This is a genomic window from Rhizobacter sp. P2_G4 (assembly GCF_056403575.1).
Genome location: NZ_JBFUFG010000002.1, coordinates 342,975 through 400,645 on the forward strand (window position 1 = coordinate 342,975; position 57,671 = coordinate 400,645).

Consider the following 57,671-nt stretch of genomic DNA (forward strand, 5'->3'; position numbering starts at 1 on the left):
TTGGGACCCGCGCCAAACTCGCTTCGCGGCCTGCGGCCGCTGCGCTCAGACAAACGTCGCGAAGTCAGTTTACGAAGCGTGCTGCGCACGCGGCCCCAAAGCCCTGCGCTCCTCGACGCCACCCACGGGGCCCAAGAGCAATGCGGTCGTTGCTTCGCAACTTCCCCACGCCTCGCGTCGCATCGGGCGAGCGAAGCGATGCGTCATCGTGCGATGCGAAGCGAGCCGAATCTGGTGTTCGTCTCCCCCTTCGGACGAGCTGAGCAGCACAGGGCTTTGCGGCGCGCGCGCAAGCGCGCATTCACAACTGACTTCGCGCCGTTTGTCTGAGCGCAGCGGCCGCAGGCCGCGAAGCGAGTTTGGCGCGGCCGCAAAGACCGAGCAGCGCAAGGCAGCCCTCGCAACGCGAGGGCCGAGTCGGCAGGGTCGCTTTCTTTGCCCCCTTTCTTTGTCGACACAAAGAAAGGGGGTCGGCCGCCGGGCCGAAACCCCGGCGCGGCCTCACGCAGTTAACAAGACCATCACGCGTCAGCGCCACAGATCCTGAGCGCGAATGACGACGCAACATGATCGATAAGCTGCTCCGCATCCTCCTCAGCCCCGCCAACTGGGTAGGCCTGGGCATCGCCACCTCCGTGCTCGTGCTCAAGGTCTTGGGTCTCGTCGGCATCGCCTGGCAGCTGCTCGCCGTCCTCGGCTACGCAGCAGGCTTCATCGCCGGCGGCCTCTGGCTAGGCTTCCCAAAGCTCGCCGGCCCCATGTGGGAAGACGCCCTAGAGTTCACCGACGAAGGCGACGCACGCGAAGCCATGAGCCGCGCGCTGAGCGGCGTGCGCGGCCTCGTCCAGTACAACCCCGAAAACCGCCTGCCGGCCAGCCTGCAGGCCAACGCGCTCGAGCTGTGCAAGTCGCTCGAGGCGCTGCTCGCCCAATGGGAGCGCAGCAAGGGTGCCCTCTCGCTGCAAGAGGGCTTCCATGCGCGCCACATCGCCATCTCGTACCTGCCGGATGCCTTGAAGGCCTACCTGTCGATCCCTGCGCAGTACGCGAGCACCCGCGTGCTGCAAGACGGCAAGACGGCTCAAGATATCTTTCGCGACACGCTGGCCGAGCTCGAGGGCAAGGTGACGCAGCTTGCCGACGACCTGGCGAGCCAGGACGCCCACGCCTTTCTCGTCCACTCGCGTTTTCTGCACGACAAGTTCGGCAATCGCCCCTTGATCGAAGCACCCGACATTCCACCGCCCGCGGAGGCTCCCCATGCCAAACTTTGAAGACGTTCCCACCATTGCCACACCGACCACGCCCAACTTCCAGCTGACGCCGCCCGAGGTGATCACGCCGGTGCCGGCGGAGGCCACGCGCACCGCGGTGCCGCTGAAGCCGGAGACGGTGGCCGCGGTCGACGATCAGGTCACGCGCTTCATAGACGCGCTGATGACCGAAGACGTGCACAGCACCGCCTTCAAGAACAAGCTCGACAGCGCCTTCGCACTCGGCCGTGAAGAAATCTCGAACGCAGCGGGCCTGATGCAGGGCCGCTTCCTGCAGCGCAACTTCGTCGGTGCCGAAGACAGCTCGGCCTACAAGGCGATCGGCGAGATCCGCGGCCAGCTCGACAAGCTCAACCCCGGCAACGAAGGCGACCTGCTGTCTCCGAACAAGCTGCTCGGCATCATTCCCTTCGGCAACAAGCTCAAGGCCTACTTCCGCAAGTTCGAGAGCGCGGGCTCGCAGCTGCAGAAGTCGATGAGCCAGCTCTATGCGGCGCGTGACGACGTGCAGCGCGACATCGTCGACATCGAAGCCACCCGCGCGAAGCTGTGGGAGGCCATGCAGCAGCTCGCTGCCGCCGCGCATTTCGCCACCACGCTCGACGCCAAGCTGGCGCAGCGCGTGAACTCATTGCAGGCCACCGACCCGCAGCGCGCCACTGCCTTGCAGCAGGAGGTGCTGTTCTACGCGCGGCAGAACCTGTCGGACATCCTCACCCAGCAGGCGGTGTGCGTGAACGGCTACCTCGCGCTCGACGTGCTGAAGAAGACCGGCCGCGAAATGATGAACGGCTGCAGCCGCGTGGCGACCACCGGCATGAGCGCGCTGGCCGTGGCGCAGACAGTGGCGCGCGCCACCGGCAACCAGATTCAGGTGATGGAGATGCTGCAGGGCGTGAACACCACCATCGGCAACCTGATCTCCGAGACCGGCAAGATGCTCAACAGTCACGTAGATGCGACGGCGCAGTTCGCCAGCAACCCGATGATCGGCATCGACAAGATCAAGGAGATGTTCGACCAGACCTTCAAGGCCATGGACGCGATGGACACCTTCCGCGCCAAGGCCATCGACGTGATGGGTCAGAACAACGTGATCATGAAAGAGCAGCTGACGCGCAGCGAGCAGTACATCGACCGCGTGCGTCAGCAGCAGGCTCGCGAAGCCGGCAAGGCACAAATCCAGGGACCTGTGTCGTTGTAAGGGCCCCCCAGTCGCTTCGCTCCTGCCCCCAGGGGGCGCCACCCAGTGGCCTGGCAAAGCCAGTTCCACGGGTGTTGCTTGAGGGGCGCGTCGCGTCGCTCGCTTGGGTGCAGAGCTGCGGCGCTTGGCACCGATATGCCTGCAGGGGGAGGGTTTATCGGTCGCGACGCAGTACGCCGAGCGGGGTGGTGTTGTCACCCAGCATGAACACCGTGTAGACGTGGGTGGCTTGCAGGCTCACGTCGGTGGCGAGGTAGAGCTCGTCGCTGAACACGGGTGAGGTGCTCTCCAGCCGGTAGGTGATGCTATTCAGCACGCTGACGGGGGTAGAGGCGGTGCCGAAGGCCACGTCGGTCGCGACGGCGCTGTAGTCTGCGGTCAGCGTGATGCTGCCGTTGAGGTTGTTCACCGCGTGCACGAGCCGCAGCTTCGCGTTGGTCGAAGTGATGGGCGGGCTGTTGTCGTCGTTCAGCAGCGTCACCTGCGGTGCAGCCGGTGTGCCCAGCACCATCAGGCTCAGGTCGGCGCCTGGCGTGGCGGTGAGGCCGCTGGTCGGCACGGAGACCCCGTTGACCTGGATGTCGGTGGTGAGCGCGCCTGCCGGAATCAGCGCGTACGAGCCGACGATGGGCGACTTGAGCCCTGCGGACAGCACGTTGCCGTTGACGGTGGCAGCCACGACGCCGTTGGCGGTGGTGTTGGCGATCAGGCGAACACGTGCCGAGGTGTTGTTCTCTGCCGTTGCCGTGCCGCCCTGGTTCAGCAGCAGGCCGTGCACCAGCACGCCACCCGGAGTGCTTGTGAGAATCAAGGTCGCGACCTGCTGGTCGGACAACGCGATGCTCGGGATGTCGAGCCGTACGTCGGTCTTGTCGCCAGCACCCGTCACGACCAGGTGGTAGCTGCCTGCGGTGATCTCGCCATAGGAGCTGAAGCGCTCGCCGGCGATGCTGCTCGCTGCGGCCGAGATGCTGTCGAGGTTGCCGCCGACCGCGGTGATGTACATGTCCACGCTGCCGGCCTCGGTCGAGGTGTTGAAGACGCGCAGCTTGGCGTAGCCGGAGGTTGGTGCGCCTTCGGAGTCGGGCACGTAGACGGTGCGCAGCGTGCCGCCGGTGCTGTAGGCGATGAGCGAGTCGTTGACACCGCTCGACACGGTGCGCGTGGTGGCCAGCGAGGTGATGCCCGAATCGGCGCGCTTCAGCTTGAAGACGATGTCGCCGTGGGTGAAGCCTTCATAGCTGCCGACGCTGCCTTGCACGACGCCCTCGGTGACAACGACGTCCGAGGCAAAGAGGTCGAGCGATGCGTAATCGGTGGTCGCATTGACCAGACGCACCTGGCCGCTGCCGTCATCGTCGTTGTTGCCGCCGCAGCCCGACAAGGCCACGAGAGGAACAACAGCGAGCAATGTAAAGAGAGGGGAGAAAAGGGATCTGAGCTTCACGGAGTGTTTCCTCGGGGGGCGATGCCCGCGATTGAACCTTCCGTGAATTGCGGCTTTGTTGCGCCGCCGCTCGGCATTGATGCGGCTTTGTGTCCCACCGGACACAAAGCCGCAGTTCAGTTTTACATCAGCAAGTGTTCGCCGGCGTTGTCGCCACCGAGGATCACGTAGTTCACCTTGCGGATGTCGGCCAGCCGCGTGCCGCCGGCGTAGCTGATCGAGCTCTGCACGTCTTCGCGCATTTCTCGAAGCGTGTCGGCAAGCTTGCCCTTGATGGGCTCGAGGATGCGCTTGCCCTCCACATGCTTGTACTCGCCCTTGTTGAAGTCGCTGGCCGAGCCGTAGTACTCCTTGAAGAGCTTGCCGTCGACTTCGACGGTTTGGCCTGGTGATTCTTCATGCCCTGCGAACAGCGAGCCGATCATCACCATTGCCGCACCGAAGCGCACGCTCTTGGCGATGTCGCCGTGGTCGCGAATGCCACCGTCGGCAATGATGGGCTTTGTCGCCACGCGGGCACACCACTTCAGCGCGCTGAGCTGCCAGCCACCGGTGCCGAAGCCGGTCTTCAGCTTGGTGATGCAGACCTTGCCCGGGCCCACACCGACCTTGGTCGCATCGGCGCCCCAGTTCTCGAGGTCGATCACCGCCTCGGGCGTCGCCACGTTGCCGGCGATCACGAAGGTCTTGGGCAGCTTCTGCTTGATGTGCTCGATGGTCTTGCGCACGCTCTCGGCGTGGCCGTGGGCGATGTCGATGGTGATGTAGTCGGCTCCCACGCCCTCGGCGGCCAGGCGGTCGATGACCGCGAAGTCCGCCGGCTTCACGCCCGAGCTGATCGACACGAACAGACCCTTGTCGCGCATGCGGCGGGCGTAGGCCACGTTGTCCACGTCGAAGCGGTGCATCACGTAGAAGTAGCCGTTGGCGGCGAGCCACGCGCTGATGGGCTCGTCGACCACCGTCTTCATGTTGGCCGGCACCACCGGCAGCTTGAAGGTGTGGTCGCCGAACTGCATCGAGGCATCGCATTCCGAGCGGCTTTCCACGCGGCACTTGCGCGGCAGCAAGAGAACGTTGTCGTAATCGAAGATTTCCATGTGAAGGCTCCTTAAGGTCACAGATAAGAAGCGGCGCGTTGATGTCAGAAGAGACGCAGTGCGCGGCCCAATGGCTGCGAGCGCTTGACTTGGTGACCCGGCTGTTCTGCGAAGGCCGCCGGCGTGGGCGGTGCAGAAACAAAAAACCGGACACAAAAATTTGGGCCCGGTGGCGAATTGTACGCAGCTATGGCCTGCCCTCGAAGGGGCTTCGAGACGCCTTCTACACTGCAGGGTCAATGGCCCTCGACCCGTCCACCAAACGCCTGCTACCGTGGCTCGTGGCCATCGCGTTCTTCATGCAAACGCTGGACGGCACCATCCTCAACACCGCGCTGCCTGCCATGGCGGCGAGCCTGGGCGAGAGCCCGCTGCGCATGCAGTCGGTGGTCATCGCCTACATGCTCACGGTGGCGCTCTTGATCCCGGCTTCGGGCTGGCTGTCCGACCGCTTCGGCACGCGGCGCATCTTCGTCAGCGCGATCGTGATGTTCAGCCTGGGCTCGCTGCTGTGTGCGCTGTCGCCGTCGCTCGCCATGCTGGTCGGAGCGCGCATCGTGCAGGGCTTCGGCGGTGCCTTGCTGTTGCCCGTCGGGCGGTTGGCGATCTTGCGTGGTTTCCCGCGGGCGGAGTTGCTCAAGGCGCTCACCTTCGTCACCTTGCCGGGCCTGGTCGGGCCGCTGGTGGGGCCCACGCTCGGCGGCTGGCTGGTGCAAGTCGCCACCTGGCACTGGGTGTTCCTGATCAACCTGCCGGTGGGTGTGATCGGCGTGGTGGTGGCACAGCGCTACATGCCCGACCTGCGGGGCGCCGTGGGCCAGCGTTTCGACCTGCGCGGCTTCGTGATGTTCTCGTCGGGCCTGGTGATGGTCTCGCTCGCGTTGCAAGGCCTGGGCGAGCATGCGATGAGCGTGGCGGCGTCGATGCTGCTGCTCGTGGGTGGCCTCGCGGCCATGGTCGCCTACTGGCTGCACGCCACGCGCGCGAAGCAGCCGCTGTTCAGCCCGGCGCTGATGCGCATTCCCACCTTTGCCATCGGCCTCGCAGGCAACCTGTTCTCGCGGCTGGGCAGCGGGGCCATGCCGTTCCTCATTCCACTGTTCATGCAGGTCGGGCTCGGCTACTCGCCATCGGTCACCGGCATGAGCATGATCCCGACCGCACTCGGCGCCATGCTGTGCAAACTCTTTGCCGAGCCGATGATCAAACGCCTGGGCTATCGCACGGTGCTGGTCAGCAACACGCTGCTGCTCGGCTTGGTCATCGCGGCCTTCGGGCTGGTGAGCAAAACCACGCCGCATGTGTTGATCCTGGTGATGCTGGGCGTGTTCGGCGTCGTCAACTCGATGCAGTTCACCGCGATGAACACACTCACGCTGGGCGACCTGGACGAAGCCACCGCCAGCAGCGGCAACAGCCTGCTGTCGGTGGTGATGCAGCTGTCGATGAGCCTGGGCGTGGCGGCCGGTGGGGCGCTGCTCGCGGCCTTCACCGGCGCGAAGTTCCATGCGGCCGAGTCATCGGTGATCGAGAGCTTTCACGCCACCTTTCTGTGCGTGGGCGGCTTGTCGATGGTGGCGGCGTTCATCTTCTTCCAGCTCGGGCCGCGGGAGCAGCCGAGCGTGCAGCCCACGGTGGTCGATGAAGGGTGATCAAAACGTCGGCTCCTAGAATCCCCCGATGACCGAGTTCTCTTCCGACGGCGAGCTGCCGTTCGACGCCCCCCCGTCCACCGGCCTGCTGGCCAACCTCAACCCCGAGCAGCTGGCAGCCGTCACGCTGCCCGGCAAGTCGGCGCTGATCCTTGCGGGAGCCGGCTCCGGCAAAACGCGCGTGCTCACCACGCGCATCGCCTGGCTGATCCAGAACGGCCAGCTCACGCCCGGCGGCGTGATGGCGGTGACCTTCACCAACAAGGCCGCGAAAGAGATGCTGACGCGCCTGGGCGCGATGCTGCCCGTGCCCGTGCGCGGCATGTGGGTCGGTACCTTCCACGGCTTGTGCAACCGCTTTCTGCGGGCGCACTGGAAGATGGCCAACCTGCCGCAAGGCTTTCAGATCCTCGATTCGAGCGACCAGCTCTCGGCCGTCAAGCGCGTCATCAAGGCGATGAACCTCGACGAAGAGCGCTTTGTGCCGAAGCAGGTGACCTGGTTCATCGCTGGCAGCAAGGAAGAAGGCCTGCGCCCGAAGGACGTGGAGGTCCGCGACGAGCAGACCCGCACGCTCGCCGCCGTCTACCAGGCCTACGAAGACCAGTGCCAGCGCGAGGGCGTTGTCGACTTCGCCGAGCTCATGCTGCGCACCTACGAGCTGATGCGCGACAACCAGGCGCTGCGCGAGCACTACCAGCGGCGCTTTCGCCACATCCTCGTCGACGAGTTCCAGGACACCAACCGCTTGCAGTACGCCTGGCTCAAGGTCTTCGCAGGCCCCGAGACCGCGGTGCTCGCGGTGGGCGACGATGACCAGAGCATCTACGCCTTCCGCGGCGCGCAGGTCGGCAACATGACAGCGTTCGAGCGCGAGTTCAAGGTCGAGCAGGTCATCAAGCTCGAGCGTAATTACCGTTCGTTCGGCAACATCCTCGACGCGGCCAACGAGCTGATCTCGCGCAACTCGAACCGGCTCGGCAAGAACCTGCGCACCGAGGCCGGTCCTGGCGAGCCGGTGCGGGTGTTCGAGGCCACGAGCGATTTTTCAGAAGCGCAGTGGTTCGTCGACGAAGCGCGGCAGCTGCACCGCGACGGCATCGCGCGCAGCAACATCGCCTTGCTCTACCGCAGCAATGCGCAGAGCCGCGTGATCGAGAGCGCGCTCTTCAACGCCGGCATGCCCTACAAGGTGTACGGCGGCCTGCGCTTCTTCGAGCGGGCCGAGGTGAAGCACGCGCTGAGTTACCTGCGGCTGATCGAGAACTCGAGCGACGACACCAGCTTTCTGCGGGTGGTCAACTTCCCGACCCGCGGCATCGGCGCGCGCAGCATCGAGCAACTGCAGGATGCCGCGCGCCAGACCGGGCGCAGCCTGTACCAGAGCGTGGGCGCGCTCAGTGGCAAGAGCGGCAACAATTTGCAAGCCTTCGTCGCGCTGATCGACTCGATGCGCGAGGCCACGCGCGGCCTCACGCTGCGCGAGATCATCGAACACATGCTGCACGCGTCGGGCCTGATCGACTTCTACAAGACCGACAAGGAAGGCAAGGACCGGCTCGAGAACCTGGAAGAACTGGTCAATGCCGCCGAAGCCTTCGTCACGCAGGAAGGCTTTGGCAAGGACGCCGTGGCCTTGCCGATCGACGAACACGCCGGTGCGCTCACCGAGGGTGACCCGCCCGCAGTGGCTTCCGTCGACCTGACGCCGGACGCCGAGACCGGCGAGATCATGTCGCCGCTCGCCGCCTTCTTGACGCACGCATCGCTCGAAGCCGGCGACAACCAGGCGCAGGCGGGGCAGGACGCGATCCAGCTGATGACGGTGCACTCGGCCAAGGGCCTGGAGTTCGACGCCGTCTTCATCACCGGCCTCGAAGAGGGCTTGTTCCCGCACGAGAACAGCGTGTCCGACGTCGACGGCCTGGAAGAAGAGCGCCGCCTGATGTACGTGGCGATCACGCGCGCACGCAAGCGCCTGTACCTGAGCTTCAGCCAGACGCGCATGCTGCACGGCCAGACGCGCTACAACATCAAAAGCCGCTTCTTCGACGAGCTGCCCGAGTCGGCGCTGCGCTGGATCACGCCGCGTAACCAGGGCTTCGGCTCCGGCTTTGCGCGCGAGTACCAATCGGCCTGGGAGCGCGGCTCCGGCCTGAAATCGATGGTGGGCGCGGGCGCACAGCCGTCGACCGTTCCGAAGAGCATGGCGCCCAAGGTGGCCACCTCCGACGGGGTGGCGCTTCGCACCGGGCAGTCGGTGTTCCACACCAAGTTCGGCGAAGGCGTGATCGTCACGCTGGAGGGCAGCGGTGACGATGCCCGTGCGCAGATCAACTTCGGCCGCCACGGCATGAAGTGGCTGGCCTTGAGCGTGGCGAAGCTGACGCCGATCGAGTGACGCCCTGCTGGGCGCCTTCAGGCACCGTCATCCCGGGCGGGCTAAACCGGAATGACATGGCGTGGCTGTCGAGGTAGAAACGAAGCTCCCTGCAATCCTGAAGGCTCACGATGAAATTCCAACTCAGCAAGCCCGCGTGTCTCTTGGGCGCTGCGCTGCTTGTCGCCGCGGGCGGCCTCTTCGCGCAAGCCAGTGGGCTGACTCGCACGCTCGTCGGCAAGGCCGACGTGTCGGTTCCTGGCCGCGAGGCGGTGGTGGCCCGGGTCGAGGTGGCACCTGGCGCGCGCGCCGGGCGCCACACCCACCCGGGTGACGAGATCAGTTATGTGCTCGAAGGCCAGGTTGAACTGCTCGTCGATGGGCAGGCGCCCCGCGTCGTGAAGGCGGGCGAGTCCTTCGTGATCCCGGCCGGAACCGTCCACGACGCCCACAACGCGAGCGACACGGCAACGAAACTGGTGGGCGTGTACGTGGTCGAGAAAGGCAAGCCGCTCGCGTCCCCGGCGCCTTGACGGCACGGCCCGCACGGCGTCGACGACGCCGCGCGGCCGCAACACGCTCAGCGCTGGAAACGGCCGTTGGCGCCGACGATCGAAAGATCCGACGACTCGAGTCCGGTGTGGTCGGTCGGGCTGAAGCCGAGTTCGATGCCGCCGAGGTCGAAGCGCGACATCTCTTCCAGCGCACGCTGCACGCCTTCGGAGGTCGGCTTCTTGCCCGCGCGGCGCAGCGCCTCGACCAGCACCTTGGCGCTGGCATAGCCTTCGAGCATCGCCGGAGACAGCTCCACGGTGCTCTTGTTGGCGCGAAGCAGGTCGTTCGCCTCCTTCACGATGGGCATGCTGAGCGCCCGCTCGCTCGGGAACACCTGCGTCACCATCGTGCCGCGTGCGTTGTCGCCCAAGTCCTTGACGAAGCCTCCGGACGCGGTGTTCGACAGCGACACCAGTGTCGCCTTCGAGCCGGTCGCGCGGATCGCGACCATGGCTTTCCCGACCGCGGACCCAGAGCCGAGGACCAGCACCGCCTGCAGGTTCTCTTTGACGACGCGCGCCGCGGCGGGCCCGAAGTCCGGCTTGTTGCGATCGAACACCTCGACGAAGACGGGCTTCAGCTTGGTGTTCGTGAAGCCGCGTTCGGCACCGAGGATGGCATCGCGGCCGAAGGAGTCGTCGGTCTGGAGCACGCCGATGCGAGAGATGCCCATCGCCACCAGCTGCGGGATCGCCTTCTCCGTTTCGGTTTGATATGGCGTGCGGACGTTGAAGACGTGCTTCTTCACTGGCTTGTGCAACACCATGGCACCTGTGGAGGGCGCGATAAGCGGCACGCCCAGCTCGTCGAGCACGGGGATGATGGCTTCATTGGTCGGCGTGCCGCGCGTGAGAAAGAGCGCGATCACCTTGCGCTTCTCGATGAGCGTGCGCGCGTTCTCGGCCGCGAGCTTGGGGTCGGACTTGTCGTCGAGCGCGATCAACTCGATCTTCTGGCCGTTGACGCCGCCTTTGGCGTTCACTGCATCCAGCCACAGCGCGGCACCGGCGCTGGTCTCTTTCACCGAAGCGGCTGAAATGCCGCTGAAGCCGGTGGTCTGTCCCACGAGAATCTGTGCTGAGAGCTGTGTGCTCGCGAGCAGCAGGGCGAGGCCGAGCATGAGCGAGTTGCGCATGGTCTGCGGACGGGGCATGGATGTTCCTCCTGTTTGCCGGCGCGTTGCCTTTTGGTGCTTCAGGCGGGGGCCCGTCACCCGCGCTCGGGTCGCAACGAGTATGAAGCACTTGCCGATCGATCTGCGCCATGGGTGGCCGCGACTGCGCGGTGCGCGTGAAAGAAGCACGCTAGGGCCCAACCTGAGGTTGGGCCAGACCTGCGTGCCGCACGGCCAGACGCGATACAACATCAAGAGCCGCAGCCGTTGATCAACTTCGGGCGGCATGGCATGAAGTGGCTGGCTCGAGTGTGGCCAAGCTGACGCCGATCGAGTGACGGGCGGGCCACTGCGCCCCCCGCCTCTCAGCGCGTCGTTACCGCAGCAGGCGCCCGTCGCGGCTGATGACCGTTACTTCGACGAAGTGCGAACCGACACGGTTGTCGCCACCGAAATTGATCTTGAAACCGCCGGCGTCGTAGTCGCGCATTTCAGCCAACTGAGCCAGCACCTTTTCGCGTGATGGGTCGGCACGGGCGCGCTTCACGGCCTCGACCAGGACCTTCGCAGCGATGAAGCCTTCCATGCTGGCATAAGAGATCGTCTTGGCCGGCGCGTACTGCTTCATCGCGCTGTGGAATTCGCGCACCACCGCCACCGGCGAATTCATGTTGTAAGGGAAGGGCATCACCTGAGAGATGCCGACGCCGCGTGCCAAGTCGTCGCCGGTGTTCTTCAGCAGCTCCTTGAAGTTCACCACCGAGATGCTGAACAGGCGTGCCTTGTTGCCTGAGGCGCGCAGCTTCTTGATGAGGGCCGACGAGGCTTTGTTGACGGCCAYCATGATGACGGCGTCAGGGTTGGCGGCAGCGATCGCCGCGGCGGCGGTTTCGATCTCCTCGGGCTTGCTGCGGTCGTAGTTGCCGGTCGCTACGGCCTTGAGATTGAGCTTGGTCAACGCCGCTTCGGCACCGGCCAGGCCGCTCTTGCCGAAGCCGTCGTTCTGGTAGAACACCGCGAACTTGCGCAGGCCGATCGTGTGCAGGTGCTCCACCATCTTGGCCGTCTCGTCGGTGTAGCTGGCGCGAATGTGGAAGAGGTAGGGGTTGACCGGGTTACGCAGGTCCTCGGCGCCTGTGTACGGGGCGAGCAAGGCGATCTTGTTGTCGCTCAGCACGTTGTTCTTGTTCAGCGCGAGGATGTTGGCCGTGCCGACAAAGCCGAACAAGGCGACCGGACTCTCCTTGTCGATGATCTCCTTCGTGAACTGGAGCGTTGCCTCGGGCTTGTACGCATCGTCCTTTTGCACGACGCGGATCTTGCGGCCGTAGATGCCGCCCTTGGCATTGACACCGGCAAAGTAGGCTGCGGCACCAGAGGCGTATTCGTCGCCGGTGCCGGCAATCACGCCGCTGAGCGGCACGACCTGGCCTATGACGATTTCGCTCGCCGCCAGGGCCGGCGTAGCACAGAGGCTCATCGCGGTGGCTGCGAGCAGGGATGCGCAGAGAGAGCGAACGGAAAGGGAAGCGCGACGCATGAAAGGGTCTCCTTATTGGTGCGGCGCAGTCTGGGTGGGCTGATCTGTTCAGCACACCCGGGTTAATACGGTCGAATGTGATGGTCTGCGCAGAAAGTGCCGGATCTCGAGCGGGATATCGAGCCCCGACGGCTTGCGCGCGGGCATACCGTAGCTTGGCCGACGCAGATCAGGTAGCCCGCAGCCGAGCCCGGTTTTCGTTCAGGTCACGTTCATGTCACACGGCGTTTCTACGATGTGGTGAGTTACCAACCCACAGGAACCCGCATGTCCTACATCACCGATCGGCTGCGTGCCGAACACGCAGCCCGTACCGGCCGTACCGAAATCGAACTCGTCCCCGGGCAAATGTTCGGCGACGTGCTGGAGAAGGCACAGGTGCAGCGCCGCTCGCTGCTCAAAGGCGGCTTCGGCGCTTCCATCGCCGCCGTGTTTGGCAGCGCAGCCCTCGCTGCCTGCGGCGGTGGCGACGATGACGCTCCCGTTGCCACGCCCGACACCAACTACGGCGTGGGCTTTCGCAAGGTCACGGCCACCACCGGCAACGCGGTCATCGTGCCCGAGGGCTACACCGTCGACGTGATGTTCAGTGCCGGCGATGCGGTCGTTGCAGGCAGCACGGCATTCACCGGCACCTTTCTCGGCTCGGCAGACACCGAAAAGTTCTCGGGTGGTCAGCACGACGGCATGCACTTCTACGAACTGCCGGGTGTCGACCCAAAGCTGGGCGGATTGCTGGCCATCAACCACGAAGCGCCGGATGCGGCCATCCTGTTCCCGAACGGGACGCTGCCGTCGCCAGCGACTGCCGAAGATCTGAAGATCGTGCTGTCGTCGGTCGGCGTGTCGGTGATCGAGGTGGAACTGAAGTCGGGCAAGTGGGCCGTGAAGAAGGATTCTCCTTACAACAAGCGCTACACCGGCAACACCGTCTTCAACGTCAGCGGCCCCGCGGCTGCGGTGGTCGGTGCCACCGTGGTCGGCACGTTGAACAACTGCTCGAGCGGCGCCACGCCCTGGGGCACCTACCTCACCTGCGAAGAGACAACCGACAACTACCTCGACCCCACGCAGCCTGCGCAGGGCTACGGCTGGGTCGTCGAGATCGACCCGCAGGGCAAGCTCGCCAACACGCCGGTCAAGCGCACGGCGCTGGGCCGCTTCGACCACGAGAACACCTCGTACATGCTCGACGCCGCCAACAACATGGCGCTGTACATGGGCGACGACGGCACGCCGGGTTGCATCTACAAGTTCGTGCCGAGTGCCAAGGTCAATCTGAGCGACCGCAGCGCCAATGGCACCGTGCTCGACAACGGCACGCTCTACGCCGCCAAGTTCAACGCTGACGGCACGGGCCAGTGGATCGCACTGGTGCAGGGCACGAACGGCCTGACCGTCGGTGCCGTGGACCCGGGCCTGGTGCCGCAATCGGCCACCGCGCCCGCCACCACCGTCGTGGACTTCACGACGCAAGCCGACGTGCTGATCAACACCAAGGCCGCCGCCCGCGTGGCCGGCGCAACGCAGATGGACCGCCCCGAGTGGGTCACCGTCGGCCCGGACAAGAAGATCTACGTCACGCTGACCAAGAACGGCGGCCGCAAGGTGGCAGACGCTGCAAACCCGCGCGCCGGCAACCCGCACGGGCACATCATCCGTTGGAGCGAAACCGACGACTCGCCGCTCGCCACCACCTTCAAGTGGGAGATCTTCCTGCTGGGCGGCGACGCGCGTTTCACCGACGCGACTGCCAAGGGCAACATCTCGGGCGACACCTTCTCAAGCCCCGACGGACTGCGCGTGGACCCCCAAGGCCGCCTGTGGGTGCAGACGGATGCGAACACCGACGCCGCGATCACCAACACCTTCGGCAACAACTCGATGTACTACGTCGACCAGAAGACGAAGCAGTCGACGCGCTTCCTGGTCGGGCCGGATGGCTGCGAGATCACCGGCATCGCCTACACGCCGGACCTCGCGACCTTCTTCATCAACATCCAGCATCCGACCGGAACCTGGCCATCGAACGTGCAAGGCAACAGCTTGCCGCCGCGCTCGTCGACTGTCGTCGTGCGCCGCACCGACGGCAAGCCGGTAGGAGCTTGAGCACCGGAGCGCAATAGGCCGCTGGCAGTACTGCGCCTCCCGAGGCTCTGCCAGTAGCTACTACGGTGCGGGGCTTCGATGCCTTAGCCTGAGCGGCTGTTGTCACGCAAGCAACAGAAGGGCAAGCGAAGCGACGCTCTCATCAAGCAACACCCGCGGATCCGGCTTTGCCGGTCCGCTGGGTGGCGCCCCTCGGGGGCAGGAGCGAAGCGACTGGGGGGCCGTCAAACCTCGACTTCGTCGATCTCGCGGTAGGTATCGCGCAACCACATCTTGAGGCGCTGGCGGTCCATCAGTCCTAGGCTCGACGGCCCTTCGGCTTCCTGCGGTGTCTTGGCCTTCCAGAAGCTGCTGCTGGTGGCGTCTATCTTGTTGATGACGGAGTCGTGCAGCTTGCGCACCGACACCAGCTGGGCGCCAAGCGACAGGGCTCGCGCTTGTTCACCGGATTGCTCGAGCACGCTGAAGTCGCTGCCGCGCACGTGGTTGCGCACGAGCACGTACCTGAGCGCCGGGCCGAAGCGGTCGAGCAGCTTCTTGAGCAGGTCGACCGAGTCCTTGCCGGTGTCCATCACGTGCCAGTAGTGCACGGTCGAGCCCATCTCGTCGACCAGGTTGAGCACGCCCGAGTCGTCCATCCAGCGCACCAGCGGCTCATGCGTCTGAGCCGCCAGGTCGACGAGGATGCGGCGCTGCGGCTGGTCGACGGTGGCTTCGACGATGGCGTCGAGCGCTTCGTAGCGGTCCACCACCACCGGCGAGGCATAGCCGGCATAGAAGCGCATCAGCGCGCCATGGGAGCGGTCGGTGTCGAAGCCGAGAAACGGCAGCTGCTTGTCGATCATGTATTGCGCGAGAACGCGCGCCACCAGCGATTTGCCGACGCCGCCTTTTTCACCACCGATGAAATGGATGTTGCTCATCGAGACCGTTCTCCTTGTTGGGGCTGCATGGTTGGGACCGTCCGCATTGTGACGGCAACTGCCGCGCTTGCCGGCGTGCTGTCACCGAATCGTCACGGGTCTGTCATGGACCTTTCACGCCTTCTTTCTATGGTGCTGGGTGCCAGACGAAGTCCCATCCAGCCCAAAGAAGCATTCATGACAAACGCTCACAAAAACGATCTCGACACCACGATCCAGGCGCCCAACGAATCCCGCCGCCGGCTGCTGAAGGCCTTCTCGGGCGCGCCGCTGCTGCCGTTGGCCGGCTATGCCGGCGCTGCCGGCCTGCTCACCGCCTGCGGCGGTGGCGACGATGATCCAGCCCCGGCCACGCCGGCCGCCACCATCACCTCGGTCAGCTTCACCGGCATGGCTGCACCCGCCACGACCGTGCCGCTGAGCGCGGCGCAAGCCGCCGCCATGGCCACTGTGACGGTCGGCTCGCAGCTGGTCGCGAAATACAGCGACGGCAGCACCCAGACCTTCGCGCTGAAGTACGAACCGTTTTTCGCTACCGGCGACATGGTGTCCGACGGCAAGGGCGGCACCGTGCTGAGCGGCGGCTATGTGGACATCCACGGCCAGCCGATCATCGACACGTCGGTGCCTGGCAAGGAGCGCCAGTTCTTCTCCGACTCTCCCGATGGCAGCTCGCTGCTGACCCTGCCCAGCACGACGGTCGCTGGCATCAAGGGCAAGCCGGTTTTCGCGGTGGTGCAGTTCGAGTACACGACGCGCAACCAGGCCCTGGGCGACACCTACGGCACCTTGCCCTCGCCCATTGCCGTGCTCACGCTGGACCAGGACCAGACCACTGGCAAGCTGAGCCTCGTGAAGTACCACAACGTCGACACCTCGGCTGCGCACGGACTCTGGATCACCTGCGGCGCCAGCCTCTCACCGTGGGGCACGCACCTGTCGAGCGAAGAGTACGAGCCGGATGCGGCCTTCATCGACACCAACGCCCAGTTCAAGGCCTACAGCAAGAACATCTTCGGTGACGAGACCACCGCCAAGCCTTACCACTACGGCCACCTGCCGGAAGTGACGGTCAACCCCGATGGCACCGGCACCATCAAGAAGCACTACTGTCTGGGCCGCATCTCGCATGAGCTGATTCAGGTGATGCCTGACCAGCGTACCGCGATCATGGGCGACGACTACACCAACGGCGGCTTCTTCATGTTCGTCGCCGACAAGGAGAAAGACCTGTCGGCCGGCACGCTGTACGTTGCCCAGGTGGGCGCCGGTTTCTCGATCGACCCCGCCGCTGCCGGTGCGCCGCTGAGCTGGATCAACCTGGGTCACGCAACGAGCGCCGAGATCGAAGCGCTGGCCAACACGCTCAAGGCGAGCGACATCATGGCCGTCAGCAAGACCGACCCGGCCGATGCCAGCTACACCAAGGTCTTCTGCGACGGCAAGGCCAACTGGATCAAGCTGGTGCCGGGCATGGAGAAGGCCGCGGCCTTCCTCGAGACGCACCGCTACGCCAACCTGATGGGCGGCAGCATGGCCTACACCAAGATGGAAGGCACGACCGTCAACATCAAGGACAAGGTGGCGTACTCGGCGCTGCAAAACATGCAAGCGTCGATGGTGCGAGGTGACCTCGCGTGGCGCGAGTCGATGAACGTCACGATCGAGAAGAAGCTGGTGGCCGGCGGCGTGATGCAGCACAGCCTGGCAGGTGGCCAGAAAGACACGGCGGGCGCCGCGATCAACAGCGAGTGGGTGCCTGTGCAGACGAAGGCCTTGCTGGTGGGCGAAGACCTCGCCGTGGCCGATGCGCTGGGCAACCTCTCCAACCCGGACAAAATCGGCAACCCCGACAACCTCAAGTTCTCCGAGAAGCTGCGCACGCTCTTCATCGGCGAAGACAGCAGCACGCACGTCAACAACTTCCTGTGGGCGTACAACGTGGACACCAAGGTGCTGTCTCGTCTGCTGTCGATTCCGGCGGGCGGCGAGTCGACCGGCCTGCACGCCGTCGACCAGATCAACGGCTGGACCTACATCATGAGCAACTTCCAGCACCCGGGCGACTGGAGCGCGAGCTTGCACGCCAAGGTGCAGGCCGACCTGGACCCGCTGGTGCGCGCGAACTACAAAGACCGCTTCGGCGCGTCGGTGGGCTACCTCACCGGCTTGCCGGTGATCGGCTGATCAGAACAACTCGAACAAGAACTGGGATGCGAGTCTGGCCACGGGCGCAAGCCCGTGGCTTTTTTATTKGACGACTCGAATGACCGAAGGCGTCAGCCGCGGCCGACGAAGGGCATCTTCGTTGCCATGATGGTCATGAATTGCACGTTCGATTCGAGCGGCAGCGCGGCCATGTGAACGATGGCGTTGGCGACGTGCTCCACGTCCATGCGTGGCTCGACCATCATCTCGCCGTTGGCTTGCGGCACGCCGCGCGTCATGCGCTCGGTCATGTCGGTGGCGGCGTTGCCGATGTCGATCTGGCCGCAGGCGATGTCGAAGGCCCGGCCGTCGAGCGAGGTCGACTTGGTGAGCCCGGTGATCGCGTGCTTGGTGGCGGTGTAGGGCGCGCTGTTGGGCCGCGGTGCGTGGGCCGAGATCGAGCCGTTGTTGATGATGCGGCCGCCGCGCGGACTCTGGTTCTTCATCAGGCGGAAGGCCTGCTGCGTGCAGAGAAAGGCGCCGGTCAGGTTGGCGTCGAGCACGGTCTTCCACTGCTCGTAGCTCAGCTCGTCGAGCGGCACCGGCGGCGCGCCTGTGCCGGCGTTGTTGAACAGCAGGTCGAGCCGGCCGAAGCGTGCGTGCGTGGCGTCGAACAAGGCCTTCACCGAGGCCGGGTCGGCAACGTCGGCGGGCACGGCCAGCGCATTCGCCGCCAGCGCACCGGCATCGGCCACCGCCTTTTGCAATGGCTCGGCACGCCGCCCGGCAAACACCACGCCGTAGCCGGCGCGCAGCAGCGCGAGCGCGGTGGCGCGCCCGATGCCGGTACCGGCACCGGTGACGATGGCGATCGATGTGGGTGTGCTCATGGGGAAGTCTCCTTCTCGGCGGGTGGGGCCAACGGCGGCATCTCGAAACAATCGGCGAAGGTGAAGTACAGCGAAGCGTAGAACACGGCGACGAACAGCAACACTGCTGGCGCCATGGCGACGGCTGCCACACCGGGCAGGCCCAGCAGCGCAAAGAGGATCGAGCTGACCAGCGCGAAAGCCATCACCGCAGCGACCCCCGTCAGCGCGTAAATCACGAAGGCACCCTTGTTGCGCCAGCAGGCCACGGTGCTGAAGAACAAGGACTTGAGCGCGGTCTGGCCGCCCCAGTACACCAGCGCCGGCGCATGCCACAGCGGCAGGCTGAACAGCGTGGCGGCGCTTGCGAACCACAGCAGGCTCATCTGCAGCCGTGAGTCGTCCAGCAGCTCGCCCACGCTCTCGGGCGTGGCCTTGCCGCTCGCGACGGCGTTCTGCAATGCGGCGTAGCGGCCGCCATCGATCCAGCTGTAGACCGAGGCAACGACGAGCATGGTCACAGCATAGATGGCACCCAGCTGCCAGAGGGCACGCGCGCGCGAACGCTCGCCGCGCAAGGGTTCGATGAAGACCCTTGGCGTTGGGTAGCGGCCTTGCAGGCTCTGCTGCGTGGCCAGCATGAAGCCCAGCGTGACGAGCGGCATGCAGGCCCAGAAAAGCAGCGCGCCGATCCAGGGCAGGAGCTGCGCGACCAGCATGCCCAGCAGCAAGACGCCGAACAAGGCCATGAAGGACAGCGGCCGCGAGAAGAAGACGCGAAAGCCCTGGCGCACCCACAGCGCTCCGCGGCTGGCGGGGACGAGTTGAAGTTTCATGAAGGGTCTGTGGACCTGTGAATCGCGTGTGTCAGATGAAAGCCGGGTGCCAGGGTTCATTGACCCGGTGTGTCAGCACGCGTTCGAAGTGGGTGGGGTCGTGGGCTTTCAGCACGGCGGCGTCGCGCGGCAGATGGAAGTCCCACAGGCGCGAGATCCAGAAGCGCAGCGCGGCAGCGCGCATCAGCGCCGGCATCAGCCGCCGCTCGCTCGACCCGAGCGGGCGCACGGCGTCGTACGCAGCCACGAAGGCGACGGCACGCTCTTCGACCAGGCGACCGCTTTCGAGGTCGATGCACCAGTCGTTCAGGCACACCGCGATGTCGAACAGAAAGGTGTCAACGCCGGCGAAGTAGAAGTCGAAGAAGCCGGTGAGCTTGTGGCCTTCGAACATCACGTTGTCACGGAACAGGTCGGCATGGATCGGGCCGCGCGGCAGCGCCGCGTAGGCGGCTGATGCGCCGAGTTGCTGCTGGAAGCCCAGCTCGCTTTCGATCAGCGTGCGCTGCGCGGGCGTGAGGTGGGGTGCTACCACCGGCACCGTCTCGCCCCACCATTCGAGCCCGCGCAGGTTGGGCTGGTGGCGCGGGTAGTCTTGCCCCGCCAGGTGCATGCGCGCGAGCATAGCGCCCACGCTTTCGCAGTGGAGGGTGTCGGGTGCGAGCTGGTGGCTGCCGCTCAGGCGGTTGACCACGGCGGCAGGCTTGCCGTACAGCATGTGCAGGATCTCGCCGCTGGCGTCGGCCTGCGGCTCGGGCACCGGCACGCCGTGCGTGGCCAGGTGCTTCATCAGGTGCAGGTAGAAGGGCAGCTGCTCGAAGCTCAGGCGCTCGAACACCGTGAGCACGTAGCGGCCTTGCGCGGTGTCGGCAAAGTAGTTGGTGTTTTCGATGCCGGCGGCTATGCCCTTGAGCGCGGTGAGTTCGCCAATGCCCAGGCGGCCGATCAGTGCGGCGGCGTCGTCGAACGAGACTTCAGTGAAGACAGCCATGTCAGTGCCCGGTCACGAGCAGAGGTAGCCTGTCGCAGGCGATCGAGGGCGAAAATTTCATGCAAGCATTGTAGGGAGCAGGCGTGCCCTAAGGCGTCGCCCTAGTGGCGTGCAGGGGCCAGGCGCTGCCTGAGCCAGCCGCTGGCTGCGTCCACGCCGACCACGAGCACGAACATGGCCAGCAGCACGGTCATCGCCTGCGCCTGCTGGAACAGCGAGAGGTGGAAATACAGCATCTGCCCGAGACCGCCCGCGCCAACGAAGCCGAGCACCGCCGCCATGCGGATGTTCATCTCCCAGCGATACAGCGCATAGCCCAGCCACTGCGGCGCGGCCAGCGGCAAGTTGGCGTAGCCAAAGGCGGCAACCGGGCCGGCACCGGCTTCGCGCAGCGCCCGCTCGGTGGTGGCCGGCAGGTTCTCCAGGGTCTCGCCGAAGAGGCGGCCCAGCACGCCGGCCGTGTGCACTGCGAGCGCCAGCGTGCCGGCCATCGGCCCGAGCCCGGCCGCGAGCACCATCAGCGTGGCCCAGACCAGCTCGGGCACGCTGCGCAGCACGTTAAGCAGCAGGCGCGATGCGGCCCGGCTCACCCGCCCAAAGCGGCCCGAAGCCGGCAGCGCGAGCGGCATCGCCACCAGCGCGGCGAGCAAGGTGCCGATGCTCGACACCGCGAGCGTCTGCAAAGACGCTTCGACCGTGCGGGCCAGGAAGCTGCCCGACAGATCGGGCGGGAAGAACTCGGCGATGAAGCGGCCCATCAGGCGCAGCGATTCGGCACTGAACAGGCCGCCCCAGCCGACCGACAGGTAAGCGAAGCTCGCCACCACGACGGCCAGCAGCCCCAATGCGCCCGCCAGGCAGGCGAAGCAGGGGCGCCAGGCGCGCCCGTCGAAGGCGATCGGCAGTGTCTGCGGCGTCGTCATGCCAGGGCCTTGCGCAATGCCGCGCTGATGCCATCGGCCAGCAGCACCAGCAGCAAGAAGGTCAGCAAGATGGCGCTGGCCTCGCCGCCGTTGAGCATCTTCATCGACTGGTCCATCAGCTGCCCCAAACCGCCTGCGCCCACGAAACCCATCACCACCGAGGCGCGCACTGCGCACTCCCAGCGGTAGACGGTGTACGAGGCCAGCTCCTGCGCGGCGCCGGGCACCAGGCCGTACAGCAAGGCCGAGACTCGGCCGCCGCCGGCTTCGAGCAGCGCACGGGCCGGCTGTGTGTCCGTCGATTCGAGGATCTCGCTGTAGACCTTGCCGAGCAGGCCACCGTACGCAATGCCGAGTGCCAGCACGCCAGCGCCCGGCCCGAGGCCCAACGCGCGCACCAGCACCAGCGCCCACACCACCTCGGGCACGGCGCGCAGCACCATGAGCACGAAGCGCGCCGATTGCCTCACGCCGGCCGCACGCCACACGCCAGGCCCGGGCCCGATGCGGGAGATCGACAGCGCGCGCGTCGCCACGAACGCGAGCGGCGCGGCCAGCACGAACGCGAGCGCCATGCCGGCAGTGGCCATGGCCAGTGTTTCGAGCGTGCCGCGCGCGAGCAGCGCCAGAAAGTTGGGGGCCGTCGACGGCGGCAGAAAGCCGGCGAGGAAGCCACGCATGGCTTGCAGGCCCTGTGAATCGAAGAGCAGCCAGGGACGGAACTCCGACCACGCGAGCAGCGGCCACAGCACCACCACGAAGGCGATGAAGCCGCCGACGCGACCGGACCACGCTGGGTCGCGGGCGACGGCGGCGGGTGGCGAGGCGAGGGCTGTCACAGGCGAGCGGGCTGCAGCGCCGGCGAGGCGACCACGTCGGGAGCTGCCGAGTCGTGCGGGTGTTGGTCGACACCATGGACCGGCGGAACACCACCCTCGGAGGCATACAACGCCGACAGCATCTCCGGCGTCACGCTGCCGGCTGGCAGGTCGAACACCACACGCCCACTGCGCATGCCGACGATGCGCGGGAACCACTTGAGCGCCAGGTCCACCGCATGCAGCGAGGCCACCAGCGTGGCGCCGTCGCGCTCGCTGGCGGCCACGAGGGCAGCGAGCGTCTGGTCGGCCAGCGTCGGGTCGAGCGACGAGACGGGTTCATCGGCGAGCATCAGCGCCGGCTGCTGGTAGAGCACGCGTGCGATACCCACCCGCTGCAGCTGGCCGCCCGAGAGCCGGTCGCAGCGGTCGAACAGGCGGTCACCCAGGCCGAGCTGCGCCAGCGCCGCGTGGGCACCGGCCATGTCGGCCGGGTAGACCAGAGAGGCGATGGCGCGCCACAGCGGCCACCGACCCAGTCGGCCCGCCAGCACGGCCGTGACCACGCGCAGGCGCGGCGGGATCGGCGGCTGCTGATGGATGGTGCCGATGCGTGCGCGCAAGCGCCTCAGCGGCCCGGGTGCCAGGCGCCACGGTGCGCTGGCGAGCAAATTCACCTCGCCCTCGCCGGGTTTGAGCGAAGCGCCCAGCACACGCAGCAGGGTGGTCTTGCCGGCGCCCGAGGCACCGATCACCGCCAGCCGCTCGCCTTGCACTGCGGCCAGGCTCACCTGCTCCAGCGCGCGGTGGCCATTGGCGTGGACCAGCCCGCAGCCGGACAGGGTGAAGCCCATGCGCGGCTTACTTGATGAGCCCGGCGGCCTTGCCGGCAGCTTCGATGCCGTCGTAGTTGGACGACTTCGTGGCGATGAAGCGGCTTGCGCGTTGCAGCGCGAGGATTTCCTTGTCGGCGGGCTTGGCGGCGTCGAGCTTCAGGAACGCGTCGGTGAGCTTCTTGGTGACGGCGGCGTCGAGGCCGGGCCGCACCGTCCAGTTGTAGTCGTAGTACGGCGGGGTGGTGACCAGCACGCGCACCTTGGCCGCGTTGGGGTTGCCGGCTTCGACCAGCTTGTCCCACACCGAGGCGTTCAGCACGCCGGCTCCCGCGCGGCCGGCGGCCACGAAGGCGACAGTGGCGTCATGCGCGCCGCTGTAGGCCACGGTCTTGAAGTCGCGCTCAGGCTCGATGCCGGCCTGCAGCAGAAAGAAGCGCGGCATCAGGCTGCCCGAGGTCGATGAGGCGGCGCCGAAGGCGAAGGTCTTGCCCTTCAGGTCGGCCAGCGTCTTCGCATCGCTGTCGATCGGCACGATGAACTTGCTGGTGAATTTCTCGTCTTCCGCGCGCTGCACGATGGGCAACGCGCCGCCTTGCGTGCGCTGGCGCGCCTGCACGAAAGTGAAGCCGCCGAGCCAAGCCATGTCGATCTTGTTCGTGGCCAGCCCTTCGACCACGGCGGCATAGTCGGTCACGGGAATGAACTGCACCGCCAGGCCGGTTTCCTTGGCGAGGTAGTCGCCCAGCGGGGCGAACTTGCGCTGCAGCTCCGTGGGCGCCTCATCCGGGATGGCCGAGACGCGCAGGGTGGTGGTCTGCGCCATGGCAGTAGCAGCCATGGAACCGAGCAGCGCCAGAGCGCAGAGAGAACGGGTGAACAGGGTCATGGTGAGATTTTTTGTGAGCGGCCGGTCGGCGCGAAGAGGGGGATTCTAGGAACCCGGTGTCGCGGCCCCACCCCTCGCGATAATGCGAGGCTGCGAAAAAAGGCGCCCATGGACACCAAAACCTCGATCGAATCGACCCCCGCGCCGATCCGCCTCACCAGCTTCTCGCATGGCGGCGGCTGCGGCTGCAAGATCGCGCCCGGCGTGTTGTCGGAGATCCTGCGCCACAGCGGCGCAGGCGGCCTGCTGCCCAAGGAGCTGCTGGTCGGCATCGAGACGGCTGACGACGCGGCCGTCTACCAGCTCAATGACGAGCAGGCGCTCATCGCCACCACCGACTTCTTCATGCCCATCGTCGACGACCCGTTCGACTTTGGCCGCATCGCTGCCACCAACGCCATCAGCGACGTCTACGCCATGGGCGGCAAGCCCATCATGGCGCTGGCGCTGGTAGCGATGCCGATCAACCAGCTGCCGGTGGAGGTGATCGGCCGCGTGCTGGAAGGCGGGCAGGCCGTGTGCCGCGCGGCCGGCATACCGATCGCGGGCGGCCACACCATTGACTCGGTCGAACCGATCTATGGGCTGGTGGTGATGGGCCTGGTGCACCCGAAGCGGGTGCGGCGCAACCGCGATGCGCAGGCCGGCGACGTGCTGGTGCTCGGCAAGCCGCTCGGCGTGGGCGTGCTCTCCGCCGCGTTGAAGAAGAACCGCCTCGATGCTGCCGGCTATGCACAACTCATCGACACCACGACACGCCTGAACACGCCAGGCATCGCCTTGGCGCAGCTCGATGGCGTGCATGCGCTGACCGACGTCACCGGTTTCGGCCTCGCCGGCCACACGCTCGAGCTGGCGCGAGGCGCCGGCCTGCGCGCCGTGATCGAGTGGAGCCGTGTGCCCGTGCTCGACGGCATCACCGCGCTGGCCGAGGGCGGCTGCATCACCGGCGCATCAGACCGCAACTGGGCCGGCTACGGCGCCGAGGTTCAGCTCGACGGCGCCCTGCCGCCGATGGCGCGCGCGCTGCTCACCGACCCACAGACCAGCGGCGGCCTGCTGGTGAGCTGCGCGCCGGGTGCCGTCGACGAGGTGCTGCGCATCTTCCGCAAAGAAGGCTTCGACGCCGCCGCGGTCATCGGCCGCATGGAAGCCGGCGAAGCCGCGCTCAGCGTCGCTGCATGAAAGAGCCGACCCGCGTCGCCGATCGCCACCGCTTCGACACGATCGTCGACGCGCGTTCGCCGGCGGAATACGCGATCGACCACATTCCCGGCGCCATCAACTGCCCGGTGCTCGACGACGACGAGCGGCGCATCGTCGGCACGCTCTACAAGGAGCGGGGTGCCTTCGAGGCGCGGCGTGTCGGCGGCGGCATGGTGGCCGCCAATCTCGCACGCCATCTGAAGGATCATTTCTCCGACAAGCCTGCGAGCTGGAAGCCGCTCGTCTACTGTTGGCGCGGCGGCCTGCGCAGCGGCTCGATGACCACCTGGCTGCGCATGGTGGGGTGGGACGCACACCAGCTCGCCGGCGGCTACAAGAGCTGGCGCCGCCACGTGATCGACACCCTCGAGACGCTGGCGCCGAGGCTGCAGCTGGTGGTGGTGTGCGGAGCTACCGGCAGCGCCAAGACACGGGTGCTGCATGCGCTGGCCGCGCAAGGCGAACAGACGCTCGACCTCGAAGGCGCGGCCCGCCACAAGGGCTCGCTGCTGGGTGATTTGCCGGATGCACCGCAGCCCTCGCAGACCGGCTTCGAGACGGCGCTCGCCGCGATGCTGGAAGGCGTTGACCCGGCCCGACCGCTCTACGTCGAAGGCGAAAGCCGCAAGATCGGCCGACTCACCGTGCCGGTGCCGCTGGTCGACCGCATGCGCGCCAGCCCATGCATCGAGATCCACGCCACGCTCGAAGCGCGCCTGGCGTATCTGCTGCGCGACTACGCCTACCTCGGCGAGCGGCCTGACTGGCTGGCCGAGCGGCTCGGCATGCTGACGGCGCTGCATGGCAAGGAGACGATCGCCGCGTGGCAGGCGATGGCTCATGCCGGTGACCTGGCGCCCCTGTTCGAGCAGCTGGCCGTGAGGCACTACGACCCGGCCTACTCGCGATCGCAGCGCGTGCACTTTCGCGAATGGGCACAGCGGCAGATCACCGAGACGGCGGACCTGTCGCCCGCCGGCATCGACGACCTTGCCCGGCGCATCGCCTCAGCACAGAACCGCTGACCCTTGAAGGAACCTGCATGAACCTTTGCCGCACCGCATTCGCGCTGCTGCTCGCCGCCGGCTGCAGTGCCGCCGGTGCCGTGGAAGTGAAGCTGCGCATCCTGGAGACGACCGATCTCCACATGAACCTGCTCAGCTACGACTACTACCAGGACACCACGACTGACCAGTACGGCCTGGCGCGCACCATCACGCTGATCAAGGCGGCGAGGGCGGAAGCACCAAACAGCCTGTTGTTCGACAACGGCGACCTGCTGCAGGGCAATCCGCTCGGTGACTTCGTCGCGAAAGTGCAGCCGCTGCAGGACGGGCAGGTGCACCCCGCCTACAAGGTGATGAACCGGCTCGCTTACGACGCCGCCAACATCGGCAACCACGACTTCAACTACGGCCTGCCCTTCCTGCGGCGAGCGCTCGCGGGGGCGGCCTTTCCGTACGTTAACGCGAACGTCTTCGTCGACGATGCCGACAAGGCCGGCCCGAAAGCGAAGCACGCTTTCACGCCGTACGTGCTGCTCGATCGCCAGCTGGTCGATGCGGCTGGCGTGGCGCACCCCATCAAGGTAGGCGTGATCGGCTTCGTGCCGCCACAGATCATGCAGTGGGACAAGACGAATCTCGAGGGCAAGGTGGTGGTGCGCGACATCGCTGCCACCGCGCGGCGCTATGTGCCGGAGATGCGCGCGAAGGGCGCGAACGTCATCATTGCGATTCCGCACTCCGGCCTCGAGCGCACGTGGACGGGCGAGCTGGCCGAGAACGAAGTCGGCCAATTGGCCGAGGTGCCGGGCATCGATGCCATCCTGTTCGGCCACTCACACGCCGAGTTCCCGGGGCCCGACTTCGCCAACCGGCCGCACGTGGACATCGCCCGCGGCACGATCAATGGCGTGCCGGCCGTGATGCCGGGCCGCTGGGGCGACCACCTGGGCGTGATCGACCTGACGCTCGACCACAGTGGCGACGCGTGGAAGGTGCTCACCAGCCAGTCGTCCATCCGCCCGATCTACGACCGTGCGGCCAAGCGCTCGCTGGCCGCGGCCGACCCGCTGGTCGAGCAGGCGATCGGCGATGAACACGCGCGCACGCTCGACTACATCCGCGGCCGCGTGGCGGTGAGCAGTGACCCGATCTACAGCTACTTCGCGCAGGTGGCCGACGACCCATCGGTGCAGGTCGTCTCGAACGCGCAGATCGCCTACGTGAAGCGCGCGATGCAAGGCACCGGCTACGAAAAGCTGCCGGTGCTGTCGGCCGCGGCGCCGTTCAAGACTGGTGGCCGACAGGGCTGGAACTACTACACCGACATTCCTGCCGGCCCGCTCGCGCTGAAGAACATTGCCGATCTCTACATGTACCCGAACACCGTGAAGGCGATGCTGCTGACGGGTGCGCAGGTGCGCGAGTGGATCGAGATGTCGGCCGGCCAGTTTCGCCGCATCGACCCGAAGGGCGCGGCGCGCCAGCCGCTGCTCGACGAAACCTTCCGCTCGTACAACTTCGACACGCTCGACGGCGTGAGCTACGAGCTCGACCTCGCGCAGCCGGCCCGCTACACCGGCAACGGCGCGTTGGCCGCGCCCGACGCGCACCGCGTGCAGAACCTGCGCTACCAGGGCAAGCCGGTCGAGCCGACGGCGCGCTTCATCGTCGCGACCAACAACTACCGCGCCTACGGCGGAGGCAACTTCCCGGGTCTCGTCGCCGCCAACGTGGTGCTCGACGCACCCGACGAGAACCGCCAGGTGCTGGTCGACTACCTCGCACAGGCGGCAGCCGGCGAGAAGGGCGGCCAGTTCAACCCGAGCGCCGACGGCAACTGGAAGATCCAGCCGGTGCCCGGCGTGGCCATGACTTTCCTGACCGGCAGCGGCGCAAAGCGCTACGTTGCGCGCCACCCGGCCATCAAGTTCGTGCAGGACAACGACGACGGCTCGGCGACCTTCGAGCTGACGCCATGACGGCGCTTCCATGCCCGCTGAGCGAGGCGAACACGCTCTAGCATTGCCCGGCCGGCGCCGTGTACCGCCGGGAAGGGGCTGTGCCGATGTGGGAGCGCATTGTGAACACCGTGGTGGCCGAGTTCTCGGACGTGGCCGATGCCGAGCAGATCACGCGCCTCTTCGTGCGCCTGTTGCTGGCCGCGCTGCTGGGCGGTGTGCTGGGCTATGAGCGTGAGCACCGCGGCAAGGCGGCCGGCGTGCGCACGCACATGCTGGTGTCGATGGGGTCGGCCTTGTTCGTCCTGGTGCCGCAGCTGGGCGGCATGCAGTTGGCCGACATGAGCCGGGTGATTCAGGGCATCGTCGCCGGCATCGGCTTCCTCGGCGCCGGCGCCATCATCAAGAACCACTCGGAAGAAAACGTCCAGGGCCTCACCACGGCGGCCGGTGTGTGGATGACGTCGGCCATCGGCATCGCCTGCGGGCTGGGCCGCGAGTCGACGGCAGTGATCGGCGCGTTGCTGGCGCTGATCGTGCTGGCGCTGGTACCCAAGCTGGTGGACCGTCCCAAGGACTGAGCTCCGTTTCGGGCTCAGTCGGACCGCACCCGCAGGAAGCTCGCGAACCGCGGCGCGCCGTTGGGGTGCAGCCCGGTGTAGCGGTAGGTGACCTGGCTGCCGACGGGCGGGGCTGACGCGCGCTCCGCATCGCGCAACCCGCTGCCGAGCCGGAACTTCACGCCGTCGGACGTCTCCACGAGCAACGCGCCGACCTGGCCTTCGTACTTGCCTTTGCCCGGCACGTGGCCGATGACCGTCGCTTCGGCGTCGAGCTGCTCCTTGAGCTTGAGCAGATCGTCGCTGCGCTCGCCGCGGTAAGCCGACGCGCCGCGGTGCAGCACCAGCCCTTCGCCGCCAGCGCGCACGGTGTCGCGCAGCAGGGTTTGCAGCGCGAGGTCGTCGGCCAGCTTGCGTTGCGCCACGGCCTGCAGCCAGGGTAGGGCGTGTTGCGACAGTTCTCGCGCCAACGCGGGCAGGCGCTCGTCGAAGCTGCCGGGGTGCGCTGGCAGGTCGAACACCATGTAGCGCATCTGCCGCCATGCAGCGTCGTCGGGCACGTCTTTGGCGACAGTGGATGATGCAGTGGTGAAGCGGTCTCGCCCGGCCCACAGCTCGCCGTCGAGCGGCTGCGAGGGCCAGCCGGCGGTGAACCACGCCGGCGCGTGGATGCGGTGGCCGTGGCGCGTCCACAGCTGCTGGCCGTCCCAGTAGCCGCGCACGCCGTCGTACTTTTCGCTGACCCAGTAGTCGGCGAGCGAGATGTCGGGGCGGTACACGTTGGCCAGCATCAGCGAGCGGGCGCCGGCGTGGCTGGTGGCGGGAACGAAGGGCAGCAGGCCCAGTGTGATGAGCAGTGAGCGGCGGTGCAGCGTCATGGTGGTTGGTGAAAATGTCGAAGGTTGCAGGCTACGGTTCGCCGCCCTGCGGGGCTAGCCCGCTCAGGAGGGAGGCGCGGCCAATGGGCCTCGCCCACATGGGTGATGCGGCCGTGCCGGCGCTCTTCCCCGACAATCCCGCCATGAACGACATGACCTCCCAAATCGACGGCCCGCTGCTGCTGGTCGACGGCTCCAGCTACCTCTACCGCGCCTACCACGCGCTGCCCGATCTGCGCGGGCCCGAGGGCGTGCCCACTGGCGCGCTGCACGGCATGGTGGCGATGATGAAGAAGGCCATCCAGGACGTGAAACCATCGCACGCGGTGTGCGTGTTCGACGCCAAGGGCAAGACCTTCCGCGACGACTGGTACCCCGAATACAAGGCCCAGCGCTCGGCGATGCCCGAGCCGCTGGTGCAGCAGATCGAACCCATCCACGAGGTGGTGAAGTTGCTCGGGTGGCCGGTGCTGACCGTGCCGGGGGTCGAAGCAGACGATGTGATCGGCACGCTGTCCGAGCTGGCTGCCAAGGCCGGTCAAAAGGTTGTTATCTCCACCGGCGACAAGGACCTGGCACAGCTCGTCAACGAACACGTGACGCTCATCAACACCATGAGCAACGAGAAGCTCGACGTGAAGGGCGTGATGGATAAATTCGGTGTGCCGCCGGACCGCATCGTCGACTACCTCACGCTGATGGGCGACGCGGTCGACAACGTGCCTGGCGTCGAGAAGGTTGGCCCCAAGACGGCTGCGAAATGGATCGCCGAGTACGGCTCGCTGCAGGGCGTGATCGACAACGCCGACAAGGTGAAGGGTGTCGCCGGCGAGAACCTGCGCAAGGCGCTCGACTGGCTGCCCACCGGCCGCAAGCTGGTGACGGTGAAAACCGACTGCGAGCTGGCCGAGCACGTGGCCGGCTGGCCGTCGTTCGATTCGCTGACCCTGCGGCCGGTGGACAAGGAATCGCTGCTCGGCTTCTACAGCCGCTTCGGTTTCAAGAGCATGAAGCGGGAGCTGGAAGAGTCGATGGGCGCGCCGGCTGCGGCCGCATCGCCGGCGGTGGAGCTCGACAACCCTACGCCCATGCTCGCGAAGACCGCCATCAACCGCAGCTACACCACGGTGCTCACACCCGAAGACCTGGAGCTGTGGGCCGACAAGGCCGAGTCGGCCCCGCTGACCGCGCTCGACACCGAGACTGATTCACTCGACGGCATGCTGGCGCAGATCATCGGCATCTCGCTCAGCGTGAGCGCTGGCGAGGCGGCCTACATCCCGCTGCGCCACAGCTATGCCGGCGCGCCCGACCAGCTGCCGGTGGAGATGGTGCTGGCTCGGCTGAAGCCCTGGCTCGAGAACCCCGACGCGCCCAAGCTCGGCCAGAACATCAAGTACGACAGCCACGTGCTGGCCAATGCCGGCATCACGGTGCGCGGCTATGTGCACGACACGCTGCTGCAGAGTTATGTGCTCGAAGCCCACAAGCCGCACAGCTTGGACAGCCTGGCGCAACGCCACCTCGGCCGCGCCGGCCTGAGCTACGAAGACGTGTGTGGCAAGGGCGCACAGCAGATCCCGTTCGAGCAGGTCGACATCGAGAAGGCGGCCGAATATTCGTGCGAAGACAGCGAGATGACGCTGCACGTGCACGAGACGCTGTGGCCGCAGCTCGAAGCCGAGAAGGGACTGCGCTACGTGTACGAGCGCATCGAGCTGCCGGTGACCACCATCCTCGAGCGCATCGAGCGCAATGGCGTGCTGATCGACTCCGCGCTGCTGGCCTCGCAAAGCCACCAGCTCGGCGAACGCATGATGCAGCTCGAGAAAGAGGCGCACGAACTGGCCGGTCAGCCCTTCAACATGGGTTCGCCCAAGCAGATCGGCGAGATCCTCTTCACCAAGCTCGGCCTGCCCATCATCAAGAAGACCGCGAGCGGGGCACCGAGCACCGACGAAGAGGTGCTCGACAAGCTGGCCGAGGATTACCCGCTGCCGGCCAAGCTGCTGGAACACCGCAGCCTGTCGAAGCTGAAAGGCACCTACACCGACAAGCTGCCCTTGATGATCAACCCCGCCACCGGCCGCGTGCACACCAACTACGCGCAGGCGGTGGCCGTGACCGGGCGGCTCTCGAGCAACGAGCCGAACCTGCAGAACATCCCCATCCGCACCGCCGAAGGCCGCCGCGTGCGAGAGGCCTTCATCGCGCCGCCGGGCAGCGTGATCGTGAGCGCCGATTACTCGCAGATCGAGCTGCGCATCATGGCCGACATCAGCGGCGACGCGAACCTGCTGAAGGCCTTCGCCGAAGGCATGGACGTGCACCGCGCCACTGCGAGCGAGGTGTTCGGCATCGAGCCCGCGGCGGTCACGAGCGAGCAGCGCCGCTATGCCAAGACGATCAATTTCGGGCTGATCTATGGCATGGGCGCGTTCGGCCTCGCGTCGAGCCTCGGCATCGAGCGCAATGCGGCCACGCAATACATCGAGCGCTACTTCGCCCGCTACCCGAGCGTCAAGAAGTACATGGACGACACCAAGGCCTCGGCCAAGGAGAAGGGTTACGTCGAGACGCTGTTCGGCCGCCGTATCTACCTGCCCGAGATCAACGGCGGCAATGGCCCGCGCAAGGCCGGTGCCGAGCGCCAGGCCATCAACGCGCCGATGCAGGGCACTGCAGCCGACCTGATCAAGCTCGCGATGATCGCCGTGCAGGCTGCCCTCGATGCACAGCAGCGCAAGACGCTGATGGTGATGCAGGTGCACGACGAACTGGTGTTCGAAGTGCCCGAGGCGGAGCTCGAATGGGCGCGCACCGAGATCCCGCGCCTGATGGCCAGCGTGGCCGATCTCAAAGTGCCGTTGCTTGCCGAAGTGGGCGTCGGCCCCAATTGGGACCAGGCACACTGAGTGATGACCCCTGTCGCCGCCGGCTTCCTTATTTCGAAGGCGCTTGCTTGGTGACGAAAGCCGCTACGTCGTCCAGCACTGGCGCCAGCCAGCGCAGCGGCCAGGCGAACGAACCGGCCAGCGTCACGTGGTTCACGTTGTCGTAGAGCTTCAGCGTCACGGGCACGCCATCGGCCTGTAGGGCAGCGGCGAGGCTTTCGGTGTTGCGCTGTGGGTTGACGAGCTTGTCCGTTCGCGCAGCGCCGAGGAATGCCGGCGGAGCGCCGGTGTGCGCATGGGTCAGCGGCTGGGTACCAGAGGGGTAGTTGGGGTGGAAGAACACGGGCTTCGCATCCGGGTTCTCGATCGGCAGAAAGTCATACGGGCCAGCCAGGCCGACCCAGCCGGCGAGCTGCTGCGGCGATTGCCCGGCGTGCTTCAGCCAGCGCTCGTCCAGCGCCAGCATGGCCGCGTTGTAGCCGCCGGCGCTGTGACCCATCACGAACACGCGCTTCGGGTTGCCGCCGAGCCGGGCTGCTTCGCGCAGGCCATAGGCCAAGGCTTGCGCGCTGTCGTCGAGAAAGTCGGGATAGCGCACTTCCGGGTAGAGGCGGTAGTCGGCGATCAGCGTCAGCACGCCACGTGATGCCAGCGCCTCACCCATGAACTTGTAGTCGCCTCGCTCACCGCTGTTCCACGACCCGCCGTAGAAGAACACCACCACTGGCCAGCCGCCCGTCGGCGCGGCTTGCTCGGGTTGGTAGACGTCGAGCTTCTGGCGGGGCAGCGAACCGTAGGCGACGCCTTTGCTCACCTGGCCCGAAGGTGTGAGCGCGTTGAGGGCGGTGATCGGCGCGCAGGCCGTCAAGGCGGCGCCTGCCAGGAGCAGGGCGGCGACCTTTGCGATGGAATGGGAGCGTGGGGTCATGGAATGCATGCTCGGTGTACGCACATGATGGCGCGACGGATGCAATCCCATTCTGTGGGCCTGCGAAATCCGCGCAGGCCCGACCGACGACTCAGGCGCTCAGGCGCGCGCGGTGCCGCGTGATCTGCTGTCGCACCTGCACCGGTGCCGTGCCGCCCAGCACGTTGCGTGCGTTGAGCGACCCCTGCAGGCTGAGCACCCCGAACACGTCATCGGTGATGGCGGCGTTGAAGCCCTGCAGCGTGGCCAGCGGCAACTCGCTCAGGTCCTTGCCCAACGCGATGGCGGTCTTCACCGCATGGGCGACGGTCTCGTGCGCGTCGCGGAAGGGCAGGCCCTTCTTCACCAGGTAGTCGGCCAGGTCGGTTGCGGTGGCGTAGCCGCGCAAGGCGGCGCGCTCCATCGCTTCTTTCTTCACCGTGATGCCGCCGACCATCTCGGCCATGATGCGCAGCGTGTCGCGCACGGTGTCGACGGTGTCGAACAGCGGTTCCTTGTCTTCCTGGTTGTCCTTGTTGTAGGTGAGGGGCTGGCCCTTCATCAGCGTGAGCAGGCCCATCAGGTGGCCGACCACGCGGCCGCTCTTGCCGCGGGCGAGCTCGGCCACGTCGGGGTTGCGCTTCTGCGGCATGATCGACGAGCCGGTGCAGTAGCGGTCGGCCAGGTCGATGAAGCCGAAGTTCTGGCTCATCCACAGCACGATCTCCTCAGACAGGCGCGACACGTGCACCATCGTGATCGACGCGAAGCTCGCGAATTCGAGCGCGAAGTCGCGGTCGCTCACGGCGTCGAGGCTGTTCTGGCAGACGCCGTCGAAGCCCAATGCCCTGGCCACGCGTTCGCGGTCCAGCGGGTAGCTGGTGCCGGCCAGTGCGGCGGCGCCCAGCGGCAGTTGGTTCACACGCTTGCGCACGTCTTGCAGGCGCTCGGCGTCGCGGGCGAACATTTCCACATAGGCCAGCAGGTGGTGTGCAAAGCTCACCGGCTGCGCCACCTGCATGTGCGTGAAGCCGGGCAGGATGGTGTCGACGTTCTTCTCGGCCACCTCGACCAGCGCCAGCTGCATCTGCGCGAGCAGCGGCGTGAGGGTATCGATCTCGTCGCGCAGCCACAGGCGCACGTCGGTCGCCACCTGGTCGTTGCGCGAGCGGCCGGTGTGCAGCCGCTTGCCGGCGTCGCCCACCAGGGTGGTGAGGCGGGCTTCGATGTTGAGGTGCACGTCTTCCAGATCGAGCTTCCACTCGAAGGCGCCGGATTCGATCTCTTGCGTGATCTGCGCCATGCCGCGCTGGATGTCGGCCAGGTCTTTCGCCGCGATCACGCCTTGCGCGGCCAGCATCTCGGCATGGGCCAGCGAGCCTGCGATGTCGGCCTTCCACATGCGCTTGTCGAAAAACACGCTCGAGGTGTAGCGCTTGACCAGATCGCTCATCGGCTCGGAGAAGAGCGCAGACCAGGCTTGGGATTTCTTGTCGAGTTGGTTGTCGGACATGGGGTGCTGACTGAAAGAAGGCGGGTGTAACGCTTCAGGGTGTAACGCGTGGTTGTAACGCTTGGTAGGCCTGATTGCCGAGCCGCGCGACTTGGCGACAATGCGATGCACGACGCAGTGCCTGCGCGTTTTTGAAGACCGCTCGATTCTATTCGGGCACCCCTGTATGGCATTACCCGAACCGAAAGTCGCTTCCGCCAAGAGCAGCCGCACGGCGCTGCTGGAGCCTGAACACACGCGACCGGGTGAGCTACCGCACAGCAGCAGCATCTTCGGTCCCACCGGCTTCGGCCCGCCCGATGCGGCGACAAGCGTTCTCGGTGCCGGCTCGGCCTTTGACGTGTGCCATGTGGGCGTCGTGCTGCGTGCCTTGTTGTTCGTTCACGTCACGCTGGCGGTGGGCGTCTCGTTCGCCGCGGCCGATTTCAGGAGCTGGCTGACGCTGGTGGCGGTGGCCGCGAGCATGGCCTTGCCGGCGGTGCTGATGTGGCTGGTGGTCGCCTGCCTGCTCAAGCGCCGGCTGGCCGGCCTGCCGCCCACCATGCAGTGGGCCGCGGCCATCGCCCTCGGCGCGGCAAGCGGCGGGTTCGGCTGGGGGCTGCAAGCGGCCGGCGGCCTGGGCCTGCTCGGTGGCGGCACGCCGTGGGTTGCGCCGCTGCTGGCTGGTGCCACGCTGGCCACGGCGCTCTTCTATTGGCTCACGCTGCGTGCGCGGGCCCGCCTGCCGGCCGACACCACGGCGCGGCTGGCAGAGCTGCAGTCGCGCATCCGTCCGCACTTTCTGTTCAACACGCTCAACACCGCCATCACGCTCGCACGGCTCGACCCGGCGCGCACCGAAAACCTCCTCGAAGATCTGGCCGAGCTGTTTCGCGTGGCGCTCACCGACAGTGGCGAGTCGGTCAGCCTGTCGGACGAAGTGGCGCTGGCCAAGCGCTACCTCGCGATCGAGCAGGTGCGCTTTGGCGACCGCCTGCAGGTGAGCTGGGACCTCGACGACGACGCCGGCGCCGCACGCGTGCCGCCGTTGCTGCTGCAGCCGCTGGTGGAGAACGCGGTGCGCCATGGCGTGGAGCCGTCGGCCGAAGGTGGCGTGATCCGCATCCGCACGCGGGTAAAGCGGGCGCATGCGGTGGTCAGCATCGTCAACACGATGCCCAAGCAGCCCTCGCGACCGGGCAACGGCATCGCGCTGCGCAACGTGCGCGAGCGCCTGCGCCTGATGCACGACGTGGCTGCCCAGTTTGAAACCCGCCTCGAACGTGATGTGTTCCGGGTGCAGATCGTGGTGCCGCTGTGAGGTCTGAACCATGAACGACGAACTGCGCGTACTGGTCGTCGACGATGAAGAGCTGGCCCGTCTGCGCCTGCGCAGCCTGGTGGCCGACTGCGCCGCGCCCAAAGCCCGCGTGGTCGGAGAAGCCGGCAACACCGGGCAGGCCCTGGCCTGGATCGCCGGCAACGAATGCGACCTGGTGCTGCTCGACATCCACATGCCGGGGCCCGACGGCATGCAGCTGGCCGCACGCCTGCGCCAGCTCCCCAAGCCGCCGGCCGTTGTGTTCGTCACCGCGCATGCCGAGCACGCGCTGCAGGCCTTCGATCTCGAAGCCGTCGACTACCTCACCAAGCCCGTGCGCCGCGAGCGCCTGCAAGCTGCGCTGCAGCGCGTGGCGCAACGCCTGAGCACGCGTGCCGCCGAGCCGGTGGCTGCGGCCGAGGCGCAGCCGGTGATCCTGATCAACGAGCTGGGCCGCAAGATTCGCGTGCCGGTGTCCGAGGTGCTGTACCTCAAGGCCGAGCTGAAGTACGTGACGCTGCGCACGGCCACCCATACGCATGTGCTCGACGATGCGCTCACCGACCTGGAGCAACGCCTGGGCGAGCGCTTCTTGCGCATCCACCGCAACGCACTGGTCGCGCGCAAGGCGCTGCTCGCACTGGAGCGCCGCGTGTTGCCCGGCGAAGGTGACGACGAAGCCGCCGAAGGCTGGGTGGTGCGCGTGGCGCCGGTCGATGAATGGCTGCTGGTGTCGCGCCGCCAGGTGGCGGCAGTGAAAGAGGCGATTGCGGAGGGTGGTGTTTGAGCGTGTTGGATGAACTGAACGAACCCAGCGAACCGAGCAACCGTGTCCGCTGGTTGGGCGCGGTGTTGATTCTGGTGGCGCTGGCAGCGCTGATCTGGCAGGCGATGCTCGCCGGCCAGGGCGACGAACTGCCGCTACCTGAACCGGTGAGCGTCGATTCGGCGCCGAGTCGGCTGTCACTGGGCGAGATGCTGGCTTCAGCCGACACGTCGAAGTTGTCGGCGCAGGCGGCGTCGGCCGCTGCTGCCGCGGCGCTCGCAGCCAGCGCGACCATCCCGCCGAACGAGGCCGAGATCTGCGGCGTGGGCCGCGTCAAGGCCGACGACAGCGGCGCGCCGCTCAAGCTCGACGTGATCCAGCAGGCCGCACAACAGGCCCGCGAACGGCTGCTGCCGGTGCTGGCCAACGATGCCGACGAAACCACGCGTGCCCTCGGCCTCTTGCTGCAGAGCACCGGCAGCCCGAGTGCGGGCACTGCCGCCGTTCCGGCCCATGCGTCGACCCGCGATTCGCTGGCGCGCATGGCCGTGGCTACGCGGTCGCCGCAGACCTATGCGCTCGCAATGCGCGCCTGCCAGGGCCAGCGCGGCGAGGGGGCGTGCCAGATGCTGTCGGCCGACCAATGGGTTCAGCTGGACTCGGGCAACGCGATGCTGTGGCTGCAGGTCGCGACCGATGCGCAGGTGCGTGGCGATGCGGCCGCCGTGGCAGAGGCCCTTTACCGCGCGTCGCAAGCGACGTCGGCCGACTGGTACGCCGGCTCGGTCGCCAGCATGGCGTTGGCCAAGTTACCGGCCGACATGCGCCTGCCGGAACGGGGCGCCTTGGCGGCCGAACTGCTGGCCATCCAGGCGGGGGGCAGCACACCGCATCTGGTAGCGAGCCAGTACTGCTCGGTGACCGCAGTGCGCGACAGCAACCGCCAGCAGGTCTGCTCCGTGCTGGCCGAGGTGCTGGCCCGCAAGGGAAGCACGCTGACCGACGCGAGCCTGTCGGCGACGATCGGCCAGCGCGTCGGCTGGGCGGCAGAGCGGGTAGCGGCCGCGCGCGATGAGGTGAGCGCGATGTACCAGCTGCAAAAACAGTCGGTGCCCGCACCGAACAGCGCCTGGAGTTGCGCCTCGCTGATCCAGATGGTCAACCAGATCGCCCAGGTCGGGCAGGCCGGTGAGCTCAACACCATGCGCAATGCCTTGAAGCGCTCAGCCGACGACGCGGCCACGCTCGCCAAGCGCTACCGCGAGGCCGAAGCCCGGCGCGCTATGCAGGCAGCGAGCCCGGCGTCGGGCGCTTCTTCAGCGCCGCCCTGATCAGGCTTTGGCGGTGGGTCGCAGCAGCGACCACGCCATGAAGCCCATGAGGCCGAGGGCGGCCAGCAGCACGCCCCACAACCAGAACTTGCGCGAAGGCTCCGGCGTGGCCGCCGCCGCACTCGCCACTGAGGACGCAGGCGACGCCGCTGCGGCCACAGGGGCAGGAGGTGCCAGCGTCACGGTGGCGGTCTCCGTCGGCAGCGGGTCGCCGGGTTTGCGCGTCGGCATCAGTTGCCCGAGCGCCAGCGCGCTGCCCTTGCTTTCGCCGCCCCAGGCAAGGCGATAAGGCGCCGGTTCGCGCGCCAGGAAGACCAGCGACACCGCACGAGCGCCGACACGCAGGCCCGGCGGCTTGGACCCCAGCTGCACCATGCCGCCCGTGGGCTGCACACGGAGCTTGGCGACCAGCCCGCCGTTCAGGTTCAGCGGCGGCGAGCGCACTTCACCTTCTGCGAGCTTGAGCCAGTACGCGGTGGTGCGTTGCAGTGGGTACCAGGCGGTGGATTCGGCAGGTGCAGGCGCCGTCTTGTGCCGCAGGCCTTTGATGTGGTCACGCACGCGATGGTGATGGCGCCAGGGCGTCGGGCCGGTCACGTTGTTTTCGCCTGGGTCGTATTGCACGAGCAGGTCCACCGGCGCCAGCGTGTTGGCGTCGGCAAGCTGCCATTCCAGGCGCTCGAGCGGCAGGTGGCGCGGCAGCGCGTAGTCGCAATACTTCGGCGTGCATTGCGTCGGTGCGAGCGTGTCGCTCCATTGCAGCGGCGATTCGGGCGTGTAGCGGGTGACGCTGCTGACGCTGGCGCCCGTCAACGGCGGTGGCCTGCTGCCGGGCAGCGGGCGCAGGCGCAGGTAACGCGCGCGCAGGCCACCGAGGTCGAACTCGGTGTGGTCCAGCCGCAGGCCCTGGTGCTGCAACGACAGCAATTGCGCCTCGCCGAGATAGGTGTGCCAGCGCTGGGTGTCGTCGCCATACTCGAGCACGAAGCCGTAAATGCCGTGCTCGCTCGGCGGCACGCTCAGCTGCAGTTCGAGCAGGGCACCCTTCACCTTGCGCAGATCGAGAATCCAGCCGCCTTGCTGGGCCGCGTCGACGGCCGAGGCAGCGGCCGGCGCCTTGAAGAAGGGCACGGCCTGCTGCTGTTTCTCTTGCGTCGGCGGCTCTTCGTCGACCCAGGCATGCGGCACCGGCTCGCCGCGCGCATTGAGCACCTGCAGGTCGCTCAGGTCGGCCGAGCGCGTCTGCATCTGCACGGCCAGCTGCACACGCAGGCCGTAATACGCAGCCGTGCCCTGCAGCACCAGCGGCGCTTCGCCGGCGATGGCCGATGCCGCCCAGGCGGCGAGCAGCAGCGGCGCTTTTTTCATCAGGCGATCAAGCCACATTGCTTGCTTCCTCGACAGTTGCTTCCTTGCGATTGGGCGGCACGGGTGCGAAGTAGCCCACCATCAACAGCAGCAGACCCACCACGATGAACGAGACGATGCGGTACAGCCCGCCGCGGTCGGCCAGCTCCACGAAGAAGAGCTTCAGCACCACCACGCCCAGCAGCGCGGCGCCCACGATCCACACCGCACGCTGCACGCGCTTGTGGCCGAGCATCATCAACGCGACGCCGACGATGGACCAGGCCACCGAGAGCGCGGCCTGCGTCAGCGTCGAGGCAAACAGCGCATCTTCGTTCCACGACACGCCAGCCCAGTGGTGGCAGGTGCGCAGCACCATGCCGGTGTAGAGCGCAAACGCCGTGGCACCCAGGCCGGCCAGCAGCAGCGGCCTCGGCACCTGGTTGGAGGTGGACGCCGGCAACGCGCCGCGCCACAAGAACAGCGCCAGCAGCACGAAGCCGTGCCCGATCTCCAGCGGGTTGAGCAGCGGCACGTAGGGCAGCGGTGCCGCGGCGCCCGATTGCGTGTTGCTGACCCACAGCCACAACAAGAGATACGCCGCCACCGGTGCACAGGCGACCAGCAGGTACGCCGTGCGGAACTCATTCAGTGGCCAGCGTGGCAGCCAGCGCGGCCGCGTGATCACCGCCAGCACCAGCGCAGGCACCAGCACCCAGCCGAGCACCGGCCAGGCCGAACCCGGCTCGCCCCAGCCAGTGGTCCACCACTGCGCTTCGCGTGCGGCAAGCAGCAGGAACAGCCAGAAGCCGCCGACGTGCAGCGGCACCAGCGCCGCGGCCGACCACCAGCGCTTGAGGGCGCGCAGCAGCACCGCGTGCCACACCAGCGCGAGCGGCCACACCAACCACCCCAGGTGCTCGTGGGGCGCGAAGCCAACGGTGCCGATGCCGATCACGGCTGTGAGCACCCAGGCCGGCGCGGTGACCCACGCTGTCTGGCCGAGTACGCGCCAGTCCCGCCAGCGCGCCACGGCAGTGACGAGCACGGAGGTGACGGTCACCCAGCCGGTGAGCACGGCGGGCCACTGCAGCATCCACTGTTTCGGCTGCGCGTGCAGCAGATGACGGTAGGTATCGGGCAACAGCACCTGCGTCCACCAGGCCAGGCTCCACAACACCACGCCCCATTGCAGCCACGGGGCACGTTGCCAAGCGCGGGCGGTGTCTTTCTTCGCGGCGCGTTGCAGGGCATCGCCCGAAATCAGCGCGGCCAGCGTGAAGCCCAGCGGCGTCCACAGCGTGAGGGCCGCGCTTTCGTCGGCCCAAAGGTCCGGTCCGTAAATGCCGAAGGCGAAGGCCGCGACGACCTGCAAGGCGCCCCACGAGATGGCGAGTGCCGGGTGGCCCAGCCGCAAGCCCAGCCACAGCGCCGCCACGCCCATCCACGGCCAGATGCGCGCGGCTTCGTCGGCCGGCATCACGAACAAGAGGCTCGAGGCGAGCGCGCCCATGCCGGCCAGCAGGCCGACGCTGCTGCCCAGCGACCACGTCGGCACGGTGTGCCGGGCCTCCGCCTCGCGCAATGCTGCCTGCAGCGGCAGCCACGCGCTGATCAGCAGGCTCGCGCCGATCAGCGTGGCGGCCACCAGGCCTTGCCAGCCACTGCTCAGCATGGCCGCGCCATCCACGGTTTGCAACGTGGCGACGAAGCTGCCCAGCGCCACGGCATGCAGCGCGGCGCTCGCCCACTGCAGGGCCGGCAGCTTGATTCGCGTCTGCACCACGGCGCAGGCCAGCGCCAGCAAGGAGGTCGCCACACAGGCCCAGGCGGGCACGAGCACCAGCCAAGCCAGGGTTGCGAGCGCCGCCACGCCGATCCACAGCTGGCCGACGGCGCCGGCAGCCTCCCAGTCGGCGTGCTGGTCGAGCTGTGCGCGGCGGCTCACGGTGAACATCGCCAGCGCGCTTGCCGCCAGCATCAGCATGCTCAGCACCGAGCCCATCAACAGCGGCGTGCCGGGGGTGAAGTCGAGCTCCAGCGCGCTGACCAGCCGCACCGTGGCGCCCGCCAGCACCAGCAGCGCAAAGGCGCGCGCATAGCGCCGTTGTTGACGTGTGCCCAGCCAGAACATGCCGGCCGCTTCGACGGCCCAGGTGGCACCCGTCCATTCGCCTTCGAGCGCGAGCGGAATCGCCAGCGTGCCGAAGATCACGCTGACGATCACGTAGGCCTCGCCGAGGAGCGCATAGCGCTGGTTGCCGCCGCGCATGAGCCCGCCGCCCAGCAGCAGGTAGAACAGCGAGAAGCCGAGCGCTGCCCAGGCCGGGCCGAACTCCCAGCCGCGCACCAGCAGGTACTGCAAGCCGTAGCTCGCGAGCGGCACGCCGAAGGTCAGCGTGCTGTCGACTCGGCCCACCTGCGCCAGCGCTTGTGCAGCCCGCTGCGCAAGCGGGCGCCGCGCATCGGGCTCGTCGCCGAGTGCCAGGGCACGCCGCGCGAACAACACGCCGACCATCGTGAACAGCACGAAGAAGAACAACAGAAAAGCCTGTGTGCTTGGGTAGAGCGCATCTGTGTAGTGCTTGTGCGCCCACGCCCCGGCGAGGGTGAAGGTGCCGACGGCGCCGATCAGGTTGAGCGGCCGCCACGCCCTGAACCACGCCATCAGGAAGATGCCGATGTCGAGGATGGCCAGGTAAGAGAACAGCGCGATGTGGTTGCCGCCGCCGGTGGACACCAGCACCGGTGCGGCAAAGCCTTCGGCTGCCGCCACGTAGGCGAGCCAGGGTGCGTTCTGCACCACCGCGAGCAAGGCGCTCAGCACCGTCACGGCGAACAGGAAGGCGAAGGCCATCTCGGTCGGCAGCAACTGGTTGAGCTTGAGCGCAGCGAGCGTGGTCAGGTAGAAGACGCCGATGCCCGCGCCTTGAAGAATGAGGCCGTAGCCGTCCTTGCGGTTGCGCAGCTTCCAGCCCAGGCCCAGCAGCACGGCGCCCAGCAGCGCCACACCGGCGTAGCGCAGCTCCACCGGCACCGTGACACGTTCGGCCGCATAGCGCAGCAAGAAGGCGAGGCCCAGGAAGAGGATCAGCACGCCCACCTTGACGATGGTGTTGCCACCGAAGACCAGCTTGCGCAGGAACGGCGGCATGCGCTCTTCGAGCGTGGGCTGCGGCGCAGGCGGCGGGCGCGGTGGTGCGGGTGGCTTGGCGGCCGCAGGCGCCGACTTGGCGACGGCCGCGTCGGCAGTGGCCGGCGTGGGCAGCTCGGAGATCGGCATCGGTGCGGTGTCGACCAGCTCGGGTTCGAGGTCGAGTTCGATGCCGCGGAGGTCCACCGGCGCAGGTGCGGCAGGTACCGAGAGCACAGCCGGCGCGGCAGCGGGAATGCTGGCCGCGATGGGGGCTGGTGTGAAGAAGAACGGCGCCGGCTCAGGCGGTGCGGCGACGGGAGCTGCCGTTGTTGCAGCGACTTGAGCGTCGGGCCCCGCTGGCTGCGGAGACGAGAGCCGTTTCACTTCGGCCTTCAGCGAAGCGACTTCCTGCTCCAGCCGCACAACGCGCATTTCCATCGGCACGGCGACCGCAGGCCCGGTTGCCGTCGCTGGCGTGGCAGCAGGAGCGGCCGGCTTGTTGGGCTCGTCCGCTTTCTTCAGCATCGTGGCCAGCGCGATGCCGACCCCCACGCCGAGTACCGCGCCCACCCACTCGCCCATCAGCGCGCCCAGAATCGCGCCGATCAAGCCGAAAATGAATTTCATGCCGCTGTCTCCCCGCTTGTTGTTGCCGGGGATTATGCGGACTCCACTCCGTGCGCCGCCTCACGGCGGTTCCCACCGATGGGTGTCGCTCCTTCGGTGGATGGACGAAGGTCAGGCCAGTGTGCTGGGCTGTGCGTGAGCGACCTCTCGGAAGTCGAAGTTAGGCGAGCGCCTCGGCTGCCATCGCTTCCTTGAGCAAGGTTGCCTGCGGCCCGAAGGCATAGGCGTCCATACCCAGGCAGCCGTAGGTCACGGCGGCGTGCAGCCGTTGCGGCGCATGGTCGCGACCACCGGCGCCCGCTGCCACATACCAGGGCAGCAGGTGTTCGTCGGTCGGGTGCATGTCGGCCGCGTAGGGCGCCTTGCTGCGGTAGGCGAACAGGCTGTCCCAGTCGCGCGCTGTGCTGCGTTCGTTCATCCACTGGCGGAACGACGAACTTTCGACGATCTCTTGCGAATCCACCGCCGGCCTACCGCCCGCAAAGATGCGCCGCAGGTTGTGGGTGATGCTGCCCGAGCCCATCACCAGCACGCCCTGCTGCGACAAGCCGCCCAGCACCTCGCCGAGCGCGAACTGCTGCGCCGGCGGCAGGTTGGGCACCCACGCGAGCGGCAGCACCGGGATGTCGGCCTGCGGGTACATGAAGCGCAGCATGCTCCAGATGCCATGGTCGAGCCCGCCTTGGTCGAGGCTGTGCACCGGCAGGCCGGCCTGGCTCAGCATGCCTTGCACCGTGGTGGCCAGCTCAGGCGCGCCGGGCGCGTTGTATTGCAGCTGGTACAGCGCATCGGGGAATCCGCCGAAGTCGTACACCGCTTTGTGCTGCGCCGAGGCGAGCAGCACCGGCTCGCGCGCCGTGCTGTGGGCCGACACGGCGAGGATCGCGCGTGGGCGGCCGAAGGTGGCGTCGATGGTCGGCCGGAGCGCTTGCAGGAAGGGGCCGGTGGCGCCCGGTTCCAGCGCCAGCATCGGCGAGCCGTGGGACAGGAAAAGGGTAGGCAGGGTGTTCATGCACTCATTGAATCACCCGGGCAGCCGGTCAATGTTCGGCCGATTTGCACGCAGTGTTCTGGAAATCCAGATGCAGCTTGCCGGTCAGTTGAATTGCTGGTTGATGGCGCGCTTGTTTCCCACAACCCTCACCAGCCACGCCACGGCCACAAAGGTCACCGTGATGCCTGCGGCGTAAGCGGCGACACCGCTGTAGCCGCCGACAAGGGCCGGGTTGAGAAAGGGGTAGGGATACCAGCCGATGCTGCTGCCGCGAACCAGCACGTACACCAGATAGAGCGCAGGGAAGATCAGCGCAAGCAGCAGTTGCCGCGCGCCCAGCCTCGCCCGCGGTGGCTGCAGCAGCCAGTCGGCCACCACCACGCAGGGCATCAGCGTGTGGAGCACGAAGTTGATCCAGGGCAGCAGCGAGCCGAGATCCACATCGCGAAGCAGCACGGCGAAGACGACGCCAACCACCACCATGTTGACGACCGAGGCGGCTCGCAGCGCCTCGTTCTGCATGGTGCCTGCCGCGCGAAGGTGATACGCGCCCAGAAGCAGCACGACCGCCGCGAACAGGTTCGACAGGTTCGTGAAGTAGCTGAAGAAGTTGAGCACGTTGTAGCCGTGCGAGAGATGGATGCTCAGCTGCCAGCCGATCGCAACCAGCGTGAGCAGGCCGAACGCCAGCCGCAGTGCGAGCAGCAAGGGCGGCGCCATCGGCGCGCGAGCGGGGGTGATCGTCGATGGCGGCATGCGAGGCGGGGCTGAAGCAGGCGCCAGTTTGACCACCGACCTGCGGGTTCGCAATACCCCGCAAACACGCACAGCTCACTCGACCCCACGCATCGGGTAAGGTCCGCCCGTCGATTGGAGAGACTCTCATGCCCACCCCGTTCACTGTGTCCCTGTGGCAACTCGCGTGGCGCCAGATGGCGCGCGACTTTCGTGCCGGCGAGCTGCGCCTGTTGGTTGTCGCCGTGACGCTGGCGGTCGCCGCGCTCAGCGCAGTGGGCTTCTTTGCCGATCGCTTGAACCATGGTCTGGCCCGTGACGCGCGTCAGTTGCTGGGTGGCGATGCCATCGTCGCGAGCGACCAGCCGCTGCCACCCGCGTTCGCCGACAAGGCGCGAGAGCTCGGGCTCAAGACGGCCAACACGTTGACCTTTCCCAGCATGGGCCGTGCGCCCGACGACCGGGGTGGCGCTTCCAAGCTGGTGGCGGTGAAAAGCGTCACCGAGGCCTACCCACTGCGCGGCGCTTTGCGCCTGGCCGATACCCCCGGCGGCAAGGAGCAGCTCACCACGCGTGCCCCCGATCGCGGCACCGTCTGGGTCGACGGCCCACTGCTCGACTCGCTGCAGTTGCGAATGGGTGATGAGTTGCTGCTCGGCGATGCACGCCTGAAGATCGCTTCCATCATCGTGATCGAGCCCGACCGCGGCGCCGGCTTCATGAGCTTTGCCCCGCGCGTGATGCTCAACGAGGCCGACCTCGCAGCCACCGCGCTGATCCAGCCCGCCAGCCGCGTGACGTATCGCCTGGCAGTGGCGGCATCGGGCAGCAACGAAGCGCCGGTGCGCGAGTTCGTCAAGTGGGCCGATGCCCAGGTGAAGAGCGGCTCGCTGCGCGGCGTGCGCGTCGAGTCGCTGGAAAGCGGCCGCCCCGAGATGCGCCAGACGCTCGACCGCGCCGAGAAGTTCCTGAATCTCGTGGCCTTGCTCGCCGCGCTGCTCGCCGCCGTAGCGGTGGGCATTGCCGCGCGCGACTTCGCCAGCCGTCACCTGGACGACTGCGCGATGTTGCGCGTGCTCGGCCAGCCGCAGCGCACGATCGCCTTGCAGTACCTGATCGAATTCGCCTTCGTCGGCCTGCTCGCCAGCGTGGCCGGCGTCGCGCTGGGTTACGCGGTGCACTACGTCTTCGTGTACCTGCTCGCCGGCCTGGTGAATGCCAGCATGCCGGCGGCCACGGGCTGGCCGGCGCTGTTCGGCGTCGGCGTGGGCTTCACCTTGCTGATGGGTTTCGGCCTGCCGCCGGTGCTGCAGCTGTCGCAGGTGCCGCCGCTGCGTGTGATCCGTCGCGACGTGGGCGCGTTGAAGCCCGCGTCGATTGCGGTGCTGGGCGCCGGTGCTGCCGGCTTTGTCGCCTTGCTGCTGGCAGTGTCGTCAGACCTGCAGCTGGGCCTGATCGCGGTAGGCGGCTTTGCGGCGGCCGTCGCCGTCTTCGCCGTGCTGTCGTGGCTGGCGGTGCAGGCCTTGCGCCGCGCGGTGCCCGAAGCGCGCGCACCGCGCTGGCTGGTGCTCGCGACCCGGCAGATCGCCGCGCGGCCTGCATTCGCCGTGCTGCAGGTGTCGGCCCTGAGCGTGGGCCTGCTCGCGCTGTGCCTGCTGGTGCTGCTGCGCACCGACCTCATCTCCAGCTGGCGTCAGGCCACGCCGCCCGATGCGCCCAACCGATTCGTGATCAACGTGCAGCCTGAGCAGGGCGACGCCTTCCAGGCGCGGCTGCGCGCTGCCGGTGTGAGCCAGTACGACTGGTACCCGATGATCCGCGGCCGCCTGGTGGCCATCAACGGCAAGACGACTTCGACCGACGGCCTTCAGGACGACCGCGCCCGGCGCCTGCTTGACCGCGAGTTCAACCTCAGCCACAGCGACAAGCTGCCGCAGCACAACGTGGTGACTGGCGGCAAGTGGGTCGGCGAAGAGAAGGGCGGCCTGAGTGTCGAAGAAGGCCTGGCCGAAACCCTGCAGTTGAAGCTCGGCGACGTGCTGCGCTTCGACGTGGCCGGCGCGATGACCGAAGGCCGCATCACCAGCCTGCGCAAGGTCGACTGGGGTTCGATGCGCGCCAACTTCTTCGTGATGTTCCCCACCGCGCAGATGGCCGACGTGCCGGCCACCTACATCGCCGCCTTTCGCGCACCTTCTGCTGCGGGGTTCGACAACGCGCTGAGCCGCGAGTTTCCCAACATCACGAACGTCGACGTGTCGGCGTCGATCAGCCAGATACAGGGCGTGCTCGACCAGGTGATCCGCGCGGTGGAGTTCTTGTTCACCTTCACCCTGGCGGCCGGCCTCGTGGTGCTGTTCGCGGCGATCACCGCGACGCGCGAGGCGCGGGCGCGGGAGTTCGCGGTGATGCGGGCGCTGGGGGCGAGCGGCAAGCTGTTGGCGCAGGTGCAGCGGGCCGAGTTGCTCGGGGTCGGTGCATTGGCCGGGTTTCTGGCGTCGATTGCGGCGGTGGCGGTGGGGTGGGCGTTGGCGAAGTACGTTTTTCAGTTCAGCTGGAATGCTTCACCGTTTGTGCCGTTGGTGGGCGCTGCCGCGGGGGCGTTGTTGGCGTTGGGGGCGGGGTGGTGGGGTTTGCGCGAGGTGTTGCGCAGGCCTGTGGTGGAGACGTTGCGGCGGGCGGCGGCGGAGTAGGTTTTCTTGCTCTTTCGTGGGGCGGCCTGCACCGCCTGTCTCGCTTTCGCGAATCTCTTGTTCACTGCGTGAGGCCGCGCCGGGTTTTCGTCCCGGCGGCCGACCTCCTTTCTTGTATCGACAAGAAAGGAGGCAAAGAAGCGACCCCTGCCGACTCGGCCCTTGCTGCGCAAGGGCTGCCTTGCGCTGCTCGGTCTTTGCGGCCGCGCCAAACTCACTTCGTTCGCTGCGCTCACTGCGCTCAGACAAACGGCGCGAAGTCAGTTGTGGATGCGCGCTATCGCGCGCGCCGCAAAGCCCTGCGCTGCTCAGCTCGTCCGAAGGGGGAGACGAACACCCGACTCGGCTCGCTGCGCATCGCACGAAGACGCCTCGCTTCGCTCGCGCCTGAGGCGAAGCGAGGCGTGGATGGGGAAGTTGCGAAGCAACGACTGCATTGCTCTTGGGTCCCGTGGGTGGCGTCGAGGAGCGCAGGGCTTTGGGGCCGCGTGCGCAGCACGCTTCGTTAACTGACTTCGCGCCGTTTGTCTGAGCGCAGCGGCCGCAGGCCGCGAAGCGAGTTTGGCGCGGGCCCCAAAGACCGAGCACCACAGAGCAGTCGGCCACGGGCCGACCGCCACCGTCGGGTCCCCCTTTCTTTGCTTACTTTCTTTCGGGGAAGCGAAAGAAAGTGAGTCGGCTGTCGGGACGACATCCCGACTCGGCCTCACGCAGTGAACAAACACCACGCAAAAGCAGAGCAAGGCTTCAATACCTCAGCCTGAGCTAAGTGGGAGCGAAGGACCCGCAGGCCGCCCCTTTTGAAAAAACAAACGGAAAGCTCACCCAGCCGAAAGGCGAAACACCGACACCGCCTCCGACAACCTCCGAGCCTGCTCCTTCAACGACTCGGCCGCCGCCGCCGACTCCTCGACCAAGGCCGCGTTCTGCTGCGTCATCTGATCCAGCTGGATCACCGACCCATTGATCTGCCCGATCCCATCGGACTGCTCGCTCGACGCAGCCGTGATCTCGCCAATGATGTCCGACACCCGCTGCACCGAGCCCACGATCTCGTTCATCGTGGCGCCGGCATCGGCGACGAGGCGCGAGCCGCTTTCCACCTTGTCGACCGATGCGCCGATGAGGCTCTTGATCTCCTTGGCCGCTTGCGCCGAGCGCTGCGCGAGGCTGCGCACTTCGCTGGCGACGACCGCGAAGCCGCGGCCTTGTTCGCCGGCGCGGGCCGCTTCGACAGCGGCATTCAGCGCGAGGATGTTGGTCTGGAAGGCGATGCCATCGATCACGCCGATGATGTCGTTGATCTTCTTCGAGCTGGCGTTGATCTCGTCCATCGTCGTGACGACTTGCGAGACCACCAGGCCGCCGCGTGCGGCGACCTCGGCGGCCGACGACGCAAGCTGATTCGCCTGGCGCGCCGAGTCGGCGCTCTGCTTCACGGTGCTGTTCAGCTGCGTCATCGACGACGCAGCCTGCTGCAGGTTGGTGGCGGTCTGCTCGGTGCGTTGGCTCAGGTCGAGGTTGCCGCTGGCGATCTCGGTGCTGGCGGTGGTGATCGAATCGACCGAGCTGCGCATTGCCGTCATCATCTGCTGGAAGCGGGCACGCATGCCTTCCACGTCGCGGATCAGGTCGCCGATCTCGTCCTTGCGGTCGCTGTGGAAGCTGCGGCTCAGGTCGCCGTCGGCGAGCACCGTGACCGCGCTCGAGAGTTCGCGCAGCGGCTGGCCGACCCAGCGGCGCATCATGAGGAAGAGGCCGCCGCCCAGCAGCATCGCGGCCAGGCCCAGCAGCGTGGCGAACGGAATGATGGTGGCCCAGTGGGTTGCCATGGCTTCGGAATCCGACACTTCGGACACGACCCATTGGTTGCCGGCCTTGGCCTTGCGCAGCACGGCCCAGTGGTCCTTGTGCGAGGTCTCGCGGATCGAGCCGCCTTGCATGCTCAGGCCTTCGGTCGACGCCTCGAGCCGGGCCATCAGATCCTTGGCGTCGGGGTAGGTCTCGATGACCTTCTTGCCCTTCGCGGTGGGGTGCACCACGAACACGGCTTCTTCAGGCGACTTCTTCGGGTCGATGACGTAGACGCCGCCGGTCTCGAAGAACTTGATGTCGTTGGCCAACTTCTCGATCGCGGTCTGGAAGGCCGACACGTCGAAGCCGATGAACAGGATGCCGATCACCTGGCCACCGGCGTCCTTGATGGGCTCGTAGCGGGTCATGTAGGGCGTGCCGAACAGCACGGCGCGGCCGGTGTAGGTCTGGCCGGAGAGCATCAGCGAGTGGGCCGGGTGGGCAGCGCCCAGCAGCGTGCCCATGGCGCGGTCGCCGTTTTCTTTCTTCAGCGAGGTGGTGATGCGCTGAAAGTCGTCGCCCTTGCGAGCGAACACGGTGGCGACACCGCCGCTCTGCTTGGCGAAGCGGTCGACGGCGGTGAAGTTGCCGTTCAGCGCTTCTTCACCGACCTTCAGTGTGGTGGTGGTCTCGTCGAGCGAGAAGGGCTGGGTGAACTCGCTCTTGAAGTTGACGAAGAACTTCTCGACCAGCACCCGTGAGGTCATGTCGAAGGCGTCGATGGAATCGGCCACCGACTGCGTCTTGTCTGCAACCCAGGTGACGATGCGGGCGCGGGAGCGGTCGGCCGCCACCAGGCTCATGGTCGCGCAGATCGCAAACAGCACCAGCGCCAGGCTCAGTGCTCCGGTGATCGACACCTTGCGGGCCACCGACCCGCTTCCCAATTTCAACGTACTCACGATCCAGATTCCTCAATGCAGTAGTTCAGCCGCTGAGGCCCGGACATCGTCGCGTGCCTCAGCACGCGTTGATTTTCAGTGCGCGCTGTCCATCAAGCCCATGTCGGGGCTGGCCATCAGGGACTCGATGTCCATCATGATCAGCATGCGGTCGTTGACGCTGCTGATGCCGGTGATGAAGCTGGTGTCCACCGCCGAGGCCATTTCGGGAGCCGGCTTGATCGAGTCGGCCGACAGTTCCAGCACGTCCGAGACCGAGTCCACCACGGCGCCGACCACGCGGCCCTTGACGTTGAGGACGATGACCACGGTGAAGCTGTTGTAGTCGGCCGTTTCGCAACCGAGCTTCAGGCGCAGGTCGACGATCGGCACGATCACGCCGCGCAGGTTCACGACACCCTTGACGAACTGGGGGGCGTTGGCAATGCGAGTGGGCACTTCGTACGAGCGGATCTCCTGAACCTTCAGGATGTCGATGCCGTACTCTTCGGCGCCCAGGCGGAAGGTCAGAAATTCGCTGCCCGACTGGGCGGCCAGGGCGGCGCGCGCAGCTTCGTGGCGTGCGACGTGTGCGGCTTCGTGAATCATGTCCATGGAAATTCCTTTGAGAGGCGCCAATTCGGCGTGCTGGAGTGACTATCGGCGTTCTGCCGGGCAACTAAAGGGCGGATGAACGGCTAAATGTGCCGTTTACTTCAGTCCGGCGGACTGCGGCAAACGGAACAGCGCCACCACCTCGGTCAGGCGGCTGGTCTGGTCGCGCAGGCTTTCGGCGGCTGCCGTCGATTCCTCGACCAGCGCGGCGTTCTGCTGCGTCATCTGGTCGAGGTGAACCACGGCGGAGTTGACCTGGCCGATGCCGTCGCTCTGTTCGGTCGACGCGGCGGTGATCTCGCCGATGATGTCGGAGACGCGCTGCACCGAGCCGACGATCTCCTTCATCGTGCTGCCGGCATCGGCCACGAGACGGGAGCCGCTTTCGACCTTGTCGACGCTCGCGCCGATCAGGCTCTTGATCTCTTTCGCGGCCTCGGCCGAGCGGCCGGCCAGGCTGCGCACTTCGCTGGCGACGACTGCGAAGCCGCGGCCCTGTTCGCCGGCACGGGCCGCTTCCACCGCGGCGTTCAGCGCGAGGATGTTGGTCTGGAATGCGATGCCATCGATCACGCCGATGATGTCGCTGATCTTCTTCGAGCTGGCGTTGATCTCGTTCATGGTGGTCACCACCTGGGCGACCACGTTGCCGCCGCGTGCGGCCACTTCGGCAGCCGAGGCGGCCAGTTGGTTGGCTTGTCGGGCCGAGTCGGCGCTCTGCTTCACGGTGCCCGTGAGCTGCTCCATCGAGGCAGCTGCTTCCTGCAGGTTGCTGGCCGTCTGCTCGGTGCGTGCGCTGAGGTCATGGTTACCAGTGGCAATCTCGCTCGACGCGGTGGAGATGCTGTCGGCCGAGGTGCGCACCTGGCCCACCATGCGGCCCAGGGCCTTCTGCATGTCGTCGAGCGCATGCAGCAGCTCGGCGGCTTCGTCCTGGCCGTGCACGTCAACCCGCTGTGTCAGGTCGCCGGCCGCAATGGAGGCGGCGAGTGACTTGGCCTGTGCCATCGGCTTCACCACCGAGCGGGTGAGGCGCCAGGCAAAGCCCACCGCCAGCAGCACCGCCAGTGCGCCGCCGATGCCCAGGGCCACGCTGCCGTGCAGCGCCGCAGCTTCGGCCTGCACCTTGGTGGCGGCCATGCTGTCGCGCTGGGCGACGATCATCTTCTGCACGACGTCGAGGTAGGCCTTGGCGGCGGGGAAGAGCTTCTCCATCACCTCGGCGCTCACGTCTTCGCCGGCTTCCTTGCGCTTGAGCAGGCCGTTGCGCAGGCTCTGGAACGCGTCGCGCTGCGTCGAGATGTCCTCGAGCAGGCGCTTGTCTTCGACCGAGTCGGCGATTTCCTTCAGGCGGGTGAGCCGCTCCGTCGTGCCCTTGTTGGTCTCGAGCATCTCGGCCCGCACGCGCTGCTTGACCTGTTCGTCGCTCGCGAAGAACACGACCCAGGTGCGCGCGGTGTTCGACTCGATGGAACGCCCCCACTGCTCGGCCAGCGATAGCTTCTCGGCCTCGGTCGTGCCGAGTTGAACCGACACGCTGCGCATCGTGGCGATGCGGTCGATGCCGAGGCCCACGACGCCCGCGCACAGCAGGACGAGAGAGCCGAAGCCGACAGCCAGGCGAGGCCCCAGGCGGAGCGAAGACAGGGAGATCATGGAAAGTACCCTCCGAATTTCGACGATTGAAGACAAGTTCGAATGCGGTGCATGCCAGGGGCGTGCAGCGCCATCGTTGTCATATCGGTACTTTCCCGGCCCGCTGTAGGTAAATCATCTACAAGCGGCTGAACGCGCTCTGCGGGTGACTACGGCCGAGCCTCGAGCCGGAAGATCGAGACCACCTGCGCCAGCCGCGTCGCCTGTTCCTTCAGCGACTCGGCCGCCGCGGCCGACTCTTCCACCAGCGCCGCGTTCTGCTGCGTCATCTGGTCGAGTTGCGTCACGGTGGTGTTGACCTGGCCGATGCCATCGCTCTGTTCGGACGACGCGGCGGTGATCTCTCCGATGATGTCCGACACGCGCTGCACCGAGCCGACGATCTCGGTCATCGTGGCGCCTGCATCGGCCACCAGGCGCGAACCGCCTTCGACTTTTTCGACCGAGGCACCGATCAAGCCCTTGATCTCTTTGGCCGCTTGCGCCGAGCGCTGCGCCAGGCTGCGCACTTCGGCCGCCACGACCGCGAAGCCGCGGCCCTGTTCGCCGGCACGAGCTGCCTCGACGGCTGCATTCAGTGCGAGGATGTTGGTCTGGAACGCGATGCCATCGATCACGCCGATGATGTCGCTGATCTTTTTCGAACTCGCATTGATCTCGTCCATCGTGGTCACGACCTGCGCGACCACGTTGCCACCGCGTGCGGCCACTTCGGCCGCCGAGGCGGCAAGCTGGTTGGCCTGGCGGGCGGAGTCAGCGCTCTGCTTCACGGTGCCGGTCAGCTGGTCCATCGACGAGGCGGCCTGTTGCAAGTTGCTTGCAGTCTGCTCCGTGCGCTGGCTCAGGTCCTGGTTGCCGATGGCAATCTCCGCGCTCGCGGTCTGGATCGATGACGACGATTCCCGCACCGTCTGAAGCGAGCTGCTGAGCTGGCGCATCATCGCGCCGAGCGAGCGCATCAGGTCGCCCACTTCGTCGTTGCGCAAGGTCTTCGCATCTGCGCAGAGGTTGCCGTTGGCCACCTCGCTCGCCACGCCGACGGCGCGGTTCAGGTCGTCGATCACTTTGCGTTGCATCCACCAGGCGGCGCCCACGGCGGCGCCGCAGACGATCAGGCCCAGTGCCCCAAGCAAGAGGCTGCGCTGGTTGGCGCGGGCGGCATCGGCAGCCATGGCTTCGGACGAAGCGGCTTCCATCTTGGCCACCAGCCCGCCAAGCGAGGTGGCAACCGACGCGAAGGTGGCGTCGGCGTTCTGCATCGCTGCGATGCCGGTGTTGGGGTCGACGGTCGACAGGTCGATCGCCGAATCGGCCTGCTTGCCGTACTTGTCGATCTGCTGGCCCAGAGCGGCCACGCCGGTGTTGAATTCGTTGTTGGCGGCACCGGCTTCAACCATGCCGCTCAGCGTGCGCTTCATGCCGCCCAGCTGGGTGGTCAGCGAGGCGCGAAAGGCCTTGATCTTGGCGTCGTCGAGCGAGCCGATCAGCGCCACCGTCTTGTAGACGTTGGCGTGCGCCGTGGCGAACTGGTCCTGCACACTGGTGATGGTGCGAAAGCTCTCCATGTCGTTCTTGAACGAGGCATGGTTCTGCGTGGTCGTTCGGCTTTGCAGCGCGGTGTTCACGGTGGCGATGGACAAGACCATCACCGCCGTCAACAGCGGCGCAGCCAACAGCTTGGCACCCAGTTTCATGAAGTTGTTCCCTTCGCGGCAGGAAGCCGCTTGCTTATTTGTAGATGCCGCCGCAGACCACAGAGTCGTTCAGCTTTTCGCAGTACGAGGTCTTGGGCTCGATCTTCTTGGTGACGGGGTTGGTGAACTTGTAGTCCTGCCAGAACGTGCCTTTCGACTGGCCCAGCTCGACGCGCTCTTTCACGAAGGCCTTGCCGTCGACGTCCTTGAGCTCGATCAGGTTCTTGCCGATCATCTTTTCGTTGGCGCCGTGGGCGTGCACCGTGCCGTCCAGGCCGTAGACCACGAGATAGAGGTCGCGGTCGGAGAACTGACCACCCTTCTTGGTGATCTCGGCGTAGCCCTTTTCGGTGCCGTTGGCCTTGATGAAGGCGACACCCTTCTTGACCATGGCAGAGGCTTCGTCGGCCGTGGCATTGCCTTCCTTGGCTGCGACGTGGGCGCTGAAGCTGAGGGCGGCGAGGGTGGCGATGGCCAGGTGGCCGAAGTGCTTGGACATGAGGTGTCTCCGTTGAACGATGAAGGCAGGAACTGCTCCCCGTCTTATCGGCAATCCGATGGCACCGATGTAAGGAATTCTGCACACCGGCAGAGCACTTGATCCGCACTGCAACGGGGCTTTGCAGGTGCAGTTCGTTCGAAGCGTCCATGAAAACGGCCCGCGCGAGCGGGCCGTTCGGGCTGAATGAGCTACCGGTGCCTCAGAAGTTTTCCCAGTCGTCGGTGCCTGCACCCGCGGCCGCGACGGCGGCTGATGGGGCAGAGACAGGGGCAGGGCGCGAGACTGCCTTGGCCGCTACCGGGGCGTTCGCCACCGGCGCGCTTGGTGCCACAGCCTTGGATTTGGGATGGATGCGCGTCACGTTGGTGGCGCGATCCGGCGAACGGCGCTCCACCACGGGCGCGGCGATGGTGGCGCCTGGCACATCGTGGCTGCTCAGCTTGAACACCGCCACCGCATTCACCAGCTGCTGCGCCTGCGTCTTGAGGCTTTCGGCGGCGGCGGCGCTCTGTTCCACCAGCGCGGCGTTTTGCTGCGTGGTCTGGTCCATGGAGGTGACGGCTTCACCCACCTGCGCGACACCGGCCGATTGCTCGGCGCTGGCCGCGCTGATCTCGCCCATGATGTCGGTCACGCGCCTGATCGACGACACCACTTCCTGCATCGTTGCGCCGGCCTGGTCGACCAGGGCCGTGCCTTGTTCCACACGCTCCACGCTGGTGGAGATGAGGGTCTTGATCTCCTTGGCGGCGTCGGCCGAGCGCTGCGCGAGGCTGCGCACCTCGGCGGCCACCACCGCAAAGCCGCGGCCCTGTTCGCCGGCGCGGGCTGCTTCCACTGCGGCGTTCAGCGCCAGGATGTTGGTCTGGAAGGCGATCCCGTCGATCACGCCGATGATGTCGGAGATGCGCTTCGACGAATCGTTGATGCCCTTCATGGTGCCGACGACGCGGTTCACCACGTCGCCGCCTGAGACGGCCACCGTCGAGGCGCTCAGCGCCAGTTGGTTGGCCTGGCGTGCGTTGTCGGCGTTCTGTTTCACCGTGCTCGACAGCTCTTCCATCGACGCCGCGGTTTCTTCCAGCGCGCTCGCCTGCTGTTCGGTGCGTGCGCTCAGGTCGTTGTTGCCTTGCGAGATCTCGGCGCTTGAGGTGGCGACGCCTTCGGCGTTCTGGCGTACCCCCGCGACGATGCCGCGCAGGTTGGTTTGCATCTTGTTCAACGCTTCGAGCAAGCGGCCCATCTCATCGCGCCGATCGACCGCCGGGGTGTGGCTCAGGTCGCCTTCGGCCATCTTGTCTGCTTGCGAGACCGCCAAGGCTGCTGCGTTGACGAGGTCGCGCGACACGAACCAGCCGATGCCCAGGCCGAGCAAGAGCATCACGCCCAGCGAGCTCAACAAGATGATGCGCGATTGCGCATAGACCGCGTCGCCTTTGGCACTGGCCGCCATGGCGCCTGTGCGGTTCAGTTCGATCAGTTTTCTCAGCGCTGCATCAGCGTCGGCGTACGACTTGCTGGCCGCGCCGTTGAAGAAGCTTTTGGCGGTGGTCATGTCGCCGGAACGGATCAGCACGAAGAGGTCGTCGCCGAACGCCAAATAGTTCTTCCACTTCGGCAGGAATTGGTCGAACAGCGCTTTCTCTTCAGGGCTGCTGATCAGTGGCATGTAGAGGACGATCTCCTTGTCCATCACCGCTTCGATCTTCTTCAGCTCGGCCTCCACCGCGTCGACGGACTGCGGCGTATCGGTCAGCATGAGGTTCAGCCGCGTCGCCCGGTAGGCGGCAAGTTCAGTGTCCATGTTGCCCAGGAGCTGCACGCTGGGCAGCCAGTCCTGCGTGATCTCAGTGGACTGGGCGTTGACGGTCGACAGTCGCGAAATCGACAGCAGGCTCTGTCCGATGGCGATCAGCAGCACGAGGGCGAAGCCGCCCATGAGCTTCGTGCGAATGCTCAGGTTCTGGATGTTCATGCGCGCGCTTCAGTGGAACCTCAGAAGGTTTCCCAGTCGTCGTTGTGCGCGGCGGCGGCCACGGCCGGAGCCGCAGGCTTGGCAGCGCCGGTTGCCGGCGCCAGGGCGCGCGGAGCGGCAGCGGTAGGTGCCTTGACCGAGGCAAGCTTGACCGCAGGAGCCGCAGCCTTGAACTTGGCCGCAGGGGCCGACGGCTTGAAGCTCGATGCGGGCTTGGCGGCTGCGGTTGAGGTAGTGACTGCCGGCGCGTAATCCGCCTTGGCGGCTTGCTCGTTGCCGAGGCGGAAGGTGCCCACGGCCTTGGCCAGCGTACCGGCTTGTTGCTTGAGGCTTTCAGCCGCGGCGGCGGATTCTTCGACCAGCGCGGCGTTCTGCTGCGTCATCTGGTCAAGCTGCACCACAGCCGTGTTGACCTGGCCGATGCCATCGCTCTGCTCAGAGGCCGCAGCGGTGATCTCGCCGATGATGTCCGAGACGCGCTGCACCGAACCGACGATCTCGGTCATCGTGGCGCCGGCATCGGCCACCAGGCGCGAACCTGCTTCCACCTTGTCGACCGAGGCGCCGATGAGGCCCTTGATCTCCTTGGCGGCTTCGGCCGAACGGCCAGCCAGGCTGCGCACTTCGCTCGCCACGACCGCGAAGCCGCGGCCTTGCTCGCCGGCGCGGGCTGCTTCCACCGCAGCGTTCAGCGCGAGGATGTTGGTCTGGAACGCGATGCCATCGATCACGCCGATGATGTCGCTGATCTTCTTCGAGCTGGCGTTGATCTCGTCCATCGTGGTCACGACCTGCGAGACCACGTTGCCGCCGCGTGCTGCCACTTCAGCGGCCGAGGCGGCGAGCTGGTTGGCCTGGCGGGCCGAGTCGGCCGATTGCTTCACGGTGCCGGTGAGCTGCTCCATCGACGAAGCGGCCTGCTGCAGGTTGCTCGCGGTCTGCTCGGTGCGCTGGCTCAGGTCTTGATTGCCCACGGCGATTTCATTCGACGCGGTGCTGATGCTGTCGGTCGAAGCACGCACTTGCACGAGCGTGTC

General features: G+C 66.8%; 42 protein-coding genes (1 of these 42 only partly in view). 16 read left to right on the top strand and 26 right to left on the bottom strand.

Annotated features, from left to right (window positions below):
* The first annotated feature begins 566 nt into the window (after window positions 1-566).
* Both AC1DYS_RS08130 and AC1DYS_RS08135 read left to right on the top strand, forming a co-directional pair.
* Window positions 567-1,274: a hypothetical protein gene (locus tag AC1DYS_RS08130; RefSeq protein ID WP_477897866.1), complete on the top strand. Its 708-nt coding sequence runs from the start codon at window positions 567-569 to the stop codon at window positions 1,272-1,274.
* Window positions 1,261-2,478 (top strand): toxic anion resistance protein, encoded by a 1,218-nt coding sequence (locus AC1DYS_RS08135; RefSeq protein WP_477897868.1) that lies wholly within the window; start codon window positions 1,261-1,263, stop codon window positions 2,476-2,478. The genes AC1DYS_RS08130 and AC1DYS_RS08135 overlap by 14 nt, the downstream gene beginning before the upstream one ends.
* A gap of 154 nt (window positions 2,479-2,632) precedes the next feature.
* On the opposite strand, the gene AC1DYS_RS08140 is transcribed toward AC1DYS_RS08135, so the two are convergent.
* Both AC1DYS_RS08140 and AC1DYS_RS08145 read right to left on the bottom strand, forming a co-directional pair.
* Entirely contained in the window at window positions 2,633-3,925 is a 1,293-nt protein-coding gene (locus tag AC1DYS_RS08140) for a DUF4397 domain-containing protein (RefSeq protein ID WP_156154188.1), read from the bottom strand.
* 122 nt (window positions 3,926-4,047) lie between these two features.
* On the bottom strand, window positions 4,048-5,025 hold the full coding sequence (locus AC1DYS_RS08145) for a GMP reductase (protein WP_477897870.1): 978 nt from the start codon (window positions 5,023-5,025) through the stop codon (window positions 4,048-4,050).
* A 239-nt stretch (window positions 5,026-5,264) separates the two neighbouring features.
* Between AC1DYS_RS08145 and mdtD the strand changes: the two genes are divergently transcribed.
* The 3 genes from mdtD (at window position 5,265) to AC1DYS_RS08160 (ending at window position 9,590) form a co-directional block, all read left to right on the top strand.
* Complete coding sequence (gene mdtD, locus AC1DYS_RS08150; protein WP_477897872.1) at window positions 5,265-6,677, top strand: multidrug transporter subunit MdtD; 1,413 nt, start codon at window positions 5,265-5,267, stop codon at window positions 6,675-6,677.
* Window positions 6,678-6,705: 28 nt separating this feature from the next.
* The gene (locus AC1DYS_RS08155; RefSeq protein WP_477897874.1) at window positions 6,706-9,078 is read left to right on the top strand and encodes a UvrD-helicase domain-containing protein; all 2,373 of its coding nucleotides are present in this window, start codon (window positions 6,706-6,708) and stop codon (window positions 9,076-9,078) included.
* 110 nt (window positions 9,079-9,188) lie between these two features.
* Entirely contained in the window at window positions 9,189-9,590 is a 402-nt protein-coding gene (locus tag AC1DYS_RS08160; protein WP_477897876.1) for a cupin domain-containing protein, read from the top strand.
* A gap of 47 nt (window positions 9,591-9,637) precedes the next feature.
* Here AC1DYS_RS08160 and AC1DYS_RS08165 read toward each other — a convergent pair whose 3' ends face one another.
* Both AC1DYS_RS08165 and AC1DYS_RS08170 read right to left on the bottom strand, forming a co-directional pair.
* Complete coding sequence (locus AC1DYS_RS08165) at window positions 9,638-10,765, bottom strand: ABC transporter substrate-binding protein (protein ID WP_477897878.1); 1,128 nt, start codon at window positions 10,763-10,765, stop codon at window positions 9,638-9,640.
* A 337-nt stretch (window positions 10,766-11,102) separates the two neighbouring features.
* A complete protein-coding gene (locus AC1DYS_RS08170; protein ID WP_477897880.1) occupies window positions 11,103-12,266 on the bottom strand; it encodes an ABC transporter substrate-binding protein in 1,164 nt (387 codons plus the stop codon).
* A gap of 267 nt (window positions 12,267-12,533) precedes the next feature.
* Here AC1DYS_RS08170 and AC1DYS_RS08175 point away from each other — a divergent pair, with 267 nt between their 5' ends.
* Window positions 12,534-14,375: a PhoX family protein gene (locus AC1DYS_RS08175; protein ID WP_477897882.1), complete on the top strand. Its 1,842-nt coding sequence runs from the start codon at window positions 12,534-12,536 to the stop codon at window positions 14,373-14,375.
* A 224-nt stretch (window positions 14,376-14,599) separates the two neighbouring features.
* Here the strand turns inward: AC1DYS_RS08175 and AC1DYS_RS08180 are convergent, their stop codons facing one another.
* Entirely contained in the window at window positions 14,600-15,298 is a 699-nt protein-coding gene (locus tag AC1DYS_RS08180; protein ID WP_047484848.1) for a P-loop NTPase family protein, read from the bottom strand.
* A 177-nt stretch (window positions 15,299-15,475) separates the two neighbouring features.
* Here AC1DYS_RS08180 and AC1DYS_RS08185 point away from each other — a divergent pair, with 177 nt between their 5' ends.
* The gene (locus AC1DYS_RS08185) at window positions 15,476-17,485 is read left to right on the top strand and encodes a PhoX family protein (protein ID WP_477897884.1); all 2,010 of its coding nucleotides are present in this window, start codon (window positions 15,476-15,478) and stop codon (window positions 17,483-17,485) included.
* 92 nt (window positions 17,486-17,577) lie between these two features.
* On the opposite strand, the gene AC1DYS_RS08190 is transcribed toward AC1DYS_RS08185, so the two are convergent.
* The 7 genes from AC1DYS_RS08190 to AC1DYS_RS08220 form a co-directional block, all read right to left on the bottom strand.
* The gene (locus AC1DYS_RS08190) at window positions 17,578-18,336 is read right to left on the bottom strand and encodes an SDR family oxidoreductase (RefSeq protein WP_477897886.1); all 759 of its coding nucleotides are present in this window, start codon (window positions 18,334-18,336) and stop codon (window positions 17,578-17,580) included.
* Window positions 18,333-19,151 carry a BPSS1780 family membrane protein gene (locus AC1DYS_RS08195; RefSeq protein ID WP_477897888.1) on the bottom strand — a complete coding sequence of 273 codons (819 nt, stop codon included), beginning with the start codon at window positions 19,149-19,151 and terminating at the stop codon, window positions 18,333-18,335. Before AC1DYS_RS08195 ends, AC1DYS_RS08190 begins: the two co-directional genes overlap by 4 nt.
* Before the next feature lie 31 nt (window positions 19,152-19,182).
* On the bottom strand, window positions 19,183-20,142 hold the full coding sequence (locus AC1DYS_RS08200) for a homoserine kinase (protein WP_477897890.1): 960 nt from the start codon (window positions 20,140-20,142) through the stop codon (window positions 19,183-19,185).
* Window positions 20,143-20,243: 101 nt separating this feature from the next.
* Window positions 20,244-21,065, bottom strand: a complete 822-nt coding sequence (gene phnE, locus AC1DYS_RS08205) for a phosphonate ABC transporter, permease protein PhnE (protein ID WP_477897892.1) — start codon at window positions 21,063-21,065, stop codon at window positions 20,244-20,246.
* Window positions 21,062-21,904, bottom strand: a complete 843-nt coding sequence (locus AC1DYS_RS08210; protein WP_477897894.1) for a PhnE/PtxC family ABC transporter permease — start codon at window positions 21,902-21,904, stop codon at window positions 21,062-21,064. Before AC1DYS_RS08210 ends, phnE begins: the two co-directional genes overlap by 4 nt.
* Window positions 21,901-22,737: a phosphonate ABC transporter ATP-binding protein gene (locus AC1DYS_RS08215; RefSeq protein WP_477897896.1), complete on the bottom strand. Its 837-nt coding sequence runs from the start codon at window positions 22,735-22,737 to the stop codon at window positions 21,901-21,903. The genes AC1DYS_RS08210 and AC1DYS_RS08215 overlap by 4 nt, the downstream gene beginning before the upstream one ends.
* A 7-nt stretch (window positions 22,738-22,744) precedes the next feature.
* Window positions 22,745-23,605, bottom strand: coding sequence for a putative selenate ABC transporter substrate-binding protein (locus tag AC1DYS_RS08220; RefSeq protein WP_477897898.1), 861 nt, complete (start codon window positions 23,603-23,605; stop codon window positions 22,745-22,747).
* 108 nt (window positions 23,606-23,713) lie between these two features.
* Between AC1DYS_RS08220 and selD the strand changes: the two genes are divergently transcribed.
* From selD to AC1DYS_RS08240, 4 genes are all read left to right on the top strand, one after another.
* Window positions 23,714-24,790 carry a selenide, water dikinase SelD gene (gene selD, locus AC1DYS_RS08225; protein WP_477897900.1) on the top strand — a complete coding sequence of 359 codons (1,077 nt, stop codon included), beginning with the start codon at window positions 23,714-23,716 and terminating at the stop codon, window positions 24,788-24,790.
* Window positions 24,787-25,836 (top strand): tRNA 2-selenouridine(34) synthase MnmH, encoded by a 1,050-nt coding sequence (gene mnmH / locus AC1DYS_RS08230; RefSeq protein ID WP_477897902.1) that lies wholly within the window; start codon window positions 24,787-24,789, stop codon window positions 25,834-25,836. The genes selD and mnmH overlap by 4 nt, the downstream gene beginning before the upstream one ends.
* A 17-nt stretch (window positions 25,837-25,853) precedes the next feature.
* Window positions 25,854-27,797: a bifunctional 2',3'-cyclic-nucleotide 2'-phosphodiesterase/3'-nucleotidase gene (locus AC1DYS_RS08235; protein WP_477897904.1), complete on the top strand. Its 1,944-nt coding sequence runs from the start codon at window positions 25,854-25,856 to the stop codon at window positions 27,795-27,797.
* Between the two features lie 86 nt (window positions 27,798-27,883).
* Entirely contained in the window at window positions 27,884-28,357 is a 474-nt protein-coding gene (locus tag AC1DYS_RS08240) for an MgtC/SapB family protein (protein ID WP_477897906.1), read from the top strand.
* 14 nt (window positions 28,358-28,371) lie between these two features.
* Here the strand turns inward: AC1DYS_RS08240 and AC1DYS_RS08245 are convergent, their stop codons facing one another.
* On the bottom strand, window positions 28,372-29,214 hold the full coding sequence (locus AC1DYS_RS08245) for a DNA ligase (RefSeq protein ID WP_477897908.1): 843 nt from the start codon (window positions 29,212-29,214) through the stop codon (window positions 28,372-28,374).
* A 152-nt stretch (window positions 29,215-29,366) separates the two neighbouring features.
* Here AC1DYS_RS08245 and polA point away from each other — a divergent pair, with 152 nt between their 5' ends.
* Window positions 29,367-32,129, top strand: coding sequence for a DNA polymerase I (gene polA, locus AC1DYS_RS08250; protein ID WP_477899589.1), 2,763 nt, complete (start codon window positions 29,367-29,369; stop codon window positions 32,127-32,129).
* A gap of 28 nt (window positions 32,130-32,157) precedes the next feature.
* On the opposite strand, the gene AC1DYS_RS08255 is transcribed toward polA, so the two are convergent.
* The gene (locus tag AC1DYS_RS08255; protein ID WP_477897910.1) at window positions 32,158-33,045 is read right to left on the bottom strand and encodes an alpha/beta hydrolase; all 888 of its coding nucleotides are present in this window, start codon (window positions 33,043-33,045) and stop codon (window positions 32,158-32,160) included.
* 82 nt (window positions 33,046-33,127) lie between these two features.
* Complete coding sequence (gene argH / locus AC1DYS_RS08260) at window positions 33,128-34,528, bottom strand: argininosuccinate lyase (RefSeq protein ID WP_477897912.1); 1,401 nt, start codon at window positions 34,526-34,528, stop codon at window positions 33,128-33,130.
* A 166-nt stretch (window positions 34,529-34,694) separates the two neighbouring features.
* On the opposite strand from argH, the gene AC1DYS_RS08265 reads away from it, so the two are divergent.
* Genes AC1DYS_RS08265 through AC1DYS_RS08275 form a run of 3 tightly spaced genes read left to right on the top strand, consistent with a single transcriptional unit; the run spans window position 34,695 to window position 37,925 of the window.
* The gene (locus AC1DYS_RS08265; protein ID WP_477897914.1) at window positions 34,695-35,828 is read left to right on the top strand and encodes a sensor histidine kinase; all 1,134 of its coding nucleotides are present in this window, start codon (window positions 34,695-34,697) and stop codon (window positions 35,826-35,828) included.
* A gap of 10 nt (window positions 35,829-35,838) precedes the next feature.
* The gene (locus AC1DYS_RS08270) at window positions 35,839-36,615 is read left to right on the top strand and encodes a LytR/AlgR family response regulator transcription factor (RefSeq protein WP_477897916.1); all 777 of its coding nucleotides are present in this window, start codon (window positions 35,839-35,841) and stop codon (window positions 36,613-36,615) included.
* A 2-nt stretch (window positions 36,616-36,617) separates the two neighbouring features.
* Complete coding sequence (locus AC1DYS_RS08275; protein ID WP_477897918.1) at window positions 36,618-37,925, top strand: hypothetical protein; 1,308 nt, start codon at window positions 36,618-36,620, stop codon at window positions 37,923-37,925.
* Here AC1DYS_RS08275 and AC1DYS_RS08280 read toward each other — a convergent pair whose 3' ends face one another.
* The 4 genes from AC1DYS_RS08280 to AC1DYS_RS08295 all read right to left on the bottom strand — a co-directional run bounded on the left by AC1DYS_RS08280 (window position 37,926) and on the right by AC1DYS_RS08295 (window position 44,785).
* Window positions 37,926-39,293: a DUF3999 family protein gene (locus tag AC1DYS_RS08280; RefSeq protein WP_477897920.1), complete on the bottom strand. Its 1,368-nt coding sequence runs from the start codon at window positions 39,291-39,293 to the stop codon at window positions 37,926-37,928. It abuts the gene before it with no gap.
* A gap of 7 nt (window positions 39,294-39,300) precedes the next feature.
* Window positions 39,301-43,035, bottom strand: a complete 3,735-nt coding sequence (locus AC1DYS_RS08285) for a DUF2339 domain-containing protein (protein ID WP_477897922.1) — start codon at window positions 43,033-43,035, stop codon at window positions 39,301-39,303.
* Window positions 43,036-43,195: 160 nt separating this feature from the next.
* Window positions 43,196-44,047: a dioxygenase family protein gene (locus tag AC1DYS_RS08290; protein ID WP_477897924.1), complete on the bottom strand. Its 852-nt coding sequence runs from the start codon at window positions 44,045-44,047 to the stop codon at window positions 43,196-43,198.
* An 84-nt stretch (window positions 44,048-44,131) separates the two neighbouring features.
* Window positions 44,132-44,785, bottom strand: a complete 654-nt coding sequence (locus AC1DYS_RS08295) for a Pr6Pr family membrane protein (RefSeq protein ID WP_477897926.1) — start codon at window positions 44,783-44,785, stop codon at window positions 44,132-44,134.
* Between the two features lie 128 nt (window positions 44,786-44,913).
* On the opposite strand from AC1DYS_RS08295, the gene AC1DYS_RS08300 reads away from it, so the two are divergent.
* The gene (locus AC1DYS_RS08300) at window positions 44,914-47,457 is read left to right on the top strand and encodes an ABC transporter permease (protein WP_477897928.1); all 2,544 of its coding nucleotides are present in this window, start codon (window positions 44,914-44,916) and stop codon (window positions 47,455-47,457) included.
* An 821-nt stretch (window positions 47,458-48,278) separates the two neighbouring features.
* Here AC1DYS_RS08300 and AC1DYS_RS08305 read toward each other — a convergent pair.
* The 7 genes from AC1DYS_RS08305 to AC1DYS_RS08335 all read right to left on the bottom strand — a co-directional run.
* Window positions 48,279-50,213: a methyl-accepting chemotaxis protein gene (locus AC1DYS_RS08305; RefSeq protein ID WP_477897930.1), complete on the bottom strand. Its 1,935-nt coding sequence runs from the start codon at window positions 50,211-50,213 to the stop codon at window positions 48,279-48,281.
* A 75-nt stretch (window positions 50,214-50,288) separates the two neighbouring features.
* A complete protein-coding gene (locus tag AC1DYS_RS08310) occupies window positions 50,289-50,807 on the bottom strand; it encodes a chemotaxis protein CheW (RefSeq protein ID WP_052197191.1) in 519 nt (172 codons plus the stop codon).
* A 96-nt stretch (window positions 50,808-50,903) separates the two neighbouring features.
* Window positions 50,904-52,463 carry a methyl-accepting chemotaxis protein gene (locus AC1DYS_RS08315; RefSeq protein WP_477897932.1) on the bottom strand — a complete coding sequence of 520 codons (1,560 nt, stop codon included), beginning with the start codon at window positions 52,461-52,463 and terminating at the stop codon, window positions 50,904-50,906.
* Window positions 52,464-52,612: 149 nt separating this feature from the next.
* A complete protein-coding gene (locus AC1DYS_RS08320; protein ID WP_477897934.1) occupies window positions 52,613-54,157 on the bottom strand; it encodes a methyl-accepting chemotaxis protein in 1,545 nt (514 codons plus the stop codon).
* A gap of 34 nt (window positions 54,158-54,191) precedes the next feature.
* Window positions 54,192-54,656 (bottom strand): cache domain-containing protein, encoded by a 465-nt coding sequence (locus tag AC1DYS_RS08325; protein ID WP_477897936.1) that lies wholly within the window; start codon window positions 54,654-54,656, stop codon window positions 54,192-54,194.
* Between the two features lie 202 nt (window positions 54,657-54,858).
* Window positions 54,859-56,634, bottom strand: coding sequence for a methyl-accepting chemotaxis protein (locus AC1DYS_RS08330; protein ID WP_477897938.1), 1,776 nt, complete (start codon window positions 56,632-56,634; stop codon window positions 54,859-54,861).
* Window positions 56,635-56,654: 20 nt separating this feature from the next.
* Window positions 56,655-57,671, bottom strand: partial view of a methyl-accepting chemotaxis protein gene (locus tag AC1DYS_RS08335; protein WP_477897940.1) — the 3' portion only. It continues 813 nt past the right edge of the window; 1,017 of the gene's 1,830 nt are visible here — the last part of the coding sequence; its start codon lies off the right edge, out of view; the stop codon is at window positions 56,655-56,657.

Coding starts and splice junctions, on each gene's coding strand:
- AC1DYS_RS08130 (WP_477897866.1), top strand. CDS start 567: ATGATCGATAAGCTGCTCCGCATCCTCCTCAGCCCCGCCAACTGGGTA.
- AC1DYS_RS08135 (WP_477897868.1), top strand. CDS start 1,261: ATGCCAAACTTTGAAGACGTTCCCACCATTGCCACACCGACCACGCCC.
- AC1DYS_RS08145 (WP_477897870.1), bottom strand. CDS start 5,025: ATGGAAATCTTCGATTACGACAACGTTCTCTTGCTGCCGCGCAAGTGC.
- mdtD (WP_477897872.1), top strand. CDS start 5,265: ATGGCCCTCGACCCGTCCACCAAACGCCTGCTACCGTGGCTCGTGGCC.
- AC1DYS_RS08155 (WP_477897874.1), top strand. CDS start 6,706: ATGACCGAGTTCTCTTCCGACGGCGAGCTGCCGTTCGACGCCCCCCCG.
- AC1DYS_RS08160 (WP_477897876.1), top strand. CDS start 9,189: ATGAAATTCCAACTCAGCAAGCCCGCGTGTCTCTTGGGCGCTGCGCTG.
- AC1DYS_RS08165 (WP_477897878.1), bottom strand. CDS start 10,765: ATGCCCCGTCCGCAGACCATGCGCAACTCGCTCATGCTCGGCCTCGCC.
- AC1DYS_RS08175 (WP_477897882.1), top strand. CDS start 12,534: ATGTCCTACATCACCGATCGGCTGCGTGCCGAACACGCAGCCCGTACC.
- AC1DYS_RS08180 (WP_047484848.1), bottom strand. CDS start 15,298: ATGAGCAACATCCATTTCATCGGTGGTGAAAAAGGCGGCGTCGGCAAA.
- AC1DYS_RS08185 (WP_477897884.1), top strand. CDS start 15,476: ATGACAAACGCTCACAAAAACGATCTCGACACCACGATCCAGGCGCCC.
- AC1DYS_RS08190 (WP_477897886.1), bottom strand. CDS start 18,336: ATGAGCACACCCACATCGATCGCCATCGTCACCGGTGCCGGTACCGGC.
- AC1DYS_RS08195 (WP_477897888.1), bottom strand. CDS start 19,151: ATGAAACTTCAACTCGTCCCCGCCAGCCGCGGAGCGCTGTGGGTGCGC.
- AC1DYS_RS08200 (WP_477897890.1), bottom strand. CDS start 20,142: ATGGCTGTCTTCACTGAAGTCTCGTTCGACGACGCCGCCGCACTGATC.
- phnE (WP_477897892.1), bottom strand. CDS start 21,065: ATGACGACGCCGCAGACACTGCCGATCGCCTTCGACGGGCGCGCCTGG.
- AC1DYS_RS08215 (WP_477897896.1), bottom strand. CDS start 22,737: ATGGGCTTCACCCTGTCCGGCTGCGGGCTGGTCCACGCCAATGGCCAC.
- AC1DYS_RS08220 (WP_477897898.1), bottom strand. CDS start 23,605: ATGACCCTGTTCACCCGTTCTCTCTGCGCTCTGGCGCTGCTCGGTTCC.
- selD (WP_477897900.1), top strand. CDS start 23,714: ATGGACACCAAAACCTCGATCGAATCGACCCCCGCGCCGATCCGCCTC.
- mnmH (WP_477897902.1), top strand. CDS start 24,787: ATGAAAGAGCCGACCCGCGTCGCCGATCGCCACCGCTTCGACACGATC.
- AC1DYS_RS08235 (WP_477897904.1), top strand. CDS start 25,854: ATGAACCTTTGCCGCACCGCATTCGCGCTGCTGCTCGCCGCCGGCTGC.
- AC1DYS_RS08240 (WP_477897906.1), top strand. CDS start 27,884: ATGTGGGAGCGCATTGTGAACACCGTGGTGGCCGAGTTCTCGGACGTG.
- AC1DYS_RS08245 (WP_477897908.1), bottom strand. CDS start 29,214: ATGACGCTGCACCGCCGCTCACTGCTCATCACACTGGGCCTGCTGCCC.
- polA (WP_477899589.1), top strand. CDS start 29,367: ATGACCTCCCAAATCGACGGCCCGCTGCTGCTGGTCGACGGCTCCAGC.
- AC1DYS_RS08255 (WP_477897910.1), bottom strand. CDS start 33,045: ATGCATTCCATGACCCCACGCTCCCATTCCATCGCAAAGGTCGCCGCC.
- argH (WP_477897912.1), bottom strand. CDS start 34,528: ATGTCCGACAACCAACTCGACAAGAAATCCCAAGCCTGGTCTGCGCTC.
- AC1DYS_RS08265 (WP_477897914.1), top strand. CDS start 34,695: ATGGCATTACCCGAACCGAAAGTCGCTTCCGCCAAGAGCAGCCGCACG.
- AC1DYS_RS08270 (WP_477897916.1), top strand. CDS start 35,839: ATGAACGACGAACTGCGCGTACTGGTCGTCGACGATGAAGAGCTGGCC.
- AC1DYS_RS08280 (WP_477897920.1), bottom strand. CDS start 39,293: ATGAAAAAAGCGCCGCTGCTGCTCGCCGCCTGGGCGGCATCGGCCATC.
- AC1DYS_RS08285 (WP_477897922.1), bottom strand. CDS start 43,035: ATGAAATTCATTTTCGGCTTGATCGGCGCGATTCTGGGCGCGCTGATG.
- AC1DYS_RS08290 (WP_477897924.1), bottom strand. CDS start 44,047: ATGAACACCCTGCCTACCCTTTTCCTGTCCCACGGCTCGCCGATGCTG.
- AC1DYS_RS08295 (WP_477897926.1), bottom strand. CDS start 44,785: ATGCCGCCATCGACGATCACCCCCGCTCGCGCGCCGATGGCGCCGCCC.
- AC1DYS_RS08300 (WP_477897928.1), top strand. CDS start 44,914: ATGCCCACCCCGTTCACTGTGTCCCTGTGGCAACTCGCGTGGCGCCAG.
- AC1DYS_RS08310 (WP_052197191.1), bottom strand. CDS start 50,807: ATGGACATGATTCACGAAGCCGCACACGTCGCACGCCACGAAGCTGCG.
- AC1DYS_RS08315 (WP_477897932.1), bottom strand. CDS start 52,463: ATGATCTCCCTGTCTTCGCTCCGCCTGGGGCCTCGCCTGGCTGTCGGC.
- AC1DYS_RS08320 (WP_477897934.1), bottom strand. CDS start 54,157: ATGAAACTGGGTGCCAAGCTGTTGGCTGCGCCGCTGTTGACGGCGGTG.
- AC1DYS_RS08325 (WP_477897936.1), bottom strand. CDS start 54,656: ATGTCCAAGCACTTCGGCCACCTGGCCATCGCCACCCTCGCCGCCCTC.
- AC1DYS_RS08330 (WP_477897938.1), bottom strand. CDS start 56,634: ATGAACATCCAGAACCTGAGCATTCGCACGAAGCTCATGGGCGGCTTC.